This is a genomic window from Gammaproteobacteria bacterium, assembly GCA_029881255.1.
GTDB lineage: Bacteria > Pseudomonadota > Gammaproteobacteria > S012-40 > S012-40 > JAOUMY01.
On the sequence record JAOUMY010000002.1, the window covers coordinates 403,700 to 461,370 of the forward strand.

Annotated in this window: 48 protein-coding genes (1 of these 48 cut by a window edge); 22 read left to right on the plus strand and 26 right to left on the minus strand. The window is 47.3% G+C overall.

The genetic code is table 11. The features are described from left to right. Positions 1-121: 121 nt before the first annotated feature. On the plus strand, positions 122-955 hold the full coding sequence (locus OEZ43_06905; GenBank protein MDH5545304.1) for a class I SAM-dependent methyltransferase: 834 nt from the start codon (positions 122-124) through the stop codon (positions 953-955). Continuing rightward, positions 936-2,018: a glycosyltransferase family 4 protein gene (locus tag OEZ43_06910; protein MDH5545305.1), complete on the plus strand. Its 1,083-nt coding sequence runs from the start codon at positions 936-938 to the stop codon at positions 2,016-2,018. The genes OEZ43_06905 and OEZ43_06910 overlap by 20 nt, the downstream gene beginning before the upstream one ends. 431 nt (positions 2,019-2,449) lie before the next feature. Here the strand turns inward: OEZ43_06910 and OEZ43_06915 are convergent, their stop codons facing one another. From OEZ43_06915 to OEZ43_06935, 5 genes are all read right to left on the minus strand, one after another. Then, a complete protein-coding gene (locus tag OEZ43_06915; GenBank protein ID MDH5545306.1) occupies positions 2,450-3,124 on the minus strand; it encodes a class I SAM-dependent methyltransferase in 675 nt (224 codons plus the stop codon). Between the two features lie 343 nt (positions 3,125-3,467). After that, positions 3,468-5,516, minus strand: a complete 2,049-nt coding sequence (locus OEZ43_06920) for a methyl-accepting chemotaxis protein (protein MDH5545307.1) — start codon at positions 5,514-5,516, stop codon at positions 3,468-3,470. Between the two features lie 460 nt (positions 5,517-5,976). Next, a complete protein-coding gene (locus tag OEZ43_06925; GenBank protein MDH5545308.1) occupies positions 5,977-6,402 on the minus strand; it encodes a glutathione S-transferase N-terminal domain-containing protein in 426 nt (141 codons plus the stop codon). A 46-nt stretch (positions 6,403-6,448) separates the two neighbouring features. Beyond that, positions 6,449-7,321 carry a hypothetical protein gene (locus tag OEZ43_06930; protein MDH5545309.1) on the minus strand — a complete coding sequence of 291 codons (873 nt, stop codon included), beginning with the start codon at positions 7,319-7,321 and terminating at the stop codon, positions 6,449-6,451. An 81-nt stretch (positions 7,322-7,402) separates the two neighbouring features. Then, complete coding sequence (locus OEZ43_06935) at positions 7,403-7,705, minus strand: saccharopine dehydrogenase NADP-binding domain-containing protein (protein MDH5545310.1); 303 nt, start codon at positions 7,703-7,705, stop codon at positions 7,403-7,405. A 191-nt stretch (positions 7,706-7,896) separates the two neighbouring features. Between OEZ43_06935 and OEZ43_06940 the strand changes: the two genes are divergently transcribed. Further along, on the plus strand, positions 7,897-10,230 hold the full coding sequence (locus tag OEZ43_06940) for a PAS domain S-box protein (GenBank protein MDH5545311.1): 2,334 nt from the start codon (positions 7,897-7,899) through the stop codon (positions 10,228-10,230). A gap of 49 nt (positions 10,231-10,279) precedes the next feature. Here the strand turns inward: OEZ43_06940 and OEZ43_06945 are convergent, their stop codons facing one another. Both OEZ43_06945 and OEZ43_06950 read right to left on the minus strand, forming a co-directional pair. Next, positions 10,280-10,930, minus strand: coding sequence for a DUF1223 domain-containing protein (locus OEZ43_06945; GenBank protein ID MDH5545312.1), 651 nt, complete (start codon positions 10,928-10,930; stop codon positions 10,280-10,282). A gap of 94 nt (positions 10,931-11,024) precedes the next feature. Then, positions 11,025-11,234, minus strand: a complete 210-nt coding sequence (locus tag OEZ43_06950) for a hypothetical protein (GenBank protein MDH5545313.1) — start codon at positions 11,232-11,234, stop codon at positions 11,025-11,027. Between the two features lie 211 nt (positions 11,235-11,445). On the opposite strand from OEZ43_06950, the gene msrB reads away from it, so the two are divergent. After that, positions 11,446-11,922: a peptide-methionine (R)-S-oxide reductase MsrB gene (msrB, locus tag OEZ43_06955; protein MDH5545314.1), complete on the plus strand. Its 477-nt coding sequence runs from the start codon at positions 11,446-11,448 to the stop codon at positions 11,920-11,922. A 131-nt stretch (positions 11,923-12,053) separates the two neighbouring features. Here the strand turns inward: msrB and OEZ43_06960 are convergent, their stop codons facing one another. The 5 genes from OEZ43_06960 to OEZ43_06980 all read right to left on the minus strand — a co-directional run bounded on the left by OEZ43_06960 (position 12,054) and on the right by OEZ43_06980 (position 16,641). After that, positions 12,054-12,440 carry a hypothetical protein gene (locus OEZ43_06960; GenBank protein ID MDH5545315.1) on the minus strand — a complete coding sequence of 129 codons (387 nt, stop codon included), beginning with the start codon at positions 12,438-12,440 and terminating at the stop codon, positions 12,054-12,056. Between the two features lie 55 nt (positions 12,441-12,495). Beyond that, positions 12,496-13,134 carry a hypothetical protein gene (locus OEZ43_06965; GenBank protein ID MDH5545316.1) on the minus strand — a complete coding sequence of 213 codons (639 nt, stop codon included), beginning with the start codon at positions 13,132-13,134 and terminating at the stop codon, positions 12,496-12,498. A 329-nt stretch (positions 13,135-13,463) separates the two neighbouring features. Continuing rightward, entirely contained in the window at positions 13,464-14,984 is a 1,521-nt protein-coding gene (lysS, locus tag OEZ43_06970; GenBank protein MDH5545317.1) for a lysine--tRNA ligase, read from the minus strand. A 6-nt stretch (positions 14,985-14,990) separates the two neighbouring features. Next, positions 14,991-16,089 (minus strand): peptide chain release factor 2 gene (prfB, locus tag OEZ43_06975; protein MDH5545318.1). Its coding sequence is split into 2 segments (ribosomal slippage): positions 14,991-16,013 and positions 16,015-16,089, totalling 1,098 coding nucleotides; the frame shifts between segments, so codons are not numbered across the junction. A 78-nt stretch (positions 16,090-16,167) separates the two neighbouring features. Beyond that, a complete protein-coding gene (locus OEZ43_06980) occupies positions 16,168-16,641 on the minus strand; it encodes a low molecular weight phosphotyrosine protein phosphatase (GenBank protein ID MDH5545319.1) in 474 nt (157 codons plus the stop codon). A gap of 98 nt (positions 16,642-16,739) precedes the next feature. Between OEZ43_06980 and OEZ43_06985 the strand changes: the two genes are divergently transcribed. The 4 genes from OEZ43_06985 to OEZ43_07000 all read left to right on the plus strand — a co-directional run bounded on the left by OEZ43_06985 (position 16,740) and on the right by OEZ43_07000 (position 21,610). Further along, a complete protein-coding gene (locus OEZ43_06985; protein ID MDH5545320.1) occupies positions 16,740-17,009 on the plus strand; it encodes a hypothetical protein in 270 nt (89 codons plus the stop codon). A gap of 162 nt (positions 17,010-17,171) precedes the next feature. Beyond that, positions 17,172-17,459 (plus strand): hypothetical protein, encoded by a 288-nt coding sequence (locus tag OEZ43_06990; GenBank protein ID MDH5545321.1) that lies wholly within the window; start codon positions 17,172-17,174, stop codon positions 17,457-17,459. A gap of 31 nt (positions 17,460-17,490) precedes the next feature. Further along, positions 17,491-21,156: an Ig-like domain-containing protein gene (locus tag OEZ43_06995; GenBank protein MDH5545322.1), complete on the plus strand. Its 3,666-nt coding sequence runs from the start codon at positions 17,491-17,493 to the stop codon at positions 21,154-21,156. 112 nt (positions 21,157-21,268) lie between these two features. Then, complete coding sequence (locus tag OEZ43_07000) at positions 21,269-21,610, plus strand: TusE/DsrC/DsvC family sulfur relay protein (protein ID MDH5545323.1); 342 nt, start codon at positions 21,269-21,271, stop codon at positions 21,608-21,610. 41 nt (positions 21,611-21,651) lie between these two features. Here OEZ43_07000 and serS read toward each other — a convergent pair whose 3' ends face one another. The 3 genes from serS to OEZ43_07015 are packed head-to-tail and all read right to left on the minus strand — an operon-like array spanning position 21,652 to position 24,688. Beyond that, a complete protein-coding gene (gene serS, locus OEZ43_07005; protein MDH5545324.1) occupies positions 21,652-22,944 on the minus strand; it encodes a serine--tRNA ligase in 1,293 nt (430 codons plus the stop codon). 32 nt (positions 22,945-22,976) lie between these two features. Next, positions 22,977-23,351 (minus strand): fluoride efflux transporter CrcB, encoded by a 375-nt coding sequence (gene crcB / locus OEZ43_07010; protein MDH5545325.1) that lies wholly within the window; start codon positions 23,349-23,351, stop codon positions 22,977-22,979. A gap of 59 nt (positions 23,352-23,410) precedes the next feature. Beyond that, positions 23,411-24,688, minus strand: coding sequence for a replication-associated recombination protein A (locus OEZ43_07015; protein ID MDH5545326.1), 1,278 nt, complete (start codon positions 24,686-24,688; stop codon positions 23,411-23,413). A 374-nt stretch (positions 24,689-25,062) separates the two neighbouring features. Between OEZ43_07015 and OEZ43_07020 the strand changes: the two genes are divergently transcribed. The 9 genes from OEZ43_07020 to OEZ43_07060 are packed head-to-tail and all read left to right on the plus strand — an operon-like array spanning position 25,063 to position 34,687. Beyond that, a complete protein-coding gene (locus OEZ43_07020; protein MDH5545327.1) occupies positions 25,063-25,725 on the plus strand; it encodes a prepilin-type N-terminal cleavage/methylation domain-containing protein in 663 nt (220 codons plus the stop codon). Positions 25,726-25,779: 54 nt separating this feature from the next. After that, entirely contained in the window at positions 25,780-27,282 is a 1,503-nt protein-coding gene (locus OEZ43_07025; GenBank protein ID MDH5545328.1) for a hypothetical protein, read from the plus strand. Positions 27,283-27,293: 11 nt separating this feature from the next. Next, the gene (locus OEZ43_07030) at positions 27,294-28,964 is read left to right on the plus strand and encodes an ATPase, T2SS/T4P/T4SS family (protein MDH5545329.1); all 1,671 of its coding nucleotides are present in this window, start codon (positions 27,294-27,296) and stop codon (positions 28,962-28,964) included. Positions 28,965-28,967: 3 nt separating this feature from the next. Further along, entirely contained in the window at positions 28,968-30,176 is a 1,209-nt protein-coding gene (locus OEZ43_07035; GenBank protein MDH5545330.1) for a type II secretion system F family protein, read from the plus strand. A 1-nt stretch (position 30,177) separates the two neighbouring features. Continuing rightward, the gene (locus tag OEZ43_07040) at positions 30,178-30,621 is read left to right on the plus strand and encodes a hypothetical protein (protein ID MDH5545331.1); all 444 of its coding nucleotides are present in this window, start codon (positions 30,178-30,180) and stop codon (positions 30,619-30,621) included. Further along, a complete protein-coding gene (locus tag OEZ43_07045) occupies positions 30,621-31,085 on the plus strand; it encodes a hypothetical protein (GenBank protein ID MDH5545332.1) in 465 nt (154 codons plus the stop codon). The genes OEZ43_07040 and OEZ43_07045 overlap by 1 nt, the downstream gene beginning before the upstream one ends. Before the next feature lie 16 nt (positions 31,086-31,101). After that, a complete protein-coding gene (locus OEZ43_07050) occupies positions 31,102-32,592 on the plus strand; it encodes a secretin N-terminal domain-containing protein (GenBank protein MDH5545333.1) in 1,491 nt (496 codons plus the stop codon). A 4-nt stretch (positions 32,593-32,596) separates the two neighbouring features. Next, positions 32,597-33,427, plus strand: a complete 831-nt coding sequence (locus OEZ43_07055) for an AAA family ATPase (protein ID MDH5545334.1) — start codon at positions 32,597-32,599, stop codon at positions 33,425-33,427. 6 nt (positions 33,428-33,433) lie between these two features. After that, complete coding sequence (locus OEZ43_07060) at positions 33,434-34,687, plus strand: hypothetical protein (GenBank protein ID MDH5545335.1); 1,254 nt, start codon at positions 33,434-33,436, stop codon at positions 34,685-34,687. A gap of 20 nt (positions 34,688-34,707) precedes the next feature. Here OEZ43_07060 and OEZ43_07065 read toward each other — a convergent pair whose 3' ends face one another. The 5 genes from OEZ43_07065 to ald all read right to left on the minus strand — a co-directional run bounded on the left by OEZ43_07065 (position 34,708) and on the right by ald (position 40,569). Continuing rightward, positions 34,708-35,370: a type II secretion system GspH family protein gene (locus OEZ43_07065; protein MDH5545336.1), complete on the minus strand. Its 663-nt coding sequence runs from the start codon at positions 35,368-35,370 to the stop codon at positions 34,708-34,710. Then, the gene (locus tag OEZ43_07070; protein ID MDH5545337.1) at positions 35,357-36,328 is read right to left on the minus strand and encodes a type II secretion system GspH family protein; all 972 of its coding nucleotides are present in this window, start codon (positions 36,326-36,328) and stop codon (positions 35,357-35,359) included. Before OEZ43_07070 ends, OEZ43_07065 begins: the two co-directional genes overlap by 14 nt. 157 nt (positions 36,329-36,485) lie before the next feature. Beyond that, positions 36,486-37,109, minus strand: coding sequence for an outer membrane lipoprotein chaperone LolA (gene lolA, locus OEZ43_07075; GenBank protein ID MDH5545338.1), 624 nt, complete (start codon positions 37,107-37,109; stop codon positions 36,486-36,488). Between the two features lie 7 nt (positions 37,110-37,116). Further along, positions 37,117-39,450, minus strand: coding sequence for a DNA translocase FtsK 4TM domain-containing protein (locus OEZ43_07080; protein MDH5545339.1), 2,334 nt, complete (start codon positions 39,448-39,450; stop codon positions 37,117-37,119). A gap of 54 nt (positions 39,451-39,504) precedes the next feature. Beyond that, positions 39,505-40,569, minus strand: coding sequence for an alanine dehydrogenase (gene ald / locus OEZ43_07085; protein ID MDH5545340.1), 1,065 nt, complete (start codon positions 40,567-40,569; stop codon positions 39,505-39,507). Positions 40,570-40,687: 118 nt separating this feature from the next. Here ald and trxB point away from each other — a divergent pair, with 118 nt between their 5' ends. The 3 genes from trxB to OEZ43_07100 all read left to right on the plus strand — a co-directional run bounded on the left by trxB (position 40,688) and on the right by OEZ43_07100 (position 43,147). After that, positions 40,688-41,644, plus strand: coding sequence for a thioredoxin-disulfide reductase (trxB, locus tag OEZ43_07090; protein MDH5545341.1), 957 nt, complete (start codon positions 40,688-40,690; stop codon positions 41,642-41,644). Between the two features lie 81 nt (positions 41,645-41,725). Beyond that, positions 41,726-42,385, plus strand: coding sequence for a leucyl/phenylalanyl-tRNA--protein transferase (gene aat, locus OEZ43_07095; GenBank protein MDH5545342.1), 660 nt, complete (start codon positions 41,726-41,728; stop codon positions 42,383-42,385). Beyond that, entirely contained in the window at positions 42,386-43,147 is a 762-nt protein-coding gene (locus tag OEZ43_07100; protein MDH5545343.1) for an arginyltransferase, read from the plus strand. Between the two features lie 32 nt (positions 43,148-43,179). Here OEZ43_07100 and OEZ43_07105 read toward each other — a convergent pair whose 3' ends face one another. After that, complete coding sequence (locus tag OEZ43_07105; protein MDH5545344.1) at positions 43,180-45,339, minus strand: hypothetical protein; 2,160 nt, start codon at positions 45,337-45,339, stop codon at positions 43,180-43,182. Positions 45,340-45,575: 236 nt separating this feature from the next. Here OEZ43_07105 and OEZ43_07110 point away from each other — a divergent pair, with 236 nt between their 5' ends. Both OEZ43_07110 and OEZ43_07115 read left to right on the plus strand, forming a co-directional pair. After that, a complete protein-coding gene (locus tag OEZ43_07110) occupies positions 45,576-47,819 on the plus strand; it encodes an adenylate/guanylate cyclase domain-containing protein (protein ID MDH5545345.1) in 2,244 nt (747 codons plus the stop codon). A 442-nt stretch (positions 47,820-48,261) separates the two neighbouring features. After that, positions 48,262-50,205: an ATP-binding protein gene (locus OEZ43_07115; protein ID MDH5545346.1), complete on the plus strand. Its 1,944-nt coding sequence runs from the start codon at positions 48,262-48,264 to the stop codon at positions 50,203-50,205. Positions 50,206-50,209: 4 nt separating this feature from the next. Here the strand turns inward: OEZ43_07115 and OEZ43_07120 are convergent, their stop codons facing one another. The 5 genes from OEZ43_07120 to OEZ43_07140 form a co-directional block, all read right to left on the minus strand. Beyond that, positions 50,210-52,225, minus strand: coding sequence for an ABC transporter ATP-binding protein (locus OEZ43_07120; protein MDH5545347.1), 2,016 nt, complete (start codon positions 52,223-52,225; stop codon positions 50,210-50,212). Positions 52,226-52,230: 5 nt separating this feature from the next. Continuing rightward, entirely contained in the window at positions 52,231-53,670 is a 1,440-nt protein-coding gene (locus OEZ43_07125) for an ABC transporter permease (GenBank protein MDH5545348.1), read from the minus strand. 62 nt (positions 53,671-53,732) lie between these two features. After that, positions 53,733-54,710 (minus strand): ABC transporter permease, encoded by a 978-nt coding sequence (locus tag OEZ43_07130; protein MDH5545349.1) that lies wholly within the window; start codon positions 54,708-54,710, stop codon positions 53,733-53,735. Between the two features lie 16 nt (positions 54,711-54,726). After that, positions 54,727-56,907 carry an ABC transporter substrate-binding protein gene (locus OEZ43_07135; GenBank protein ID MDH5545350.1) on the minus strand — a complete coding sequence of 727 codons (2,181 nt, stop codon included), beginning with the start codon at positions 56,905-56,907 and terminating at the stop codon, positions 54,727-54,729. A 254-nt stretch (positions 56,908-57,161) separates the two neighbouring features. Next, positions 57,162-57,671, minus strand: the end of a protein-coding gene (locus OEZ43_07140; GenBank protein MDH5545351.1) for a dicarboxylate/amino acid:cation symporter. Its footprint extends 768 nt past the window's final position; 510 of the gene's 1,278 nt are visible here — the last part of the coding sequence; its start codon lies beyond the right edge, outside the window; the stop codon is at positions 57,162-57,164.

Here is a 57,671-nt window from a genome sequence, read left to right on the forward strand (position 1 = left end):
AAATACTGTCAAATCCCAATCAACGCATTGAATAACTCTATGACGCGTGACGCCAATACCGCGCTACAGTCACCCGAGCTAAAATCTTGACTACGTTCTATATCGGCGGGAGAAGGCCCAAATGAGTCGAAACCTGGATCAAAAAACGGTTGCTGGATTCGGAGATGAATGGTCTCACTTCAAGCAAGATGAACTGAGTCAGTCCGAGCATGAGCGGCTCTTCCAAAGATACTTTAGCAACTTTCCCTGGCATCTCATTGATGCACATACAACGGGGTTCGATCTTGGTTGCGGTAGTGGGCGCTGGGCAAAACTCGTCGCGCAGCGTGTCGGTAAACTGCACTGCATCGACGCTAGTGAAAAAGCCCTGGCTGTGGCCAAGAACAATTTGTCTCAGCTATCAAATTGCGAATTTCATCATTCCAGTGTAGACGCTATACCTCTCACAAATAACTCTATGGACTTTGGTTATTCGCTCGGTGTACTTCACCACGTACCTGATACTCAAGCCGGCATCCAAGCCTGCGTGGATAAACTCAAGCCTGGCGCGCCGTTCTTACTTTATCTCTATTATGCATTAGACAACAAACCCCTTTGGTTCAGATGGCTGTGGCGGGCAAGCAATCTCGCGAGAATACTCATTTCACGTTTTCCACACGGATTAAAGACGGCAACATGCAACCTGATAGCCCTCACAGTTTATTTACCGCTGGCCATTGTGGCACGCGTATTACAGACTATGAAAATACCGACCAGGCTCATCCCTCTCGCGTCTTATTCCGATACAAGTTTTTATACGATGAAAACCGACGCCTATGATAGATTCGGGACACGACTAGAACAGCGCTTCACGCAAGACGAAATGCGTAAAATGATGAAAAATTCCGGGTTGGAAAGAATACAATTCAACGAAAACATTCCTTATTGGTGTGCTGTTGGATACAAAAAATCATAAACCTCGCCTCCTGTTACTACCCAAATATGGAGAGGAAGCCGCCAGTGGTCGTCTACGATGTTACCAATATGTCCCTTATCTTAAGCAAGCAGGATTCGAGATAAAAATTCAGCCGTTGTTTGATCATACCTATTTGTCGCGTCTGTTTAGCGGCCAGCGGGTTGGATTTTTTTTGACGTTATCGCTGTATTTGAAACGAACTATTACGCTGCTAACGGTTAGTCGAAACACACGTGTCGTACTTCATTGTGATGACCTGCCGTTTATACCAGGCGTACTCATGCGCTACCTCAAAATGCGCGGCGTGGGTTACATTTACGATTACGACGATGCCATTTTTCACGGCTATGATATGCACCGTTTTTCGATCGTACGGCATTTTTACAAAAATAAAATTGCTAACATCATCAAAAACGCTGCCCATGTTTTTGCGGGAAGTCACTACTTGGCCGACTACGCTCAACGCTATAATCGCAGCGTCAGCATACTCCCAACCGTCATTGACATCGACCGATACCCTTGTAAAGAACATACCGAAAAACAAGAATTGGCGATTGCCTGGATTGGATCTCCAAGCACGAGCGTCTATCTCAAAGCGCTTATCCCTGTTTTTAAAACGCTAGCAGTGGATATTGCTATCAGAGTCATAGTAATCGGTGGAAGCATAGACGACATAAATGGCGTTGTGATAGAAAAACGCCCCTGGTCAGAAGAGACGGAAGTATCCGATCTCCTGGACTGCGATATAGGCATCATGCCGCTAATTGACGATCCCTGGTCGCGGGGAAAGTGCGCTTATAAACTTATCCAATACATGGCCTGTGCCTTGCCGGTTATTGCAAGCCCCGTCGGTGAAAACAAAGTCGTTGTTGAAGATGGCGTGAATGGGTATTTGGCACAGAACGACAATGCGTGGCGAGAAGCGATTTTAAAACTTGCCTCAAACGCAAACTTGCGCCGTGATATGGGAAAAAAAGGTCGCGAGTTGATAATTTCCCGCTACACAGTTCAGTCACGCTATCAGGATTTTGTCAGTTCGATTTCTACTGTTCCCGATAACTAGTTTTAAAACACCGATTGTCAAACGTTTACCTATATACTTATGACTAATATAAAGAACGATTCGAATACTTGAACTCACAATTTCTGGCACCATTGGCTTTAGTCCCTAGGTGTTCACATCTGATGCGTTTACTACATTTCAATACATCCAGCCACTATCTCTTCCACAGATCAATATAGTCATATCAGGCCTGATATTACTGACTAAGCGTTCATAAAAACTAGAAACATAAACGTGTAGTCTACCGTTGGACCATGATGTCTTTTTGCCCTATACAACTACACACTAGTCTTGCGGTTATCATATCTACTGATGTTTCCATCTGCGCCATAATCCTTATGACTAGAAGAGAGCTAGCCGATGTCAGGTAAGATAAGTGCTTTCCCTAGGGAGGGTAATCAGATCAGGAGAGTCAATCCTGCTATATAAAATTAGAACAGGCCCGCGGTGAATATAATCGACGCTGGGCGTCCTGTTTTTGGATGTACCGGCTCGAAAGTCTCAACCGACTTAAATCCACTTTCCGTAAATTGGCATTTCCAATCATCGACGGTGCGAAAATACCACGGCGGCGGGTCTCGAAATTCACTATTGAACCCGACCCATGTACCCTCCATCCAGCCTTCTTTAGACTTACCGCTCAAATTTACATGATTAGGGTGTAGTGTCTGAATAACAAATGAGCCGCCCTGATTCAACAATTGGCTGGCCGATTGAAATATGGATTTAACGGAGTCCTTGCCAAAAAGGGAAAAGTTACATATCAACACATCGATTTTTTCACCTATGTTTGTCGGAGTAATTTCGTCATAGGATAAAGTGCGAAACCGGCCGGCCCCCTCTTTTTCAGCCGCCTCAATTAAATCCGGTACAGCATCTATTCCGAGAGCATCAATCCCATGGCTTTGCAGCAGACGAACAAGCCAGCCTTCACCACAACCGATATCAAAAGCTGCTAATGGTTTCAGATTCAACACCGTGTCGACAATTGCTTTGTTGGTAACCAGCGTTCTGCTTTCAATTTCCTCGCCTCGAACCGCTTGTATCCAGGGCCTTACATTTTTTCGCCACGATTCGAGAATTATAGCTTCGGGATTCTTTTCCATGAATATACCTGACTTAACAATAGAGACTATTTTCTTGCAACACCCGTATTCCAGGCAGTACTACTCGGATTCAGGTCGATTCAGCCACTGCCTTCCAAAAAGCTCAATGTTATAGCATTATTCGTACAGGAAGAGGTACTAGTAAAAAAGAAACAACAATTTCAGGCTAGCCATTGATGGCAATGTTGAATTTGGATAGATAAATGGCATATAAAAGCCAAGCACTTCATCCAAAGAGGATTAGCGACTAATTAGTTTTTGCCTTTTTCTACATATGGGCGCAGTCCAGGCTTTGATGACCTTCAAGTATCCTGGCGAAACTAAATTAATTGAGTAGATATTTTTAGCGCGAGACTCTAAAGAATTTGACTAATTCATACATCTCATGAGAATCGGATTTCATGCTCTCGCTTGCCGCCGCCGCCTGTTCTACCAATGCAGCATTTCTCTGTGTCATATCATCCATCTGCATAATCGCCTTATTCACCTGATCAATACCGGAGGCCTGCTCCTGACCTGCTGCGGAAATCTCAGAGATAATATCGTTGACTCTTTTCACCGCGTTAACGATATCCTCCAGAGTGCTACCAGATTGATCAACAAGCTTCGCACCTTCCTGTACGCGTGTAACACTTTCACTAATGAGAGACTTTATTTCCTTAGCTGCACCGGCACTCCGTTGCGCCAGATTTCTAACTTCGCCGGCAACCACCGCAAATCCTCGCCCCTGGTCTCCCGCGCGAGCAGCCTCCACCGCCGCATTTAGAGCAAGCAAATTGGTCTGGAATGCAATCTCATCAATCACGCCAATGATGTCGGCAATTTTTTTGCTACTGTTGTTTATTTGATCCATCGCAATGACTACATTTGCCACAACCTGGCCACCCTTCTCGGCCTGCTGTCTTGCCTCACTCGCCAGTCGATTTGCCTCGTTGGAGTTTTCTGCATTTTGTCTGACTGTGCCTGTCATTTCTTCCATGCTGGAAGCCGTTTCTTCAATAGACGAAGCCTGAGTTTCCGTTCGCTGACTAAGGTCGGTATTACCGCTGGCAATCTCTTCTGCTGCTCGACTAATGGTATCAGACAAGACGACTATTTTTGTAACGATATCACTCAACCTACTGATAAAGTTATTCACCGAATCCGCAAGGACTTTAAATTCTCCTTCGAAATTATCTGGCATAGTCTTGCTCAAATCGCCCTCTGCTAGTGCTTTCATTACTTCACTGGTCTTTTCCAGGACGTTCGTGACAGTGATTTGAAGCATTTTCTGTTCTGTTATGTCAGACGCATATTTCACAACCTTATATGTCTTTCCATTGGGGTCAAAAATCGGGTTGTAAGACGCTTGAATCCATATTTCTTTATTGCCCTTTCCTAGTCGTTTGTATTCGCCACTGTCGAATTCGCCTCGATTTAGCTTTGCCCAGAAATCCTTATATTCGGGAGTATTCTTAATGCCTTGTTCGGCAAACATGCTGTGGTGCTTTCCCTTTATCTCCCCCAAACTGTAACCCATAACCCCAAGAAAGTTGTCATTTGCCCATATGATGGTACCATCCAGATTGAATTCAATTACCGCCTGCGATTTGCTTATTGCCTCGATTTGACCTTCATAGTCTGCAGTTTTGAGTTTCTGCTCGGTTATGTTTGTTGCATATTTAACCACTTTAAAAGGGTTGCCGTTCAAGTCCAAAATAGGATTGTATGAGGCCTGAATCCATACTTCTTTTCCCCCTTTTCCAAGTCGTTTATACTCTCCTGAGTCAAAATCTCCTCGATTGAGCTTGGCCCAAAATTCCTTGTATTCTCGACTTTCGGCATATTCAGGAGTCGCAAACACACTATGATGCTTGCCTTTGATTTCATCAAGCGTGTAACCAACGGTATTCAGAAAGTTATCATTAGCCGTAATTATCGTCCCATTCATATTGAACTCAATGACCGCCTGTGATTTGCTGATAGCTCCAATCTGGCCTGCATAATCAGCATTACGTATTTTCTGTTCAGTCACATCGGTGGCGAACTTGACAACTTTTATCGGTCTACCCTGGTGATCGAGTATCGGGTTATATGAAGCCTGAATCCATATTTCTTTTCCACCCTTACCAACACGCTTGTACTGTCCAGAGTCGAACTCTCCACGATTCAATTTTTTCCAAAACGCTCTGTATTCCGCGCTTTCAGCGACGCCAGGAGGGGCAAACATGCTGTGATGCTTGCCGCGGATCTCTTCTAATGAATACCCCATGGTATCAAGGAAATTCTTATTAGCATGCAGAATCGTTCCACTGAGATCAAACTCAATCACAGCTTGCACTCTGTTTATAGCATCAATAATTCCTTTGCTATGGTCATCCTGTGTACTGCTAACGGAAACTTGTTCGCTCATATTCTCATCACCGTAAAGTCAAAAGGTTATTGGTATCTTGCACTCATGCGAACCTATTCGACCCTCAGCGACTCTTACTTGATAGAAATAATAAGAATAATTTCCTTCATTCTTGTTTGTGTCACGATTTTTACAATTCAAATCGTAGTGACCGGATATTTGTCGAGATTCGTAGATATCCATACTCAGCAATCGAGATTATTTACCATTTTTCGTCGCAACTTACGCCTAACAAAACACAATATTGCTTTTTTGGTAACACAAGTCTCGTTTTTCGGTTAAGGGTTTAGCCGTATCCGATGTTTCAAGAATTGAGTCAAATGTACTAGCCCATCTATACAAGCACGGAAAATGTGCGATATCTATTTTGGCGAGATCCTATAAGGTCGCCATCCACGGATATATGATGGCATCAGCAATTGAATATTCGCCAGCAAGGAACTCATGGCGTGCCAGCCTTTCATCGAGTATAGAGCAATACTTTGCCATACGCTGTTGGTTGGTATCTTTCATGGACGGACGCAGGAAATTGACCAACATCATTCAACAAGTAGTAGTGCAACTCAGCCATGGTAGGGCATATATTCGCCGCGCCAAACATCAGCCACTTAATTACATCTGCTCGTGATTGCTCTTGGTGTGGTAGTAATTTTCCACTCTTTTCTGCCAGATAGAGTAGAATCGCCGCCGACTCAAACAAGGTCGCCCCTGTCTCGGTGTCGAAGATCGCTGGTGTAGTGCCATTAGGACTAATCTCCGCAAGCACCTGCTCATCCTCCTCGCTGTCAATAAGCTTCTCAACATAAGGAAGATTCATTTGTTTTAAGGCAATGGAGATCTTTCTGATGTTGGGGCTTTCGTTCGGTATTCTGTAGAGAATAATCATCGTTCACCTCCTTTGGTTAATATAAGCGCGAACAGCTATCGGATGCTCACAATACGGTAAATTTGATCCCCGCATTCTTTTCCAAACGTTCCGCTAAACCTTCACCCAAACAACTTGCCGGTGTCCAGAATCCACCGGGAACTTTTTCTACATCGTCGTCCACGGCCAAGCGCACGGCACATTCCGCAATCAAACGACATGTACTTCCATATCCAGGATCACGTTCACCGTCGTATTGCAGTTGGGTGATTACTGACGCGTTATCCGGGTGATGCGCAGAAAACAAAATTCTATACGAACCTTTGTCACGTTTTTGCTTAGACGGACCCTCACCAGGTTTTCGCATCATACGCCGCATAATTGCACGCGTTGGACGCAGCATCGCACCAATCACAAATATATTCATGGAAACAGTTGCCATAAATGCACGCAGCCATCCACGCGGACCAGTTCCAGTCGCCACCCCTTCACCATACTGAAAATCGCGACCGTAGGGAAACCCGGCGAGGGCATTGCTGCGTCGGACGATTTGAGAGTTATACGCAGCGAGTAGATAGGGAGCAGTCCATTTTCCAAGAGATCTATCCCAACGAGGTCCTTTCACGTTGCTAGCCGGTGTATTAACACCCTCTTCTGCAGGAACTAAGGCATTTGGATTCGTTACCATGGCAGGCTTGTCTTTGCTAGACGTGACAATTTCCATATTGTTAAACGCCGAAGCCAAAGTGCCACCGCTAAATTCACCATTGACCACACGTGTGACACGCATCGACACATTGCTGCTGTAAACCCCATGGCGTTCCTTCATCGCCTTTTGCACCATTAGATGACCGATGTCGGAAGGCAGCGCGTCGAAGCCACAGGAGTTTACAATACGAACCCAGCGCTCCTTTGCTGCGGTAGCATGGGCGGCAATCATATCCCGTACAAAGAATATCTCGCCAGTGAGATCGCAATAGTCGGTACCTTCTTCGACACAGGCAGCAACCAGTTCGCTACCTTAAAGTGCATACGGCCCGACAAGTGTGCAAACAACGCGGGTACGCCGCGCCATGTTTTTTAGGCTGGATTTGTCATGTGAATCGGCAATGATGATGGGAACCACATTAGCCTCAAGTCTAAATTGCCGGAGAACCGCCTCAAGCTTCTGTCGATTCCTTCCTGCAATCGCCCAACGCAAGTCTCTATTAACGCCGTAGGTTTCTGCGAGGTATTCAACCACTAATTGGCCGACAAATGCTGATGCCCCCCCCCCCCAGACGATTACGTCAAAATCTCTTGTACTCTTTCCTTGTGTCTTCAATGCAAATCATTCCCTGTTTTTTAAAATCCTACCACTGATACTCCCTGCGCTGGGACAGATTTCGCCCAAAAACCCCAAAATTTTTATATTTAGCTCGGCATTTAAATTGCGTATAATTTCCTGAGTACTATACTTGGTTTTTTCCGAGTCGTATTAACCGCGTTTCGCCATTGATAGAGAGATATGTAATTGTGGTAAGACAAATCAATGAAGATCAATTGATCAATCTTTTCTTTAAACACTCCCAAACATCCTTTGTCCTACTGGATAGGGACTATAACTTCATTAGAGTCAATGAGTCTTATGCCAAATCCTGCGGCAAAGACGTGGATTACTTTCCAGGGAAGAACCATTTCGAAATCTACCCCTCCAATGCCAAGGATATCTTTGACCTGGTAAAACAGACAAAAAAGCCTTTTGCCATCGATGCACGTCCGTTTGTATTCCCGGATGATGATGGACAGAAAATTACCTATTGGGACTGGAATCTGGAACCAGTGCTAGATTCAGCCGGCGAGGTCGATTTTTTTGTCTGGGCGATAAAAGATGTTACCGAGCGTGAACGCGCTCAAAACGACAATGATCGTTTCTTGAATCTTTCACTCAATATGGTTTGCAAAGCCACTTTCGATGGCTATTTTGTTGAGCTATCGCCAGCCTGGCAAAAGGTGCTGGGACACACGGAAGAAGTGCTGAAGTCGAAACCCTTCATAAACTTTGTACACCCCGATGATATAGAAAATACGCTAAAAGAAGCTAGTCGATTGGCTACCCATACAGGCGAAACTGTTAAATTCGAAAATCGCTACTTATGTGCTGACGGTTGCTATCGTTGGCTGTCGTGGAACTCCATAGGCGTTAAAGAGGAAGGTCTAATCTATGCTATCGCACACGACATCACCGACCTCAAGCATACCCAGGAGGCTCTCTATGAGCACCGTAGTAACCTGGAAAAACTTGTAATTGATCGCTCGCAAGATCTCGCCCGCAGCGAACAACGTCTCGCCTATCTGTTGTCTAACAGCCCTGCCGTAATTTATACCTGTGAAGCGAAAGGAAACTATCCAGCTACGTTCATTAGCGAAAATGTTCAGCAGATGTTTGGTTATGACCCGGAGCTATTTACTGAGAATGCAAACTTTTGGGCGGAACATATACACCCAGATGAGGTGCCGCGCGTGTTTAAGGATCTGCAAAACCTATTTACGAATAATCGCCATTCACACGAATATCGTTTCCAGGCCAAAAACGGAAAGTACTTTTGGGTACATGACGAGCTGCGACTGCAAAGAGACGAGAACGGCGAACCCAGAGAAATTATCGGTTATTGGGCCGACATCACTCAGCGCAAGGAAATCGAAACAGCTCTCGAAAACGCGCGACTAGAAGCCGAACAGGCAAATCGAAGCAAATCCGAATTTATTTCGAGTATGAGCCACGAATTGCGTACACCGTTAAATGCTATTATTGGATTTTCTGATCTTCTTTCACTCGAGGACCTGAACGAGGAGTTGCTTGCATGGGTCGATGACATTAAAAGTGGAGGCAAACACTTATTGTCTCTAATAAGCGATATTCTCGATCTATCCGCAATCGAGTCCGGCAATATATCTATTTCAATCGAATCTGTCGATACGCGGCAAATACTGGAAGAGTGTCTGGTTCTCGTATCGCCTAGTGCCGAAAAAAGCAATATATCAATCAAGTTGGCAAACCATTCCACTGTATTGCCCCAGGTGTTAGCCGACCAAACACGTTTTAAACAAATCATTCTCAACCTTCTGTCTAACGCGATCAAATACAATACCAACAATGGGGAGGTAATCATTGAAATATGCGAAGGGAGTAAACAAACCCACCAAATTCGCGTATCCAATACTGGACAGACGATAAAACCAGAACTTCAGGAAAAATTATTCAAGCCATTTGAGCGTCTGGGCGCAGAACTTTCTAATATAGAGGGTACAGGAATTGGCCTTGTGGTATGCAAGCGCCTGATGGAACTAATGAACGGAAAGATTGGATATGAAATAAACGACGATAATTACTCCACATTCTGGATAGAACTTCCAGCAGCGGATAGTAAAATGATATCCAATCATGATTCGGATTCGGATTCGGCTAAGGACTACTTCAAAACGATAAACACCGATGTCTCGAAGAGAATACTCTACATCGAGGACAACAGGTCTAATATCAAACTGGTAAATACCATTCTAAAAAAAGCCAACTTCGAAACACACATTGCGAATGACGGCAATCTTGGTCTTGAAATCGCAATGACTATTGACGGTTTGGATCTGATTCTACTTGATATCCATCTACCAGGATTATCTGGTTACGAAATCGTACAACGACTCAAAGCCAACGAAAAAACGGCTTCAATTCCTGTTATCGCGCTGACCGCCAACGCCACAAAAGATGATATTAGAAAAGGTGTAGACTATGGTTTTGATGGCTATCTCACAAAACCAATAGAGGTGAAGAAACTATTGAAAACAATCAAGGAACACTTGTTGCGCTAAGAACGCGACAAGCAATACCTGTATAAATTGTTTTTTATAGGGATATACACTAGCGAAGGAACCCGCCTATGCTCTGTATGGGCAAAGGACTGTCTGTTCGGCTTACCCAAGCGGCCAGTCCAAATTCGTTGGTCCCCCTGGATTCGAGACCAGGCAAAAATAGTTTCCATTTAAATTCGCCATCCATGTTCTGCGCCTGCGCAGTTTGCCACTCTAATACCGTAAAATCGTGTTTCAGCAGCTTGCCGTCATTCTCGACATTGTTCACGCGTGAATATAAATCGAATCCGAGTAACACAACATGTAACAACGCTTGTGTTTGGTCCTGCGTTTGATGAGGTACAAAATTACCGTGAATCTGAGAATCGGTGATTGATAGCAAAAGATTGCCAACATTCTCATTCACAATACCGGGTAACGAACGAGCGGAGAAGAAACCACGCCACTCTTTACCATTTACGACAAATCCTGGCGTGTACACACTACGTATGAGTCCAAAATGTTTATACTCTGCCTGTCGTTGGCTATAACGCGCCGATGCAAAACGATCACGCCAACCGATATAGTCCCAATAGTCCACATGAAAGGCGATTGGAATAATATCTTTCCAAAGTGTGTTTGACTGTTTTAGCTGGCTAATCCATTTGTCTGCCGGTGGGCAACTGCTACACCCTTCCGAGGTATAGAGTTCGACGAGCATATTTCTGGTTTCTCCGCTTTCCCAGTTTAGCTCACGCGCAAATAGTGAATTACTTGTAAAGAAAAATAAAAAAAAGAAAACTAATCGGCGTGTACTATGCATATGCATTGAACAGCGTCCCTTTCGATGGGTCGTCAGAGGTAAGGTCAAGTGTTCCCTCGCCAGTCTCGGAAAATACAATTTCTTGCGGGGAATTTAGCTGTTGTTTTTCTTCCAGTTGGCGCTGTTCCTGAACCTGTTCCAGGCCTTTATTGAACAGGACCTGAGATGGACTTTCCGAACAACTGGACGATATACCACTCATGAAAAACCTCCAGACACATAGACAGAGATCAATCATCATATCGTCCAAATCTCACGAAATTATCCAGAAATTTCAGGACTTTTTCTGGAAAAATAATCGCCTTGCAAGCACTGTAATATTTCGCTACATAGCTTGTCTAAATCGGGAAACATGGCAAACACGAATGACTTGCCGTAACTAACGCCAAGATTTATCTGTAGAGGTAGCAAATATGAAACGTCGAAATTTACTGCTAGGCGCACTTGCTTTAGGAACCGTGCCATTTATCTCCAGCCGCACCATGAGCAAGGAAATGACGCAGGGAATGTGGCAAAAAACAGAAGACGAATGGCGTCGCGTGTTGACCAGGGAACAATATTATATTTTGCGCGAAGAAGGGACCGAGCGCCCGTTCACCAGCCCTCTCAATGATGAGAAGCGCAAAGGCACTTTTGTATGCGCTGCTTGCGAGTTACCCTTATTCAGCTCAGATATGAAATACGATAGCGGCACCGGCTGGCCAAGCTTTTTCACCACCTTGCCAAATGCCATCGAAACAAAACTCGATTTCAAACTCTTATACCCGCGCACCGAATACCATTGCTCACGTTGTGGCGGTCATCAAGGACATGTATTCAAAGACGGTCCAGAGCCTACTGGTCAGCGTTGGTGTAACAATGGTGTGGCGTTGAAGTTTATACCGGTATAACACTTTAGAAATATTTGTAGTAACCATACAACATTGAGTCACTCACAACCATTCGAAGACACTTGACAATGCGGAGAGTATTTCCTGGTGGTTTGTGGTGACTCAATTACGGTACTTAATCTCCATCCCGATTAAATACGTACCAAAAAAACCTCTCCACTACTCACCAAACCAAACATCGCCACCACAAACAACACCATAAAGCCGACCATTAATACCGCCCCAGTCGGAAGCGCGTAACCAACACTGACTGGGTTACGTTTGAGCTCTTCCCAAGTTGGCACAAAAAAAGGGACGATGGAAAACCCGAGAAAGAAATCAACAATTGGTTTCAAACCAAAACGTAGTACAAAACCACCGATGGCCAATAGTTGCAATTCGAGCAGCATGATATAGATATCAAAGCCAACGGAATTAATGAACAAAGCTAATTCCAGAGTTTCTGGATTTGTAGCGAAAAAAGCTATCACGACGAAACCGAGGATTGAACCAAGCCAACTCTTTTTTCCTGTTCTCATAGCTTACCTATATTGCTCATTACCTATAGACCAAAATGAAGCACATCTAGTCCTATTACCGACAATTATCCAACATCAACATCCATGATCCCGTATCAACCTCATTGAGTGGATCACGTGGTCTATATTTAACACAGATAGGCTTTTTCAGAAAAAAGTAATTGAATTTAACGATGTGTTCGTCTGCCCGTCCGGTATCGAATACTTCTATTTCTCTAATAGATTCCTTTATCAGGCGCGGTGAGTTCAAAGAGTCTCGTTTTCCAGATTCCGCTGCTTGCCGCTGAACTAGATCTCTCGCCTTACTGTAGATTTCCGCAATACTAACTGCTCTACTGCCTTTATCATCACGCTCGGCCTTTGGCTCATTTTGCAGCTCTGAATCATCGACTGCTGGTAGTTCAGTAGCAGCGCGACTTAAGGGCATTTTCTCCTCAATCGGTTCAGCCGGTTCTTCTTTAGCTTTTACTTCTGGTGGGGGATCAGAAACTTCCGCTTCTAGATCAGGACTCGGCGGTGGATTGAGTAACGAAAACTCCAATATCAAACCTTCATCAGCAGAATTGGGGGCCGGTACATCAATATGCAATACCTTGGACACAAACCAAAAGACGGCTGTTTGAACGAGTACTGAGAGAACGAGAGCATACAGAAATTTATTCTGCATCTCTTGTCTGCCCAGCACTATGCCCATGTATGATTCCTTACTCTCCAAAACGATTGCGAAAAGCATGCAGACCAAGCTGTATAGGAAAAGGCTCAGTTACATCTAAACGATAGGACTCTGATCCAGCCAGTGTACACAGTCATTCTGACCACTAAACTTTATAATGATTTCGTCTTAGCTGAGTATTTTGAATAACATATTGATAAGTCACGGGGAGAAAAAACGCACACAAGACGACATTGTCCTTCAAACAAAATGACCTAGTTCCAAAGAGAGGTATTGATACAAGAATATAGAAATGTGAGGACGAAGGCATTTCGACCTTCGTCCTATAATTGATGCAATTCAGGCGAGAATCATGCCTTCGGCCGCATATGCGGGAATAACAACACATCACGTATCGACGGTGAATCAGTAAACAACATCACCAGACGATCGATACCGATACCCTCACCTGCGGTTGGTGGCATACCGTGTTCGAGCGCGGTGACATAGTCTTCATCGAAATGCATGGCTTCGTCATCACCTGCGTCTTTTTCCTCGACCTGTTTGCGGAAGCGTTCGGCCTGGTCTTCGTAGTCATTTAACTCGGAGAAACCATTGGCGATCTCACGGCCACCGACAAAGAATTCAAAGCGATCTGTTACGAATGGATCGCTATCACTACGGCGAGCCAGCGGTGAAACCTCCGCAGGATATGCCGTAATAAACGTCGGTTCCATCAAACGGTGTTCGACGGTCTTTTCAAAGATTTCGGTTAAGACCTTACCCAAACCATATGTCGGCTTCAGTTCAACACCGACACTTTTTGCGACCGCACAACATGTATCATAGTCTTCAAGCTGTTCGGCTTTCACATCCGGATTAAAGTGCAACACCGATTCCTTCATACTCATGCGTGTGAAGGGTTTGTCGAAGTGATAGGTGTCGCCTTGATAATTAATCGTGGTCGTACCCAAAACTGTTTGAGCACATCCGCGCAACATTTCTTCGGTGATATCCATCAAGTCGTGATAGTCGGCATAGGCTTCGTAGAATTCGAGCATGGTGAATTCTGGATTGTGACGCGTGGACAGACCTTCGTTTCGAAAGTTGCGATTGATCTCGAAGACTTTTTCAAAGCCCCCAACCACAAGACGCTTAAGATATAACTCCGGCGCGATACGTAGAAACAAATCCATATCTAACGCATTGTGAAATGTGGTAAACGGACGCGCAGTCGCGCCACCAGGAATCGCCTGCATCATCGGCGTTTCCACTTCGAGGAAACCCTTACCGATCAAAAACTGGCGTATGTAATTCACGATCTGCGAGCGCATCATGAAACGATCACGAGATTCCTGATTCATGATCAGATCGATATAACGCTGACGATACTTGGTTTCCTGGTCGGTGAGGCCGTGGAATTTTTCCGGCAAAGGGCGTATCGATTTGGTCAGCAAACGAATACTGTCGACCATGACCGACAACTCACCAACCTGGGTTTTAAACAGCGTGCCTTCGACTCCGATGATGTCTCCGATGTCCCACTTTTTAAATTTTTCGCCAAAGTCACCTTCGGGCAGGTTTTCGCGTTTGACATAGACCTGGATCTTGCCCGACATGTCCTGGATGTGAGCGAACGCTGCCTTACCCATTAAGCGACGTGTCATCATGCGACCGGCAAGCGCAACGCGGACCTTTTGTTCCGCCAGTGCATCTTTCTCCACCTCGCCGTATTCGGCGTGTAATTCCCCCGCAACCACATTGCGACGAAAATCATTGGGGAAGGCCACGCCTTCGTCGCGCAAGGCCTGCAATTTTCCGCGGCGTTGGGCAATGAGTTCGTGTTCTTCTTCGGCAGTGAGTTCGGTGTTGTCTTCTACTTGCTCGCTCATGATTGTCTATAGTCCACTCTTCAAACTTGCTTCAATAAACTGGTCCAGATCGCCGTCGAGTACGGCCTGGGTGTTACCGGTCTCGACACCGGTGCGTAAATCTTTTATGCGCGATTGATCCAATACATATGAACGGATCTGGCTACCCCAACCGATATCGGACTTGGAGTCTTCAAGATTCTGTTTTTCCGCGTTGCGCTTTTGCATCTCGAACTCGTACAACTTGGCCTTGAGCTGTTTCATGGCGTTGTCTTTGTTCTTGTGCTGAGAGCGATCGTTTTGGCACTGTACCACTATGCCCGTCGGCTCGTGGGTGATACGCACCGCCGAGTCGGTTCGATTAACGTGCTGACCACCCGCGCCGGACGCACGATAGGTATCGATACGCAAATCCGCCGGATTGATTTCTATCTCGATATCGTCATCGACTTCCGGCGAGACAAACACCGATGAAAACGAAGTATGACGGCGATTACCCGAATCAAACGGCGATTTACGCACTAAACGGTGTACACCGGTCTCGGTACGCAGCCAACCAAAGGCATATTCGCCTTCGAAGTAAATCGTCGCACTCTTGATGCCCGCGACTTCCCCCGCTGAACACTCGATCAGTTCGGTCTTGAATCCTTTGTCCTCACCCCAGCGCAGATACATGCGCAACAACATCTCGGCCCAATCCTGTGCCTCGGTACCACCGGAACCGGCCTGAATATCAAGAAAGGCGTTGTTCGGGTCCATCTCGCCAGAGAACATGCGGCGGAATTCTAATTGGGCGATGGCCTTTTCCTGATCGTCGAGGTCGGCGACGATGGAATTGATGGTGTCCTCATCATTCTCGGCAGCGGCCATCTCCACCAGTTCCGCAGCATCAGCTAGCTGCTCACCCATTTTGCGCAACACACCGACGATTTGTTCCAAAGTAGCGCGTTCCCGTCCCAGATTTTGGGCACGCTCGGGGTTATTCCACACATTGGGGTCTTCGAGTTCGCGCGTGACCTCTACCAGGCGCTCGGCCTTGGTTTCATAGTCAAAGATACCCCCTCAGGGACTCGGCACGGCCCTTGAGATCGTCAATTTGGTTGTAGATGGGATTGATTTCCTGCATACACGCTTCTATAGATTGAAAGGCGGCAAATGATACAACAAGTCGCGGTTTTTATGAATGTTAATCGCCAGATCGGCGCTAGAAGTGACGTTTTTTCAGGTGTTCTATGAAACCCTCGCTGGCCGCCTCGATCATATCCAACACCCGCTCAAAACCCTGGCCACCACCATAATAGGGGTCAGGCACTTCCACCTCGTTCAAATGCGGGGCAAATTCCAGAAATAATTGTACTTTTTGTAGATGCTGCGGCGGGCACATACGCTCCAGATTGCGGTAATTTTCGCGGTCCATGGCCAATACGTAGTCGAATTCTTCGAAATCATTTACCGACACCTTGCGTGCACGGATATAGCTCAAATCAAAACCCCGACGACTGGCCGTTTGGCTGGAGCGTGGATCGGGTTTTTCCCCAACATGATAGGCGTGGGTTCCCGCGGAATCGACGCTGATTCGTTTATCTAAACCCTCTTGCCTCACCACATGATCAAAAACCCCATGCGCGGTTGGCGAACGGCATATATTTCCCATGCAGACAAAAAGAACTTTCACCATAGTTGCGACTCCTGCAAAATGAATTCAACTTTAGGGTTTGTCTATATCTAATTTCGGTACATAATAACACAAGGCCTGTCAACGTCCGGTGCGCAACGATGAATCGTCTGCATATAACAACAGATCAGCTACGGAATATGATCGGCCTGCTTGTGCGGTATGAGGGGGTACATTGCAAAGTGGTGGAAGTCGTAGATGAGGGACCTGCTATTGTTCTTGAAGATCTGGAGTTTCACCTGAGCATCCAGGCGGATCAGCACGGTGAGGCCCACAGACGCGTACCCCAGACCTATACCATCGAGGTCTTTTCTCCCGACCAGCTCGAATTCTCCATGGGCTTTCTGAATATCGAACCCGTCGAACAGTAGGCAGCCAACGCCGTTTTCCCCTGAATTAATCCATGGTCTGTTAATTGCTTCGCAATCTCCCGCCTCAAGTGGACAAGCGATTCGCCGATATCAATAGGTGAACGCAAATCTGCGCGACCGGCGAAAAACAAAGCAACATAACGGGATTTCGGGAGTAGACTTTTGAGCACGCAGCATACACATAGCGCCACAGATCAAACACCTTCGCACATGCAAATCACCGATAACGGCAGCATTATTTTGGGATGGCTTGTTATCGTGGTAATGTTGGCCCTGGGTTTCCTAAATATAGTTTCTTATGAGGCTGACACCCGCACTGCTGCCAACACAGTAAGACCTTTGACCAATGAGGTCCAACAGACACAGCCAGTCAGTCAGCCCGTACAGGACAAATCCGATAGACATCTGAGTCCGAGTCCAAATTTAATGTCGACCAGACTTCAGATCTAGGAGCAATGTCTTAAAAACAGGAAAAATAAGAATGAATGTAAAGAATACCGGAATCCCCTATATGGGGATTCTTTTTTTGCTGCTGATTATATCCAGTTGTTCCAAAGCCCCACCAGTCGCGTCCAGCCTGAGTATTAGCGCGCCCAGCCAACAACTCGCTAAACAGTCTCGCCTGCAACTGAATTCAATCGCTGTATTTGTTGATGATGAAGTCAGAGATGTCACCGATCAGACCACTTGGACGGTGTCAGACCAGACTGTGGCCAAAATAGAAAACGGCACGGTTTCCGGCCTCACCGTAGGTCAGGTAAGTGTCACTGCTTCATATGGTGAGAGAACCACGACATATCCACTCACCGTGGTCGATACGACGTTGAGTATTGGTCGAGTCGAACCTGAGAATGTCAAACTGCCCCTTGGGTATACGCAACAGTTTCAAGCCATGGTGTTTTTCCAGGATAACAGTCGCCAGGACTATAGCCGCTTTGTGGAGTGGCAAACGTTAGACAGCAGCATTATTCAAATTGATCCAAACACGGGGCTGGTAAAAGCGTTATCGCCCGGCACAACCGCTGTTATCGCCACAAATGGCGCGGCAATTTTTTCCACTTTGATAGAAGTCACAGAAGCCAGTCTGGATAAATTGATCATTGAAAATGACGTCAGTGTCTTACCTAAGAATCTCACGGTGAAGGCCCGCACGACAGGTCTCTTTTCCGATGGCAGCAAACGCGATATCAGCGCAGACACTACCTGGTCAAGTAATAACAATGTTGTAGTCTTTATGGAAACAGACGGTACCGCCAAGACTGTTACGCCTGGCAAGGCTACAATTACCGCAAAAAGCGGTGCAGTCAGTACCTCTACCGAAATTCAGGTAACGGATGTAACTTTGCAAAGCCTGGAAATCGAGCCGGAGATTATCAATATCGCTGCGGGTTTCAGAAAAGATTTTAGCGTGTTTGGAATATTTAGCGATGCAAGCAGGCGAGATATTACCGACCAGATAATTTGGCAAACGGATAACGACAGCATTGCCAGAGTGGATGGACTTTACCGCAGAGGGGAATTGCTCGCACTGTCTACGGGGAGCGCGGAAATTACTGCGAGGTTCCGCAATAAAACGCAAAGCACCAACGTCATAGTCAATGACGCCACCTTGCTTGCGGTCCAGGTTACCCCGATGCATTTAAGGCAGATAGCCGCAGGTTCACGTATTCCGCTGCGCGCCACGGGTGTGTTTAGCGATGGTAGTCAACTGGACATTTCAAAGTCAGCTACCTGGATTTCTAAAAACGCTTATAGCGCGACAATAGAAAATGGCCCCAATAGCGGGCGTCTTTCGGCCGTGAGAAAAGGCCCCAACGAAGTTCTTGCCGCATTACAAAATAGGCTGGGGAAATCTACCTTTTTCGTCACTGATGCCGCCTTACTTTCTCTTTCGATTACGCCCAGCTCACTTACTCTGGCAAATGGTTCTCGACAACCGTTCCGGGCCACAGGCCGCTATACCGATGGCAGTTTGCTCGATTTGACGAATGAAGTCAGTTGGTCAAGTGATCACACCAACATTGCCACTGTTTCAAATAGCCTACGAGATAACGGCATGGTATCCGCGATTGCCACTGGCAACACATCTGTACGTGCCGAATTTGATGGTCTAAAGGCGAACGCCAGTATCGAGGTTACCGCAGCGACTATCGACTCTTTTTTTATTGAGCCGCAAAACGTCTTATTGTCTACCGGACAAATCGAACGACTGCGTCTCATTGCTCGATATAGCGACGGAACACAGTTAGATGTGACTCAAAACGCCACCTGGAAGAGTGATACATCAACTATTGCCAGCGTTAACGACCACGACAAGAATTTAAAAGGCCAGGTAGGCGCATATGCGGAAGGAAGCACCAATGTGTCGGCGACAATGGGCGAGCGTAGCGCAAGTACGGAAGTCACCGTCACAACTGCCGTGCTGGAACATATTGAAGTGAGCATGGAAACGACTCACCTAGAGGGAAATGTAATTACACCCGCGCAAGCAATTGGCATATTTGACAACGGAGAAAGTCGCGACATAAGTCGCAACGTGACCTGGTCATCCAGCGATCACGATGTGGTCGAAGTTTCAAACCAACCAGACCTCATCGGCCAAGTCATTAGCCGCAGTGTTGGCGCAGCAACAATCGTCGCCAGTAGCGGAGTCATATATGGTAGCCTGGATGTCCTTGTGCGCCCCTCATTGCTATTAGATATCACGATAGAAGTAGCGAGTCAGAACCTGGCGCAAGGATACTCTCAGCAATTGGCAGTTACAGCACACTACTTCGATGGAAAAACCCGCGATATTACCCATTTAGTCAATTGGTCCAGTTCTGATACCCGTGTCATTAGCTTGAACGACAGTATTAAAAAGCGAGGCCAGATTACGGCGCTTTCAGAGGGAACATCAACCATCTACGCGACCTACGCCGGCTATCGCGCCAGTACCGACATCACCGTAAGTAGCGCCGTATTGCAGTCTATTTCGCTTTCAACTGAATCGATTACCTTGCCCGGCGGTGCACAACAACAGCTACTGCTTACCGGCCATTTCAGTGACGCTTCAACACTGGACCTGACAACACAGGCCACCTGGGAAAGCAGTAGTGCCAACGTCGTCGTCAACAGACTTGCCAGGCCGGGCATGATCAAGGCGATACAAGCCGGAAACGCCAGTGTGAGCGCAACGCTAAAAGGTTTATCCGTTGCGGCAGATATCACCGTTAGCAACGCCACGCTCACCAGCATTGAACTAAGCGCTGGTACAGACACACTCAAGCATGGAACTGAGATGGCAATGGTTGCTACAGCGACCTATTCCGATGCCAGTACACGCAATGTCACTAAGGAAGTCACCTGGCAATCAGACAAACCTCGCCTTGCCCTGGTTAGTAATACCAACGCAAACAAAGGTCTTCTTCAGGCAATTGGGGATAGCAATGACAGTGTCACAGTAACAGCGTCGCTCTTGGGTAAGAGTGCAAGCCTGCCGATTACACTGGTATATGATCCAACACAAATTACTGCATTCAATCTGTTAATGGAACCGCGAGTCATGCTCGACAGCAGCGGAGAAACATCCAACATAGTCGTTCAATTGCTCAATTCTGATGGCTCCTCACTTGCTAACGCGGCCACGTCCCTCCAACTCGAAATGGACAGTGCTCCCTACCTTAGTTTCAGCGGTCCATCAAACTCGAATGGATTTGTCGTCTTTCCACCATACGTAAATTCAACCGCGGGTAGATATTTGTTTACCATCACAGAAACCAACACCAACCTCACAGCAAATGCCTCGCTAACTATTGTTTCCAGTTTCGCCGAGCTAATTGACATCGCGGGTCGAATGAAACTTGTCGGCGACAACCAGACAGCTCAAAGCGGTACGCGATTCGTATTGACTCTCAAGAATTATTCACAACGCGAATTCGGGTTGACCTCATTCGAACTACGCAATGGTGAAACACAAATCTGGTTTACCGAAGATGCGGAAACACTCAACAACAATATTCTGGGAGCGGAAGAAACACTAACGGTTACTTACGCATTGGATGCGCCGGTCGCCGGTCCTTTTGACTTCAACGTCGTATTTACTTTAAATACGACGGAGAGCGGCGAATTCACAATGAGTCGAGCGCTAACCATACCTACACCATAAATAAGGTTTATTTATCTATACACCACAAAAAAATTTTTATTTTGGTCACCTATATAACTGACTTATCATGTCAACATTAGTAATTAACTAAATACCAAAACAAGGGGGTACTATGGCAATCGAAGTCAATGGAAAAACCGTCGAAACCACCGATAGCGGCTTTCTGGTGAATCAGGAAGACTGGAACGAGGATGTCGCAACGGTCATTGCGGCTGAGGAAGAAATCACACTCACCGAAAAACATTGGGATCTGATGAATTATCTGCGCGAAGAATTCTTCGACAACAACGGTAATCAGCCCAATACCCGCAATATTTTGAAGGCGATGCAGAAGAAATGGGACGATAAGAACCTAGACTCTAAGTCGCTATATACCCTGTTTCCCGGCGACCCTTCCAAGCAGGCGGGCCGTATCGCCGGTTTGCCCGAGAGTCGACGCAAGGGCGGCTACTAATCCGAATCTCGAAAAAAAAGCGGACTTCGGTCCGCCTTTTTTTATGCCGCAGTTATCACCTTTTTCCCACCCATATACGGGTGTAATGCTTCAGGAATTTCGATACTACCGTCCGCCTGTTGATAGTTCTCCATAATCGCCACCAGCGTCCTGCCCACCGCCAGGCCAGAACCATTTAGTGTATGCACCAATTCCGGCTTGCCGGTTTCCGGATTGCGCCAACGCGCCAACATCCGTCGCGCCTGAAAGTCTTCAAAATTGCTACACGAGGAAATCTCACGATAGGTGTTTTGCGCGGGCAGCCAGACTTCCAGGTCATAGGTCTTGGCAGAAGCAAATCCCATATCGCCGGTGCACAAGGCCATGACCCGATAAGGCAGATTGAGTTTCTGTAATATGGTTTCAGCGTGACCGGTCAATGCTTCCAGCGCATCGTAGGAATCCTGCGGACGAACGATTTGCACCAGTTCAACTTTTTCGAATTGATGCTGGCGTATCATGCCGCGGGTATCACGCCCGTAGGAACCTGCCTCGCTACGAAAACACGGCGTATGGGCGACAAACTTCACCGGCATTTTGTCCGCTTCGACAATCTCACCGCGCACGATATTGGTCACAGGTACTTCTGCCGTAGGAATCAAATAAAACTGGTTCGACGCATCCTCCGGCATGCGAATCGCGAACAGGTCTTCTTCGAATTTGGGTAGCTGACCGGTGCCACGCAAGCTGTCCGCGTTCACCAGATAGGGTACATACGTTTCAGTGTAGCCATGTTGTTCGCTATGGGTGTCGAGCATGAATTGAATCAAGGCGCGATGCATCCGCGCCAGATCGCCACGCAGATTGGTAAAGCGCGCACCGCTGATTTTTACTGCGGTTTCGAAATCCATCTGACCAACCGCCTCGCCGAGGTCCACATGATCTTTGACTTCGAAGGCGTATTGCTTCGGCTCACCCCAACGACGGACCTCGACATTCTGTTTTTCATCTTTTCCAGCAGGCACCGAGCTATGCGGAATATTAGGCACGCCTGCAAGAATGTCTTCCAGCTGTTGCTGGATCTCGCTCAGGCGCTGTTCCGATTCTTTTAAACTGTCGCCGAGTCCCGCGACCTCATCCAGCAGCGGTTGTATATCTTCACCCGCTGCCTTGGCCTTGCCAATACTCTTGGACTTGGCGTTACGCTCGGCCTGTAATTCCTGGGTCTTTACCTGTACCGATTTGCGCTCGTTTTCCAGGGCCTCAATGGCGCCGGTGTCGAGGACAAATCCGCGACGCGCCAATTGCGCTGCGGTGTTTTCAAGATCATTGCGTATGCGATGAGGATCTAACATTCTTTATTTCCCGTTTACTACAGATGTTGTCATTAGAACTGACGTGCAAGCAGAATTCCTGCCCAGGTGGCGACTAAACACAAGGACACACTCAACACGACATTGAGCATGGCCTTGCCCGCCTCGCCTTGCGTCAACAGATTCATGGTCTCCAGCGAAAAACTGGAAAACGTGGTAAACGCGCCGAGAAAACCCACCACCAGAAAGGCGCGCCATTCCGGCGAGGCGTCGATACGTTCTACCAGAAAAACAAATAACACACCGATGAGCAAGGAGCCCAATACATTGGCCGTGAGCGTTCCGTAGGGAAAGCCCCGCCCCAACACGCTGTGCACACCCTGACTGACGCCATAACGTCCCATTGCTCCGAGCGCGCCGCCTGCGGCTATTGCCAGTAGATGATTCAAACCATCCGCCTTCGTCTTTCGTCCTGGTCGGGCATCATACTAAAGTTGTCGTCTGATCTCTATGCTCGGGACTTGGCGTCGAGCTCACGCAGCCACTGCAGACGCTGGCGTATCTTGCTCTCCAGGCCACGATCGACCGGGTCATAGTAATGACGATGAGGCATATCATCCGGGAAATAGTGTTCACCGGCGGCGTAGGCATCGGGCTCATCATGGGCGTAACGATAGGCCTTGCCGTAGCCGAGTTCCTTCATCAAGCGCGTCGGCGCATTACGTAGATGCACCGGCACTTCGTGAGAACCATGCGTTTTGATATCCGCCATAGCGGCATTGTATGCCTTATACACCGCGTTACTCTTGGGCACCGAGGCGAGGTATAACACCGCCTGGGCGAGGGCCAACTCCCCTTCCGGGCTGCCGAGACGCTCCATCGCATCCCAGGCATTCATCGCCACTTCCAGTCCGCGCGGGTCGGCATTGCCGATGTCCTCGCTGGCCATGCGCACTACGCGTCGCGCGATATAAAGTGGATCGACACCACCATCGATCATGCGACACATCCAGTACAATGCTGCATCCGGATCAGAACCACGCACCGATTTATGTAGTGCAGAGATCTGGTCGTAAAAGGCCTCACCACCTTTGTCGAAACGACGGACGCCGCCGGCAAGGACTTCCGATAACAAATCTGGCGTGACTTCCATGCTGCCTTGCTCATTGACCTCTGCGAGGTCCGAGAGTATTTCCAGGAAGTTGAGACAACGCCGCGCATCGCCGTCAACGGCTTGTGCGAGTTCGTTGCGTAGTGGTTCGGAAAAATCCAACATCATTCCCGCCAAACCTTTTTCACTATCGCTCAAAGCACGGTCGATAATCTCGCGCACCTCTTCGTGACCGAGCGATTTCAATACGTAAACGCGCGCTCGCGACAACAAGGCATTGTTGAGTTCGAAGGATGGATTCTCTGTGGTCGCACCGATAAAAACAATCGTGCCGTCTTCGACAAACGGCAGAAAGGCATCCTGCTGCGACTTGTTAAAACGATGCACCTCGTCGACGAACAAGACCGTGCCCTTACCGCTGGCCTTGTGGTAATCGTGTGCCTGGTCAATCGCGGCGCGGATATCTTTCACCCCGGACAACACGGCGGACAGGGTGAGAAACTGCGCGTCTGCTGCTTGCGCGATCATCCGCGCCAGGGTCGTCTTACCTGTGCCCGGTGGCCCCCACAACACCATCGAGTGGATATGTCCTGCCTCTACCGCACGACGTAAAGGCTTGCCCTCGGCAAGTATGTGTCTTTGCCCGTAAAAGGTATCCAAAGACGTCGGACGCATGCGGTCGGCAAGCGGACGATAACTGTCCTGGTGAGCGGTGAGAAGATCGGATTGTTTCACTATTCTGTTTTGATCACATTGTTTTCGCGTGGCGTATTATGCCATATGGGTGTCCACTTCGGTGCGGATACTCGCTTGTAGCGACATCCTCCGTTTCGAACATAGCCGTTGTTCAAAAGTAAAAGAAAGTAACAAAAAACCAAGTACCGCTACCTCGCTTCGTTTCGTAACGTAAACCAAGGTAAACAATCATACACGTTTTCGCCCTATCTCTATGTTTTGCCGTAGATAAAAGTTTTTCTACTGATTTCACCGCGTAAAACAATCCCGCCAAAAGACGACTACTCAGTTTGCAGATCACGAAAAAGAGGATTATGAGCATGCAACCCAACAGGCAATCCGGTTTCTCCTTGATAGAACTGGCTGTGGTACTCGTCATTATCGGTATCATTTTAGGCGCAATACTCAAGGGGCAGGATCTCATCAACAGTTCCAAGGTAAAAAAAGTACAAAGTGATATGAGCTCCATCGAGACCATGTTGTGGTCTTACTACGATAGAAAGGGACGCTGGCCAGGAGATTGCGATATCGACGGTCTGGTTGGATTCCAACCGGTTAATGCGGTATCGCCCGCAGCCGCGCTGGATAATTCCGCGACCGACCCGTCGACTATTTCCTGCGACGCGGCGACGCCCGCAGAAGACCAGAATACCGCTTTTGCCGACCTACGTGCCGCCAAGCTGGCACCGACAAGCACCGTCAACGCGCAACTCGCGTCGCATATGGCCAACGGCGTATTTAATATTGGTTATGCCGATGATACGACTAACGGCCTACAGGCCAACGTGATCGTTGCCTACGATGTCCCTGCCTGGATGGCCAAGATGATGGACGTTTCCACCGATGGCCAGGAAGACGGCGCAACCGGCAGGATCCGTCGCTGGGACTCTGGGGTCAACGGCGGCACTTGGCCAACAACGGCACTCGATGAATCGTCTGTTGCGGTCGCCTACTATTACGACAAAATCCTTCCATAGACGGGGGCGAGTCTCCGGGAACGTTTCCCGGAGACTCATCTAGGCTAGCAAAAAATGTTTGCGTCACTACACCTACGAACCCTGCTCCTGAGCCGACCTCATGACGAGGAATTTCAAGGCGAAGACACGCAATACCGCTACGCACTTTTCGCGGGGCGCCGTCTTGTGTCCAACGGAAAAGCGCCATTTAATGCCTTGAGGGACTTGAAATTCGATGAAATCCGTATCGCATTCGAGTCTCCTCAACAAAGCTATTTCGACGTGTTTAACACGCGAAAAGGAAATAAAAAATCCGAAAACGTTTTTGTACGGAAAGCGGTCGAACAAGAATCCGTCTTCGATGAAAAATTTGAGTTCAGGACCAAACTGATCTCCAGCAACAACTTAGAGAATACTGTCGCAGTCGTTGCATTTGACGTGCACGACATAGGCGCGCTATTGGAAAACACCTTATATGAGCAATATTCACACGGCTTGTTTGCACCTAGGGAATCCGCAATCGCCGCATTGGTTTCCCGTGGCACTGACGAACCCGTAATTGCGTGTTGGTCTGATGACACAACCGTAATAGGAATTGTCGTGCGTAACGGAAACATTTATTCACGAAAGATTCGAACTACTGGTAACGACGCATTCGATGCTGGATTCGACGGCATTGAAGACATCAACTCAATAAATGAGTTAATGCAGATGACTGAAAGCCTGCGCACGGACGGAAAGCGACTTTTCAACGACGACGATCTCCCGATAATCTGGCTAGGTAAAACTGTTGAAACATTGGCCAACGCTGTCAACCAGGATGAATCCGAAAACTACGCAGAGTATCTAAGCCGCGACGAAAGACTGAAAACAGACATCGTCCACAAACTAAACCTTGGCATTCACTCCAGCATCGAGGAAATATTCGTCTGGCCGGAACTATACGGCCTGATATTCTGCAAACCGCACCACGACTTCTCCCCAGTCGATTACAAACACGTCGCCATTGCCCATCGAATGGCGAGGCCGCTTTTCAATTCCAGTGTTGCGCTAGCCTCAGTTTTTGTTCTGTTTGGCAGTCTGATAAACCTCTATGCGAATAGCGTGACGTCCGACGTAGATGCTAAGACAGCAACTGTCGCTGCCAACTTAAAACAGGTGCAGCAAGCATGGCCGACGACTATCGCCGAAAATAACATCAAGACACGTCTCAAGGAAGAACGAGAACGGTTGGACGAGCTCAGACTTGATAACTTTGTCTCGTGGATTTCGTCGCAAACGCCGAACGGAATCGCGATTACCAAACTCAAGATATCACCCAAGCACAAATCCAAAACACGAAATACGAAGGCAAAAACGCCCAAAATACCGGGCCAGTATGTCGTCAATCTTGTTGCGGTTAGCGAGGGTGACTACGAGCGCGCACACAAAGCATTTGTCCGTTTTGTCAGCCAATTGAACAAGCGAACGAAACTCGAAAGTCCACTAATGTCATTCGAACCCATGGAAACCACCAGTGGCAAAGCCACATTTACGACCGACCTGGACGTGAATGCAAGAGAATTTATCGGCGGATGAGGTAATATCCTATGGCCAAGAAAATAGGCGACTTGTTAAAAGACGAAGGGATCATCGATGATGATATGGTCAATTATGCACTGCAGGTACAAAAGGCCACCAAGGAGAGACTCGGCGACACCCTGCTCAAATTGAATTTCGTCACCGACTCGGAGATAGCTGTCATCCTCGCCAAACAGGCAAATATGGCCTATGAACCGCTCGCGCGCGTGATACCTAACAAACTGGCGCTCAGCCAAATACCGTATAACTTTTCGCAAAAACACGAGATTCTTCCCGTCGCGATCAAAGAGAATCGCCTTCAGTTAGTCATTACGGATCCGTTTGATACCAAAGGACTGGACCAGATCTCCCGATTTACCAGTATGAAATACGATCTACATGTAGGGCCAAGAGGCAAAACCTTGCGTCAAATTGAACAGCTTTACTATTTGGCCGAGCATCCGCTGGACAAGGATATGGATGAAATCGTGAAAACCGTCCAGGCGGGAAAACCATTCAAGGCCGAGAAAGTCGTCGACATTATTATTCACACTGCGATCGAAGTCGGCGCATCCGACCTTCACGTAACGGCCACTGGTTTCGCCACACTCGTTTCCTACCGTATCGATGGCGTTTTGAAACTGGTCTATACACTTCCGCCGCAGATGCACGCACGTATTGTCTCGACGTTTAAGGTCGAATCACAAATGGATATTGCCGAACTCAATCGCCCACAGGACGGACGCATGAGCTTCGAGTTCTTGCAACAGTCCTACGATATGCGTGTGTCCTGTTTACCGACATCCAAAGGCGAAAATCTCGTACTGCGTATCCTCGCTGGCGGCCAGGATATACTCTCGCTTGACGATATAGGCTACCTACCTGAACAGCTTGAGGTCATTAGCCAGGCATTGAAGAACCCGTATGGCATGGTCCTGGCGACCGGCCCTACCGGTTCGGGCAAATCCACCAGCCTTTATGGTGCGCTACGACGCGTTAACGCCATGCAGAAAAACGTGATGACGGTCGAAGACCCGGTCGAGTTTCAAATGCCCTTGATAAGACAGGTAGCGGTCAACGTTAAGGCAGGGATCACGTTTTCGTCTGCCATACGCAGCTTCCTGCGCCAGGACCCGGACGTAGTCATGGTCGGCGAGATACGCGACGAAGAGACCGCAATTCTCGGTGTGCGTGCGGCGCAGACCGGTCACCTGGTCCTGTCGACACTACATACCAATGATGCTGTTGGTGCCATCGCGCGCCTGCGTGACTTGAGCGTCGGTAACTTTATGTTGGCATCAACGCTTAGCTGTGTTTTGGCACAACGACTGTTGCGCAAGCTGTGTGATCATTGCAAAGAGAGTACGCGCGTAGCCATCGGCGACAAAAATTATCCGGAACATATGCACGGTAAAACCGTGTATCAACACAAAGGCTGTGACCATTGCCACGGAACCGGATTCCTGGGCCGCACCGCTGTGTGCGAAGTATTGAGTATAGATGATCCGATAAAAGACATGATAGATCGCGATGCCTCCGCACTTGAGATCAAGGAACACGCCCTAAAAAACGGTATGATCTCACTGCGACAGGCAGCCTTTAAACTTGTGGAGCAAGGTATAACCGACTTGTTCGAAATCGACCGTGTAGTCAAGGATGAAAAACGGGGCACGGCAAGCAAACAACGTATAGCGGCCTAGTAAATGTCTTTTTTTGTCTACACTACTATAGATGATCAAGGCCACAACAATCGGAGTGGCGAATATTTCAGTAGCCACGACGAATTCTTTAGCGAAATAGAAAAACGAAACCTCGAAATTCTAAACTATTTTGAGGTTCCCTCTCCGCTGTTACCAATTGTTGACCTGGTGAATCCCAAGCTCAAGGCCCAGGAAGTTGTTGAGCTGTGCAACTATCTTTCCCTGTATGTGGGTAGCGGTCTTGAGATTCAAGCGGCGCTACAGGACATGGCAGACAATGCCAAACGCGCCGTTTTCCGCAATGTCATGATCAAGATAAAAAATTATCTTCTGAGCGGCTATTTGATTTCCGAGGCCATGCGTAAAACCGGTGTGATACCAGATATGGTCTGTTCCCTGGCAAAAATCGGCGAGGACAGCGGGAATCTGGAAAATACGCTCAAGGACGCGGCCAATTATATTGAGCGCACTGAAGCGATAAAGTCATCAACCAAGCGTGCCATGATTTATCCCGGCATTACCCTAGTGGCGATGATAGGCGGTTTTATTTTCTGGACCGCGTTTGTCGTGCCAAAAATTGTTGAATTGTTCTATACCATGAATGTGGAGTTGCCGACCGCTACAGTCATACTCATACATCTATCGGAGTTTATGGCCAGTAATTGGGCAATCGTCTTTGTAGCATTTCTTCTCTTACCTGTTGCGATTACGCTTGCGCGAAAAAACGACGAATTTCGATACTACACCGATGCGGGCATCTGGAAAATGCCTGTCTTTGGTGAATTGATTCGGGGTTCGCAATTGGCCTTCTACTTTCAATATCTAGCGCTTATGTATAGCACCGGCATTCCCATCACCAAGGCATTTGATACGGTAACCGACTCGCTAAACAACGCCTATTTTCAGCACGCCGTCAAGGATATTACCGAGAGCATAAAGTCGGGATCATCGTTGCTAAACAGCTTTATTGAGACCGGGGCTTTTGATCCGCTTGTAAACCGGATGATGGGAATAGGCGAACAGACGGGATCGCTGGACAAACAGCTGACAAAGATTTCCGATATATATTTTCAGCGGGTACAGGAGCTCGTAGACGGCATTAGCAAGCTGATTGAACCGGTGATCATGATCGTGGTAGCAACAGGTTTTGCCTTTTTTGCAATTGCATTACTGGGCCCGTTGTACGAACTAATGGCAACCATGGGGACCTAGAATGAAACTCCTGCGATACCCTTTTGAAAAACACACCTTCAGATATGGTGCCTATACAGCAGCTCTTCTTTTCATCAGCACCCTGTTTTTGCTTTCGTCCAATTATAGACTCGATTTGGCAACCGCCGGACTGCAGTCTGTCGAGGCCGATCTAAGTCTGCTATCGCGCATGAATCGAGACTTGAAAGAATACCAGGTGATTTCCGGAAAGTATCCGTACCCTTCCGATAGCCAAATTACGTTCAATCCTCTCGACTACAAGGCGCTACTGACAGGAAAGAAAGTCGTCGGCATGAACAGCTATCTCAGGAAACTCTATCGTGATACGGAATACTTTTACCTGCAGGATTTTCTGCTCGCGGAAGATTCAGGCGATAGTAAACAAAAAAGCGTCTACATCAGCATTTCGGGACACAAAAATGTCTTCGCGGAGGATAGAAAATAATGAATAACGTCAGGCCGTATATTCCGTTGATTACAATAATTTTTTCAATATATTTCGCTGTCACTGCAGCGCAATTGTACAGAGACTCTCTCGCCGATCATAAACCAATCCAAGCAGTCAGTCTCGACCTCCCCATAGTACCAGAAGTGAAAGCTCTCAGCGCTGCACGGTATGATGTGCGCATAAAGGCGTTTCTTCCGGATCATCGCGAAACTGAAAATACTTTTACCCAAAATGTAAAACAAGGTAACGAACTACCAAACTCTACCAAGCTTACTGATGCGGATTCCGATACATATCAGGTAAATGCAATTCTAATAGAACAAAGCGACAAAAAGGCGATGATAAACGGCAAGATCGTCTCGGTAGGCGACCGCGTAGGCGGATACCAAGTTAGACTGATCGAGAGCGACTATGTTTCCTTAGCTGGGCCTCGTGGAAGTCGAAAATTACGACTGGATTAGAACAGTGAGGATGAAAATGAAAAGTACGGTTTTACGGACAGTATGCCTGTTGGCCGTAGTCAGCTCATTCGGTTGCGCTGGCCTGTCTGGAGCTTCGAAACAGACGATGAAAGATATCGTCACCGTAAAACCTGAGCCCCTCGTTGAAAGCTTGTTCGATTCAAAAACCAAAGACGATAATTCGCAAACTAGTGGCATGGTCTATCAAAACCGCATGCCACTGGTGTCGATGCGCAACGAGCTACCACAGTCTGTTGCAGAGGGTCGATACTCGCTTAAGGTTAAAAATCTCTCCATACACGACACCCTTAACCTTTTCGCTACCACATACAATATAAACGTATACGCCGCGCCAGAGGTTACCGGTACGGTCAACGTTAGCTTCAAGGATTTGCCGCTCGACAGTGCCATGAACCTGATCCTCGGTTCACTTGGCTACTACTGGGAATGGTCGGACAATCTGGTTCATGTAAAGAAATACAAAACGATCACTGTCGAACTGGACTATCTACGACTTACTCGCGGAGGCACTGGTTCGAGCTCGAGTTCGATCTCGTCCTCCGGTGGAAACAGCGGTGGCGGCGGCACGACCTCGACGCAGCTTACGCAAAAGGATAGTGTTGCATTCTGGGACGAATTGGAAGTTCAACTTAAGGCCATGCTGGGCGCAAGTGGAACCTTAGCGATTAGCAAGGTTTCCGGCACGGTACAGATTACCGACGAGTTTAGCCGCGTAAAACAAATCGAGCAATTTTTAAAACACCTGAAAAACGGATTACACAAGCAGGTCGAAATCGAAGTCCGTATCGTAGAGGTCTCATTACGTGACGATATGTCGATGGGTATTAATTGGGAGAACATATCACTCAAAGGTGTAACCGGCGCGCTTTCTAACATCGTTACTCAAGCGAACGGTGGCTTGAACCTTCGCTCCTCTACAATTGATCTTCAATATGGTGCTTCGAACTTTACCGCGGTCATGTCGGCGCTCAGTGAGCAAGGAAAGATCAACGTAGTTTCACAGCCACGAATTCGTGCCATGAACAATCAAACAGCGCTTATTAAGGTGGGTACTGATCGTACTTTTTTCTCCCAGGAAGTCACAAGACAACAAGGCACAAACGGCGTGACCGACATCATAATCACTGAAATTCCAACCACGGTGACCGAAGGAGTGGTTTTATCTCTAACTCCACAAATTTCCAATGACCAGTGGGTATTAATGGACATCTCGCCGGTAATTACACGCGTGACCGACACCGTGGTTTCAACTCAAGGCAGTATCGCGCCGGTTTTGGATATCAAACAGACCTCCACTCTGGTCAGAGCAAGACATGGAGAGATGGTGATGCTGGGCGGCTTAATCCAGGATCAAAACGTCGAGACCTTGCGTGGAATACCGTTTCTAAACAAAGTGCCGCTTTTGGGTCGTCTATTCGGTGGTACGTATAAAACGAAAGTTAGAAAAGAGCTTGTTATTTTTTTAGTACCTAAAATCGTTGGTTGACATTATGCACGCGATCAACAACAAACCCTGGTATGACGAATTAGGTTTTTCGGAATCTCCGTTTAGCATCACCCCAGACACAAGCTTCTTCTTTGCAAACGATGGGCATGTAGAGGCACTTTCAACCATGTTTTTCGCAGCAACAGCGGGAGGCTTGTGTGTTATCAGCGGGGAAGTCGGCCTGGGTAAGACATTACTGTGTCGCAGCTTGCTCAACAAACTGGACTCTACCTTCAACGCTGCCTATATCTTTAATCCGATGCAGGACCCGCTGAGTTTACTTAAGACCATCTACTATGATTTTACGGGAAGTGGCGCCAAAGGCGAAAATATCAGTGAAGTCTACAATGAGTTGAATGAATATCTTCTAGATATAGCGCGCGCGGGGACACGGGCAGTACTCATTATCGACGAGGCGCAACTATTGTCCGAAGAGGCCTTGCAAACCGTTAGGCTAGTGACCAATCTGGAGACTGAGAAGAAAAAGTTACTTTCACTGATCTTGGTTGGACAACCTGAGCTATGCGAAATTCTGGCTAGCAAGGCTATGCGCCCGCTTCAGCAACGCGTTTCTTACCGCTACCAGCTTCGGCCACTCACCATGAGCCAAAGTTTTCGCTACATCGAACACCGCTTCGCCAAGGCTAGTGTTGAGAGCGGCCTATGGATGACGAACGCAGCAAAACTCGCGGCACACAAGTGTAGCGGTGGTGTTCCGCGCAGACTCAACCAGGTTTGTGAACGAGCGATACTGTCGGCCTACGTAGCTAAAAAGTCTTCGATTGATGTGTATGCTGTTTATCAATCGGCGCGCGAAATTCTGGCAAAGGGGTAGCCGACGATGAGTATAATTCACAATGCATTGAGAGAGCTGGAACAGGACGACAAAAGAAATACTGGTCCTAGCACCGTTGAAAAGAATGGAAAGCTGCCACCGAGAATTGTCTTCGTCAATGAAAGCATCGAACTCCAGAAAAAGCGCTCGATGAAACCGTTGTGGCTATTCGTAATCGGTGCAGTTCTCGCCGGGAATTATGCCTGGTATATCTATCAGAGCGAACCCGTACTTCCACCCCTATTAGCACAAAAACAGCCGACGGTAATTGACGAGAATGCATCTATGCCGGAACCAGCGTTGTCTAAAGAGGTCATCGCTACCGAAAGTGTCGAAGAAGAACAGCCTCTCTCACTGCTACCGATGGGAAAGTTAAACCGGGGAATGCAAACGTATAACAAGCAAGGGATAGAGGCCGCGCTGCCGGTTTGGATACAAGAATTTATAGCTCTACCCGACAATACGCCCGTCCTGGTTGTCATGGCCAGCACCTATCAATCGCATGCCTCCAGAACGGTAGACAAGCTTAAAAAAATCCACAACGACGTATATGTTGTGCCCGGAACCTTTCGTGGAAAATCGATCTACTACACAATAATAAACGCCCACCCCGAAACTACTCTAATCGACGACGTTCAATCGAAGATACCGTTAAACCCATATGCGGCGACTGTAGCGACGATTAAGGATAGACTAATCCAGTTTCGGAACGCAGTTAACACATCAAAACCTGTAACGGACAACATTAAGCCCAAAGACCTGAATTTGCCACCTGCGCAGCCTTCAAACCCTCGCTCACAGATGATGGCTATAAGGAAAGCCAGCGAGTATGTAAGCAAGGGACAATACGCTAAAGCAAGAAAGATCGTCGAGCCTCTATTATCACAGCAAACCGTGCAATGGGAGGCGTGGTTTTGGGCCGGCGCTGCCGATATTGGTTTGAAACAGTGGGAGTTGGCAACTCAGGAACTGGCACATGCTCAGAGATTCAAACCGGACTCAGCTATTATCAGAGTCCAACAGGCAATCGTCGCCCAAGAAACTTCCAATCATCAACAGGCAATCCATGTATTGCAGCAAGCACAGCAACTAGATGCGAGTATCCCGGAAATTTACGTCAATCTCGGACATTCTTTTGAGGCACTTTCTCGTCCGAACGATGCCAGGCTTGCATATCAACACTTTTTGTTTCTGGTCAAAGACAATACAGCTTATGCTCCACTCGTACGACAGATTGAATATCGCATGAGCATGCTGTAAGAAAAGAACTCACTTCCTGGCTATGACGTTGGTGCCTGACATTTAAAGCCTATCTCCATACACTGTCGACAAAACTGGCTCTGTGAGTAGCTAGCAACAATATCGTCATAGTCATTTTCTTTAGCTTTAGATGGATTTTCATAAATACGGTCCACGGGCGCAATAACATTATCATTCTCCCCATCCCGTTTGTGATTTTCTCCTGTAGAGTAAACAACAAATATCACCGGATTCGACAGTGTAGGATCGGTATAGCTACTACCATCCCAGGTTTTAGGAAATGCATTGACAAGACTTCCTGATACAGCCGCATTACAAAGCGTACTCAAATTACCAAGCGTATTCGCCGACGTAAAGGCGTCATTGACATCATAGTAGAGTGATTCACCTCTTACGCTTCTCGTCAGAAAATCAAATTCTCCTTTAGGCAGCTCTCCGTTAACTCCTGGAGCGGGAAATCCGCCGTTCTTGAAGGCGTAGTTGACTAATGCGATCTTGCTTTGGTTGACCAATAATACCTCGGCCGAGGAATAGCCGATGTCCAATAGATTTCTTGTCATTGGCATCATTAGAGCGATCAGCAATCCGATTACAACCAGTACCACCGCGAGCTCTATCAATGTAAACCCATGTTCGCGCGCAATACCAAATCGCACAAGCTTGCTGTCTTTAGTATAGTCCACAGGCATTTCTTTCAGTCGTATTACATTCCACCGATGCCATTAAGTCATCATCGTTACTGTCGATTTCCCTAAGTTTCTTAAATGTCACACTGTTACTCGAACTACATTTTAGATCAGTTCTCCCAGCATCCATGCTTGTCGATACGTAAAGCGTCATCTCCTTGTCCCAGATACCCAGGTATTCGTGTTGACCATTGGCGATAGCCCTACAAACGCCTTCTGTGCTATTCCAGTCTCTCGCAATTGCATAGTACAGCTCTTGTCCACTATTGTTAGTCAACTCCGCGCAACGAGCATCTCCAGAGGCTGCACATGCAGTTTGTTGCACGACAGGCGGTGCAACTTTTAAACAGTCACTACTCAACTGAACCAGCGAGTAACTGACCACAGCATCGTCATATTCTTCTTGCTCTGCCGTGGAGGGATTCTCGTAGTAGCGGTCGGCCAGGGTACCGTCGCCGAGGGGTGAATTTTCGCGATCGCTCCGGTAGTTTGCACCTTGAGAGACTACGACAAATGCAACAGGCGCACTATTAGCAGTATCACTAAAATCAGTCCCGTTCCAAATCAAAGGCGGATTAGCTGCTGTTTGTTCCGCCTCTATTGCGGCGCAAAATGTAGACATATCACCACCAGTGTTAGAAGCAAGAAATGTGGGGTTAACGTCGTAGAGAAATGGTTTAGCGTAGGGACCTATAGCCCGTATACCGAGCTTACCCGCTGGTACAATATCATTGGGAAGTGGATCAGGAAATCCGCCGTGGATAAACGCATAGCCGATCAAAGCGTTCTTGGTCTCCTCCAGATACGCGCGCTCTTTATTATATTTACTGGTTTTAACCATACCACGCACTACCGGAAGAGTCATCGACAATATAATTCCGACAACGACGAGTACAATCGACATTTCTATCAGGGAGAAACCGTGATTATTTTGTGAGTTTGTTCGTCCAGGCATTCTCTCGCTCTCCGCAATTCCTTATCGCCTCATCTATTTATTGCGTCTTAGCTAGAGGAGTTTTGTATGCAGAGAATGTAACGATTTGTGAAGTACGACAGACGGCATCACTATCCTCAGATCCCACTCGGATAGAAATATGGAATTGGCAGTATACTTACTGACTGGTATCAAACACATCCGCGCCTTTCGGCACCTGAAATTCAAACGTGGAGGCAGGAATTTGGGGATTGCGTTGAAAATGCGTAAAAACCACGCGGGTGACCTGATCCAAATTATCGACCAACATCATTTCTTTTAGATCTTTGCCGGAAAACCCCATCAGGATTTCGTTAAAGCCCGCATCAGTGTCTTTAGGTTTTAGTGAAGTCCAACGTATGCCATCGATAGTATTGCTCTCACCGACGGTAAAACTTTGTTCCAGCGCTTTTTCGCTGCTGAGTAATAGAGCAGGCGTATTTCCAATCGCCTTGTCCATCGGCTTGACAGTGACTTGCCCAAGATCAACGTCGTAAATCCAGACCTTTTTTCCATTGGATACGATTTGCTGTTCATAGGGTAAGGCGTAGTCCCAGCGAAATTTTCCTGGCTTTTGAATAAACAGCTTTCCACGCGAGGTTTCGCTAATCGCCAGCTGTGACTTTTCGATGGTCTGCTCAAACTCGGCACTAAACGAATTCAGGCTTTTGAAAAAAGTGAGGATTTCATTCTTATCCGCCGCCAGCGTCGGCAAGGCGAATACCAGCAACAAACTACCAAGTACTACACGCTTCAGTTTCATTGAATTCCTATTCCACAGGTTCAGGTAGTAATACTTCACGTTGGCCATTGGATTGGGGCGCGCTAACCAGACCGGCCTCTTCCATCGCTTCGACTAAACGTGCCGCGCGATTGTAACCTATCTTTAAACGCCGCTGCACGTTCGACACCGAGGCGCGACGGGTGCGCAACACCACATCAACGGCCTGATCATACAGTGGATCAGATTCGGCATTGCCATTTTCGCCATTATCCACACCACCGGGAATAAGCGCCGGGTCGACATTGGACACATCACCGGCGAGTATCTCCTCGTTGTAATCGGGCTCGCCACGGGATTTCAAATCATTGACCACATTGTGCACTTCGTGGTCATCGACAAAGGCGCCGTGTATGCGTATTGGCATGCCGGTTCCCGGTGGCAGATACAACATGTCACCATGACCGAGTAACTGTTCGGCGCCGCCTTGATCGATAATCGTGCGCGAATCTATCTTCGAAGACACCTGAAAAGCAATACGTGTGGGAATGTTCGCCTTGATCAAACCAGTCAATACATCAACCGAAGGACGTTGCGTGGCAAGAATTAAATGTATACCAGCGGCGCGTGCCTTCTGCGCCAGTCGTGCAATCAATTCTTCGACTTTCTTGCCCACCACCATCATCATATCGGCCAACTCGTCGACAATGACAACGATTAAAGGCAGCTCTTTGAGTGGCTCGGCCTCAGTAAAACTTTGCGGATCATGTAGCGGGTTCATGATCGGTTCTTTCTTTGCCTCGGCTTCGCGAACCTTGCGATTAAAACCAGCAATATTACGCACACCGACAGCAGACATTACTTTGTAACGTCGTTCCATCTCCGCCACACACCAACGCAAGGCATTGGCGGCTTCCTTCATGTCGGTTACGACCGGCGCCAGCAAATGGGGAATACCGTCGTACACGGATAACTCCAGCATTTTCGGATCGATCATAATCAGCCGAACCTGCTGCGGCGTGGCGCTATATAGCAGACTCAACACCATCGCATTAACCGCAACAGACTTACCCGAGCCAGTAGTCCCTGCGACCAACAAGTGAGGCATTTTCGCCAGATCCGCGACCATTGGATGACCGCCGATATCTTTACCTAAGCCTAGTGTTAGCGGCGAACTTGCATCATCGTATTCTCGCGTCTGCAATACTTCAATCAAGCGCACCATTTCCCGTTCTTCATTGGGAATCTCGAGACCGATAACCGGCTTGCCGGGAATGACTTCCACCACACGCACACTCACTACCGAAAGACTGCGCGCAAGGTCTTTTGCTAAATTGGAAATCTGACTACTTTTAACGCCGGGTGCAGGCTGAAGTTCGAAGCGTGTAATAACCGGACCTGGATAAACAGCAACGACTTCAACATCAATATTGAAATCCTTGAGCTTAAATTCCACCAGACGCGCAATCGCTTCCAGTGATTCCGGAGATGCCTTGCGTTTATTCTCACTCGGCAAATCAAGAAGCGAAAGCGCAGGCAATGAAACATTGGCCGGCTCGGCGAACAGCTTTAACTGTTTTTCCTTTTCTACCCGACTGCTCTCATTTTTCGCTGCCGGTTTTGACGCAACGGGCACTGCCGGAGGTAGTGTCCCTATTTTCGGTGGATCATGTAACTTTTTACGTTTCTGTTCACTGGCAATCGCTTCGACACGCTTTTTCTTTGCCTCTCTTGCGGCTTTGGCGTCATCCAGGCGCGTACGGATTTGCGTCATCGCGCGCATTACCCATTGCCCCAGCGTATCCATGAGCTTGATCCAAGACATACCGGTCGCAAGACTGATACCTGCCAATAACAAAGCGATGAGAAACAGTGTTGCGCCTACGGTGTTGAAAACACCAATCAGCAAACCGGAAAATTCACTACCTAATACACCGCCACTATTGGCTGGTAATAAAGAATCAGCTTGGAAAAAATAGACACTCGACAATGCAGTACCCGAACACAACACAAACACGGCACCGCTAAAACGAATCACCCCTTGTATCGCAGGCGGCTTTTGCGCGTCTTCCTGCTTGCGTAGGCGAAATAACAACCAGCCGGCACCAAACACCATCAGCGGAAACAAATACGCGAGATAACCAAACAAAAAGAAAAACACGTCGGCAAACATCGCACCCACTTTGCCACCGGCATTGCTTGCCGTTACTGACGTGGTGCTATGCGACCAGGCAGGATCGTCGGTGTTATAGGTTAATAGCGACACCAGAAAATAAAGCGCCAGCATACCGAACAGGATTAAAGCGCCCTCACGTATGCCGCGTTGGATATTGGAAGCTAAAGTTGTAGGGACAGATTGCTGTTTTGTTGAATTTCCAGCCAATGAATTTACCGCTTGATTCTAATAGTTAAACAAAATGTAGTGGATTCTACCCCATCAAGCCAGAATTTTCTGTAAAGCCGGGTGTACGAGCTTACCCTTTTCCACATTAACTCCCGCGACCAATCGTGGATCTTCACGCCAATTACCACTGGCCAATAGCACCGCGTACGGTGTAATGCTGGCAGACAAGGCCTGAGACGCAGAACGCGGCACACCACCAGGCATATTCGTCACCGCAAAATGGGTCACACCATGTTCAACATAGGTGGGATCTGCATACGTTGTTGGACGGGTGGTTTCGATACATCCACCCTGGTCGACAGAGACATCTACAATCACGCTGCCTGGCTGCATGGTTTTGACCATTGCTGTGGTTACCACGTGTGGCGCCTTCTCGCCGACGAGCAACACGCCACCGACAAGCAAATCCGCAGAGGCAACCGCCTCTTCTATCGATGCAGGATAGGGGTAAAGACCGGACACATTGGGCCCGATGTCGCGCACCGCTTCCAGGCGCAATCGATTTTTATCAAAGACAGTTACCCGCGCGCCCAATCCAGCCGCAACCCGCGCCGCATTAGTGCCAACCACGCCACCACCGACAATAACCACATGCCCGCGATCTGCCGCTGGCAAACCGCCGAGTAATAAGCCCTTACCACCTTGAGGGCGATGCAAGAGATGTGTACCGATCTGTACAGCAAGACGTCCGGCGATATCACTCATCGGCGCCAACAACGGTAACAAACCATTTTCTTCCACGGTTTCGAAGGCAACTGCGGTCAAACCGATTTCGAGCAGGCGCTTGGCCAGTGGGATTTCTGCGGCCAGATGCAAATAACTGAATAAGAGATGATGGGATTGCAATAGCTCGAGCTCTGGGCCAATAGGCTCTTTGACCTTGACGATCATCTCAGCGGTGCCATACAAGGAATCGGCATCGGGCAATAGCTTCGCGCCCACATCGGTATATTGTTGATCGGTATAGCCGCTCAAATCACCCGCGGTTTTCTGTACATAGACCTGGTGTCCGGCCTCGACCAGGGCCGCGCACGCCGCGGGCACCAATCCAACTCTCGCTTCCAGCGTTTTGATTTCCTTAGGTATCCCGATCTTCATGATTGTTCCTTTGGGCTATGGTTGAGTTTATGTACAATAGCAAAGCTGAGACTGAATCTTATCTTTCCATCTTTGCATTTTTTGCACCGAAACAACATCTTGGACGGAGTTACCCTGAATGAGTTCTAAACATTGTCGCCTTTTGATTCTCGGATCCGGACCTGCCGGATACACCGCCGCAGTATACGCCGCGCGCGCCAATTTGAATCCTGTACTGGTTACCGGGTTGGAACAGGGCGGACAGTTAATGACCACCACCGATGTGGATAATTGGCCGGGTGACAACGATGGCGTAATGGGGCCTGCGCTCATGGAGCGTATGCAAAAACATGCCGAGCGTTTCGATACCGAGATTATTTTCGACCACATCAACAAGGTGGATCTACAAAACCGCCCTTTCACCCTCACCGGTGACAGCGGCACCTATACCTGTGACGCGTTGATAATCGCCACTGGCGCCTCGGCCAAATATCTCGGTATTCCTTCGGAAGAGGCCTTTAAGGGCAAGGGTGTTTCCGCCTGTGCGACCTGTGACGGCTTCTTTTACCGCAATCAACATGTGGCGGTTATCGGCGGCGGTAATACCGCAGTCGAAGAGGCCTTGTATCTGGCCAATATCGCGCAAAAAGTGACCGTGGTGCATCGCCGCGATAAATTCCGTTCGGAAAAAATTCTCGCCGACAAACTGATGGAAAAGGCGAAAAACGGCAACGTCGCCATTGAATGGAATCACGAATTAGACGAAGTGTTGGGCGACAAGAGCGGCGTTACCGGGATTCGAATCAAAAACACCTCTGACGGTTCAACCAAAAACATCGATCTGATGGGTGTATTCATCGCCATCGGCCACTCGCCGAATACCGGTCTGTTCGAAGGGCAACTGGATCTCGAACACGGCTATATCAAGGTACAAGGTGGTTCGCAGGGCAATGCCACACTGACCAGTGTTGAAGGCGTATTTGCAGCCGGCGACTGTATGGACCATATTTATCGACAGGCGATTACGTCTGCCGGGACCGGATGCCAGGCAGCCCTGGATGCGGAGCGCTATCTTGATAATCAGGAATCCAAATAGTAATACTAGGCGTCGTCAGCCATGACGACGCCAAGCTTTTATCCGCGCGGGCCATATCTCATCGACAACACGCCGCCGGATATGCCCTTCCCCGAAGTCGAGTATGCCCTCGAAGAACCCAACGGCTTGCTCGCCATTGGCGGCGATCTCCACCCCCAACGTATACTCAATGCCTATCGTCAGGGCATCTTTCCCTGGTATAGCGCCCATCAACCGATATTGTGGTGGTCGCCTGATCCGCGCCTGGTGTTATTTCCCGAAGAGCTACATGTATCCCGCAGCATGCGTAAGTTTATGCGTCAGTCTCAGTGGAATTTGACGATGGACACAGCCTTTGAACAGGTCACCCATGCCTGCTCCTTACCCCGTCCTGGTCAACCGGAAACCTGGCTAAGCCCTGAAATGCAGGACGCCTATCTAGAATTACATCGTTTAGGCTACGCCCATTCAGTCGAGGTTTGGGATGAAAATGAAAAACTTATCGGTGGACTATATGGCATCGCGATTGGCAGCGTGTTTTTCGGTGAGTCTATGTTCTCTTTTACCACCAATGCGTCTAAATTTGCGTTCATAAGCTTTGTGGAACAAATCTCAGGCTGGGGTTTCAAATTAATAGACTGCCAAGTGGAAACAACGCATCTGAATAGCCTCGGCGCCGCGAATATTCCACGAGAAAAATTCATCACTTTTTTGGACCAATGGTGTAGTGAACCTGTCCCGAATAAATGGAACACAAAATAAATGACAACAAGTGAACACGGCAATCGACGAGACCTGAAGTTTTTTATCAGCACACCCTCTCCTTGTGGATACCTCAAGGACAGGGATTCTATTTCTTTGTTTGCCGATCCCAAATTTCCCTTCACTCCCGCAGTATACGATTTGTTAATAGATCACGGTTTTCGTCGTAGCGCGGATTACGTCTATCGGCCACATTGCCCAAGTTGTCATTTGTGTGTTCCCGTGCGCGTACCTGTCGAGGAATTCAAGCCCAGTCGCAGCCAAAAACGCGTGTGGAAACGCAACCAGGATTTGCGCGTCACCACGCACAAGCTTGGACTCAAACAAGAACATTTTGATCTCTACAAAAAATATCAGCAAAGCCGTCACAGCGAAGGCGAAATGGCCCGCCATGATATCAATCGCTATTTTGAGTTTCTCGACAGCGAATGGAGTGAAACTCTTTTGATGGAAATACGGGATGGAAACCGTTTAATCGGCGTCGCGATTACCGATGTCGTTCGCCGAGGGCTGTCAGCCTTTTATACCTTCTTCGACCCCGAGGAAGAACAACGCAGTTTGGGTACTTTCGCGATTCTGTGGCAAATAAAGTTTGCCAAACGCCTGCAACTACCGTGGCTATATCTAGGTTATTGGATTAGCGAGACGCGTAAGATGAATTACAAAACGCGTTTTCTGCCGCTTGAACTGCGTATTGACGATGGATGGCAACGAATTACTCGTGATGAATTAATCGCTATGCAAACAAAAACGGGAGCCTAGGCTCCCGTTTTTGATGTTGCGTTATTGCTTTTTTATGCAACTGTGCGGCGGCGACGCATCCAGCCTACCAGCACCATGGCTGCCAGGATTCCGAATGGGTGTACCGCGCTACGCTTAGGAGGCACTGGAATATTGATAAAACTGACTCGCAAAGTTCCAGTGTTCGCACCGCCACGACCATCACTCATACTAATTGTAATTTGCTCGTTTGTAGTTTGCTTGATTGCGCCCTTGTTAGTTGGTGTGTACGTCCAGGTATAGCCGCTAGCACTTGAACCTGTGAGGCTAAAGCTGCCGTAAAGACCATTACCTTGTAAGGTCGCAGTTACCGGGTCTCCGTCTGGATCACTAAACGACAATGTGCCGGTATTAATTTGTCTGCTCAAATCAACCTGAATTGTCTGAGTGCCCAATATCGGTGAACGGTTACCTACTGGATTGGTGATGATACCACCAGTACCAATTGTGACACCAAGATTCTGCAATTGTGGGTTACCAACACTGCTGTTGTTCTGAGTATTGAGGTCCCCCTGCGCTGTCACGGTGGCGTCTACCTTGGCAATACCACTGGTTAATTGCGAAGCTGTTAGTGACAACTGAAACGGCTGTTGCTGCCCCGCAGTCATGGTGTTTATTGAACAGCTCAAAGCCGTTGTGCCTTGCGCCTGACATCCCAGTGGTGGCTGCACGCCAAACCCCAATGTCGCATTTGTCAGATTTAAGGTTACAGTCGCAGGCGTTACCATCTGTTGGGTACCATTATTGCGAACGGTTACCGTTGCACTGAATGTTCCACCTGGCTGAACTTGTTGCGGCGTATATTGGATACTGGAGATAGCCAAATCCAGGCCTTGAGTCTGTTGCCCAGGGTTTGGATTAAAGCCACCACCTGCACACTGAACAGTAGTCAGCGGTGGAGTTACAGTTGCATAGTATAAGCCGCTATTGCCAGTTCTGACGTAGACCGTATTACCACTCACAACCGAATTTTGTACGAACCCACCCTGTGGCGGCGTAACTTCAGTAGTAGGTAACCATGACTGACCACAGTTAGTGGAGTATTCAAGTGCACCTATCTGACTGGTTGCAAAGTTGTATTGAAAACCGTAGAGAATGCCGGAGGAATTACTTGCTAAGCCCAAATAAGGCATCTGGCCCATACGTGAACATTGCAGACCGGTGCTAGCCTGACAACTGTAGAGACCTGCACGGGTGTCGACCGCAGAATTACCAATTACAGAGAAAAAGTAATAAGGAGTTGCCGTTCCCTGAGTCGCGGCAGGAGAAATCAGCATACCATCAGTTTGTGAAGTGATTGTAGGCATACCCGTCGCAGGCTGGAAGGTCAGATTGCTACCAACGCCGCCGAATTGCTGAGCGTCTGTGGCGTAGTAGACGCCTGGCGCTTGAACAAAGAAACCGCCAGTGGAATTTCCAGAGTTCATTCCGACAATCATTGAACCCTGTGTATTGAATGAAGACTCAACAACATGTAGTGAACTTAACGTTGTGGTTCCAACAGGTGTCCAGTTGGCTTGCGAGCCAAACTGTGTCTGTAGTGACTGCGCCTGAATACGCATAACCTGATTTCCAAGAGTGGCCATATAAATATTGCCATTCTTGCCAGCTGCTAGCGCGCTAACTTGATCGGTTGTCGCACGGTTAATCATGACCGCAGTACCACTGGCAAATCCACCTGTAGCCGCGCTTAGGGTAACACCATACTCGACGTTATCCTGATACGACTGGCCACCATATTGTTGACTTCTGGTTCCAAAACCTGAGATGACCAATGTTGTCTGGCCGCCAAATGTTGTCGAGGGAACCACTGCGATATGGTCAATTCGAGACATCGTCATGCCGGTAACATTGACCTGGCTCCACTGTGTTGTCCCGCCTGTAGTGCCAAAACCACCAGCACTTGAAGTACCAATGTACAGATAAGACTGCTGCAATCCGCCAAATGCGGAGGCAGAACCTGCGGCATAGATAACATTTGTATTCATTGGATCTGCGGCAATCGCGGTTACCTGAGTAACGTTTGGTATTGCAGCCTGCTGCCAAAAGGCTTGTGCCTGCGCTGTAAACAGCGAGGCGGCGAGAACGATACAGCCCGATATCATACGGCCCAATCCCGTATTCACGCGCTCACGCTTTTGCGCCCATTGCTGTGCGCCAGTCTTACTAGTCATGGAATTGTCCCCCACATTTACGGACACACTTCGTCCGTATTATTTTGATTTCACGCACCGATCCTAGTCTTATTTCCTTAACCAAAAATTAATCGCTTACGACGCATTTCGTTAACTTTTGTTCATGTTTGGAAAACGGAAAAAAACCAGTTTTTCTGACATATCTATGTGATAACTCAAGTTTTTTCGCATTGTGCCAATACAAGCTTGTAAGATCGTTAAATGTGTGAATGAGAATGGCAAAAATTGAATGGCGCAGTGGCCTGAGATACGGCATTTCCACGATGCTAATGTTGTTCTTTTTGCTGCACGCGACCGGACTTTTCCCGATACCATTTCTCGCGACTCTTGAAAACCAGGCCTATGACCTAAGGCTCAAGCTCACAGCTCCACACACCACTGACCCACGCGTGGTCATACTCGATATCGACGAAAACAGTCTCAAAAAGGTAGGCCGTTGGCCGTGGGACCGGGACATAATTGCCGCCTTGATGAATGACTTGTTCGACTTCTACGGTATACAAGTGTTGGGCTTCGACGTTTTGTTCGCCGAAGAGGACCGTGACGCTGGCCTAGACATCATGGATCAACTTGCCGATGGTCCGCTGAAAGATGACGCCGCATTTAGACAAACTCTCGAACAGATACGCCCCCAGCTTGAACGCGATCGCATTTTGGCCGAGAGCTTTCAAAACCGCCCGGTTGTGTTGGGCTATTACTTTAAAAACAGGAGATCTCATGGGGATGTTGATCTCCAGTCAGGTAATTTGCCCACGCCCGCCCTGTCTAAAGAAATGATGCAGCACCAGGGGATTCCATTTCTGGACGCGACTGGTTATGGTGCAAATTTACCCATATTGCAGCAAGCAGCGATGAGCGGTGGTTTCATTGATATGCCTTTCATCGATGACGACGGCATTATCCGCAGATTACCGTTGGTGCAGGAATATGACGGCGAACTATATGGCACCCTCTCCCTGAGCATTGTGCGCGCTCTGCTCGGAAATCCGCCCTTACAACTCACGGTGGCACCGGGTCTAAACGACAAGGGTACCAATCTTGGCCTGGAGTGGATCGAAGTCGGTGGTTTCCGTATTCCCGTTGATGAATACGGGGCGGCAATGATTAACTATCTAGGCCCTTTTCCCAGTTTTCCTTATGTATCGGCGATTGATGTCCTCACTCACAAAGCGCCGAAGGAAGTACTTGAAGGAACCATCGTGTTGGTCGGCACGACGGCAGCGGGCTTGCTTGATATGCGATCCACACCTATGCAGGCGGTTTATCCCGGGGTGGAAGTCCATGCGAATATGGTTCTGAACATACTCGACGAAAGCTTCAAGGAGCGTCCTGTCTATGTGCGCGGGATAGATTCAGTATTGCTTTTGGGTCTGAGTACGCTACTAATCCTTCTGCTACCGCGATTGTCTTTAACAATGTCATTTCTTGTGGCGATATCTACGCTTGCCGCAGTCGCCTGGATCAACATATATAGCTGGACGCAATTGAATCTCATTGTCCCGATTGTTTCCCAAGCCCTGTCGGTGTCCTCTATCTTCATCGTCCACATTTTTATGCAGGTGTTTGTTGAGAATCGTTCCAAGAAACAACTCGCGCGGGTCTTCGGCCAGTATGTCCCGCCCGAACTGGTAGACGAAATGAGCCGTCACCAGGAAGGCTACGGTATGGAAGGGGAGACCAGAGAGATGACGGTCTTGTTTTCAGATATCCGCGGATTTACCAATATGTCTGAGAATATGGAACCTAAGCAGCTCACGCTATTGATGAATGAATATCTGACCGAGATGACTTCCTGTGTACACCACCACCGCGGCACAATCGACAAATATATTGGCGATGCACTAATGGCATTCTGGGGAGCACCCTTGTCTGATCCACAACATGCACGCAACGCCTTGCTCAGCAGCATGGAAATGATCGAACGACTACCTGAGGTAAATGCTCGTTTCGAGGAAAAGGGTTGGAAACCTATCAATATCGGTATCGGTTTGAACACTGGCAAAATGAATGTAGGAAACATGGGTTCGCGTTTCCGTATGTCATACACTGTGCTTGGCGATGCGGTAAATCTTGGTTCACGTCTCGAATCGCTAACGAAGCGCTACGGTGTTTCTATCATCGTTAGTGAATCAGTTGCTGCTCAGGTTCCCGAATTGCACTATCGCGAATTGGATCTTGTTCGCGTTGTTGGAAAGAAACAACCTATCACCATTTACGAACCTCTCGCCAGCGACTTGCATCAGCAGGCAAAAGTACAGGAAGAGCTAGGACTATATGAAACGGCTCTCAGCCTCTATCGTCAACAGCGGTGGCTTGACGCACGAACAATTTTTACCGACTTGATTATGCACCATCGTGGACGATTGCTTTACCAGATGTATATTGGCCGATGCGTACACTTTCTCAAAGAGCCACCGCCGGAGGACTGGGACGGCGTCTACAACATTTCCAGCAAATAATTTTTTGGTTAAAGCCCGAATTCTTTACCAAATCTAGTGCACACCATACATAGTCCCGTTATTTGCTTTCCTCTCATAATTTCTGCAATCGATACACCATTTAAACATTTACTCTACAGACGCATTTGTACTATATTCGAAAAGTTATCTTACAAGACATGAGACAAGGAATTCCTGTGCTGCTTTCTCGTTTTACCTCTTTTTTTTCATGCTATATAAAATGTGTTACGACACGCTCACGGCGATTTTCTAAATCAGACCTCGGCAATCTAGGTATTGGCTTTCCTGAACCCCCAAAAGCACAACCGTATTACTCATTGAATGGACAGTCTAATTGTCCGGTAGTTTCACTCTGTTTTTTTCGCATTCTTTCAAAAATATTGCTTTTTGGCTTTTCTTCCTTATACATACAACTATCGGCACTAGAAATACGGATAATGTGATGATAAAAGCGATGCCCGATACAATTAACTCAATCAACAATGAAAAAAACAAACATGCGCTTTGGTCAGTACCCTTGCTTTTATCGCTATTCCTAATAATGTCTAGCTTTTACAGCTTTCTACTCTTCCATACTTTGGCCGAATATTTTGCGATAACAATAGGCATACTCATGTGTGTCGTCGCGTGGCAGACCTATCCATTTACCCGTAATAATTTTTTAATGTATCTAGGATGTGGATATTTCTGGATTGCGATACTCGACATGATGCATACACTAACCTACAAAGATATGAATATTTTTGCTAATAGTGGTGCCAATACAGCCGTACAACTTTGGATAGGAACCCGATACCTCGAAGCCTTGCTATTATTGAGCGCACCCATCTTTCTATCCACCAATCTGAACCGTCTAGGCGCTTTCATCACCTTTGGAATCGCTGCCTCAGTAATTTTCTTATCGGTGATGACAGGTAATTTTCCTCAGGGATTTATTGAAGGCAAGGGACTCACACAATTTAAAGTCCTAAGTGAATATGTCATTATTCTACTGCTCTGCGGCGCAGGATACTATTTATACAGACAGCGAAAACTACTAGACCAGAAAATCCTAAATTTGGTCTACATTTCAGTTGGATTCACTATATGTGCGGAGCTCGCCTTTACGTTCTATATCGATGTTTTCAGCCTGTCTAACCTACTGGGGCATATATTCAAGTTTTTCTCGTTCTGGCTGATATTTGTATCAATCGTACGCACAACGTTGCGGGAACCTTTTACCGTAATGGCGAGAAACGCATCAAATTTTAATGCTATACCGCTAGCGACGATAGTCGTTGACGATAAAAACATCGTACGCCAGGCTAATCGTAGCGCTGCCATGCTCATAGGTCGGGACCATTCGACGATCGTTGGCTCCAATGCTCATTATTTTTTTCACCCTCAGCGTTACTCTGAGCATCAATGCGAAATTTGCCGCAGCACAAAAGAAGGTTTCGTCATGAACTGGCGTGAGTTTGAGTTAGACGATGACGACACTTGGTGGGCATATTCTCTCTCTCCCGTATCGAGTCAAACCAATACACTCGGAATGATTCAAGTCATACGTGACATCACCGATCGTAAACACGCAGAAAAAGAGTTGATTGACTATAGAATCAATTTGGAAGAACTGGTCGAGGCCCGTACTCGAGAACTGGAAATTGCCCGTGACCAGGCACTAAGCGCTACAAAAACAAAATCGGCATTTCTTGCGAATATGAGTCACGAGCTAAGAACGCCACTCAATTCGATTATAGGTTTTACTGGCATAATTAAGGGAGGCATGGCAGGCCCTGTAAACGAAGTCCAAACCAAGCAACTGGAGATGGTTTATAGCAGCGCCAACCATCTTTTGAGAATAATTAATGACATACTCGATCTCTCAAAGGTTGAGGCAGGAAAAATGGAAGTCGAAAAAGAATTTTTTCTTGCCTCTGATCTTGTTGAGGAATTAAGAAACCAAAATGCAGTGCTTTTTGAGAAAAAATCTATTGATTTCCACGTAAAAGGAACGCCCCCTTCGGTGGAGATATATAGCGATCGCAGTAAGCTTTATCAAATTTTGTTAAATTTGATCAGCAATGCCCTTAAGTTCACCAAAAAAGGAAGCGTTACCCTTTCTTATAGTGTAAAGCATGATGACTTAGAAATATCGGTTGAAGATACGGGCATCGGTATTCCTGTTGATGAACAGCTTCGAATCTTTGACACATTCCACCAGACTCGTGAAGATAAAATCGCGGGTGGAACGGGGCTGGGACTCGCAATATCGAAGAAATTTTGTGAAATGCTGGGAGGCAATATCAAACTTCGCAGTGAACCAGGCAAAGGTAGCATATTTACTATTACCCTTTACAACTGCATCAATCGCGAATATCAATACGAAAAGGAAGTGGACAATTAGTGATTCACTTCGCGTACAAATGACAGCAGACGATATGAGTCTTACCTACAGATGACGTTTCTGGATATTCCAAGCGGCAAATATCCTTAGCTTCTTTACACCTTGGTGAAAAATGGCATCCTGCGGGTGGGTTGATTGGCGATGGCGGATCTCCCTCCAAACGTATTATTTCCCGTTTTGATTCTTTATCAACCGCTGGAACCGCTGATAGCAATGCTTTCGTATAAGGATGCAGGGGATTCTCTAATACTTCGTCAACCTTACCTTGTTCCACAATTCGCCCCAAATACATAACGGCCACCTCGTCCGCAAGATAGGCGACAACGGATATATTATGCGTTATAAACAAATAGGAGATATTGTGTTTATTCTGTAGTTCTTTCAGCAAATTCAATATTTGTGCTTGAACCGAAACGTCGAGTGCACTAGTAGGCTCATCACACACAATGAGTTTAGGATTAACTGCCAGCGCACGCGCAATGCAAATGCGTTGTCGTTGGCCGCCCGAAAATTCGTGAGGATAGCGCTGGCGATGTTCAGGCGACAACCCTACCTGAGTGAGTAATTCATCGACTCGCTGCTGACGTTCCGACGAAGCATTTCCAATGCTTTGCGCAATCATACCCTCTTCAATGATATCGCCTACCATCATCCGTGGATTCATTGATGAAAATGGATCTTGAAATATGATCTGAAACTCAGATCTACGACGCCTTAGCTGTGATCCACTTAAGCGTGTCAAATCGGCGTTTTCAAATAAGACTTTACCTGCGGTTGGACGTATCAATTGCAGGATTGCTTTGCCAACCGTGGTTTTCCCACATCCTGATTCTCCTACCAAGGCTACTGTACGCCCCTTGGGCAGACTTAGCGAAACACCATCTACGGCGTAGACATAACCCGCAACGCGCTTGAGTACGCCTTTCAATATTGGGAAATGTACTTTTACGTTGCTTACATCCAATAATGCTTGCCCAGCGTCGACGTTTGAACGCTGAACTTCGTCAAAACTTTCAAACTGTGTACTGCTCTGCTGTTGTTTCCCTTCTTTCGAGGAGTAAAGATGACACCGCACTCCGCGTATGGGTGTGTGCGCCATCCATAGCGGTATCTGAGTTTTACATAAGTTCCAAGAGCGATTACATCTAGGCTCAAAACGGCAACTATTGAACTCCTGATTCAAGGATGGAACACTGCCTGGAATCACGGCTAGACTTTGGTCACGCTTAGCCATGTCTGGCAACGCATCAAATAGTTTTTGGCTATAGGGATGCTCCGGATGTTTGAAAAAACTCTTGCTCGGCGCCTGTTCTACGATTTGTCCAGCGTACATAACAGCGACTTCGTCGGCCATCTTTGCGACGACACCCAGATCGTGGGTAATCATCATCACCGCCATATCATTCTTCTTTTGCAGATCTTTGATTAGATCCAGTACCTGTGCCTGTATCGTCACATCCAAAGCTGTGGTCGGTTCATCAGCAATAAGCAAATCCGGCTCCCCGGCAAGCGCGATCGCAATCATCACTCGTTGTTTCATTCCACCAGAAAGCTGGTGCGGATACTCGTCAATGCGTTGAATCGGCTCTGGAATTCCTACTGACTCTAGTAGCTCGATTATGCGTTGACGAGCGCGGATACCGGTGAGTTTTTTATGACGCTTCAACACTTCGCCGATTTGCGTTCCAACACGGAGCACCGGGTTTAACGAAGACATTGGTTCTTGGAATATCATGGCTACACGATTGCCACGTATAGCGCGCATTTCGATTTCCGACATGCTGAGAAGATTGCGGCCGTGCAATACAATTTCGCCGCGTATATTGCGTGACGCCTGTGAGGGGAGTAATTGCATTATGGAAAGCGCCGTCATGGATTTTCCACACCCTGACTCACCCAATAGGCAGAAGGTTTGACCTTTGCGTATGGAAAAACTGAGATCGTCAACGACGCGAACTTTGCCCTCTCTGGTATCAAACCAGGTTTGCAGATTCTTCACTTCCAGCAACATATCGGACATAGGAGTTAACGCTTCCGTATTCTCGGATCAAACGCGTCTCTAACAGCATCTGAGAACACATTCGCCGCCAGAACCAGGATAAACATAAACACAAAGGCGGCAAGAAGAGACCACCACACGATAGGCTCGCGAGCCATTTCCAAACGGGCGCTATTGATCATATTGCCCCAGCTATGCATGGTGGGATCAACACCTATGCCTAGATAAGACAACACTGCCTCAGCCAACACCAATCCGCTAAAGTCAAGTACAACGGCGATAAGAACGATGTGCATGATGTTTGGTTGTATATGTCGTATTAACACTTTCCACGCCGGTACGCCAAATGCGAGAGCTGACTGCACATAATCCACTTCTCTAAGCTTCAATGTCTCGCCACGCAACATGCGACACAAGCCTGTCCAACTGGTAATACCAAGAATGACACATAAGAAAAAAAGCTTTACATCTGTACGTTGCAATTCTGTTTCGAACATATCCGGATGATTGGCTATGTAGACCTGCATCATAAGCACCGCTGCAGCAATAAGAAGAATTCCCGGAATTGAATTCAGCGTCGTATAGAGATACTGTACAAGATCATCTATCCATCCCTTGAAATAACCAGCCGTAATTCCCAGCAGTATAGCAAACGGCAACATTATTAGAGTCGTGAGCGTGCCGATTACCAATCCGGTGCGTATACTTTTAATACTTTGATAAAGCACATCCTGACCTACCTTATCGGTACCAAGAATATGATATTTGTCACCTAAAGCTGCAATAAGTCCAACGAGTACGCAAAACAAGCCTACTGTCGCCCACACGCTGCGCCACGGTAGTTCAGAACGCCCCTTAATCAGATTCGAGAACACGGCGCCATAGGGTTGGTTTCTTGAACGGGTAAGCACGAGACAAAACATGGCTAACAACAATAGCCAGAAAATAATACCAATAAAAATTCCTTTAACTACTCTTGTAAAAATATCATTGAATCTATCCTGCTCCGGGTTGACGAGATGGGCGCCTCCATAGACTAGTCTGGGATAAAGCCGCTGTTTAGTTCCGTCATCACGCTCGACAGTTTCTTTACTATACAAGTGCGTGGCAAAAGGCGACGAATAGGTTTTCTCCTGCTGCGTTCGAAGCGAGAACATCACGATGTCCATCAAACTCAATACTTCAGCAGAATAGTTCACCTGTCCACTATCGTTAACATCAGCCAGTTTGCTGCGAAAGTGTATTGAATCCAATAAACCAATAACAACGTAGAGCAACAGAACGACCAGAGCGACCATTCCCATACGACTGCGTGCCACTTGTCGCCATGGATCACGCAAATGCGCCTTTTGGCTGGCCACGCCTGCGAACACACTAATTCCGATGACCAATAGTAGTATTAATGCATCCGTCCACAACACAACTGGTGCAGCCTGCTTCCAAATCACGCTAAACACCGACAGCATGACTAGCGTTATTGCCGGCAGCAAAAAGACAAGCATTCTATTTTGAAATAGTACGTTCATGATTAGGCCAGGCGTATCCTCGGGTCAACCAACGTATAACAGATATCCGTTAACAATAAACCAATGATGTAAAGAACTGATCCCAGAAACACCATGGATCGAACTATTGCAAAGTCCTGACTGTTTATTGCATCGATAGTGTAACTTCCCAAGCCGGGAATTCCGAAAAAGGATTCGGTGATCAAACTACCCATAAACAATAGCGGAAGAACGGCGACTACTCCGGTTAATATCGGTATCATCGCATTTTTTAATACATGTACGAACAAAACAGTAGCTTCGGCCATACCCTTAGCACGTGCGGTTCTGACATAGTCTTTCTCTATCTCTTCCAAAAAGATTGTACGATACCAGCGCGTACCTGACCCTATGCCCGAGATCACGCCTATTATGACGGGTAATATGATGAATTTGATCGAGTCAAAGCCGGTGTCATATCCAGATATTGGAACCAGATGCAAAAGCTTGCCTACAACAAATTGCCCACCGATGATATAAAACATTCCAGAGACTGACATCAGCACCACACACAGAAATACTCCCCAGTAATCGATATAGCTTGCACGAAAAAAGGCCACAATCAGGGCAAAGGTAATATTCGCCAATATAGCAATGACAAAAGTGGGCGCAGCTATCGCAAGACTTGGCCCCATACGCTGCGTAATATCATATGAAATGTCGCGACCTTCGTCTGACCGTCCAAAGTCAAATACGAACAAACGTACCGAATTTTCAAAAAAGATCGTGTCCGTAAAACGTGCGCTTCCATCTTCCTCACTATTCCAAACAACAGGTTTATCGTATCCGCGCTCTGCTTTCCACCGTTCGACTGCTTCAGGTGTTACACGTTTCGCGCCTAATTGCATTCGCGCCATATCGTCTGGTGTGTTTACAACAAAAAACAAGGTAAAAGTAATCAGATTTACACCGATTAAAATAGGAATGGCGTAAATAGCACGTCTAATTATATATGCGAGCATATTCCGCTTCTCCTCACTACGACGGCTTCACAGCTGGTTTGTGCAAGCGATGGCGATAAACCAGGAAAGCCGGTACTGCGCTGATGAAAAATAAGGTCAGGAGTATGTAGATTGGCAACGTCACAGGCTTGTTCCACTGTTCCCGCTTTTCATCTCGCAATCGCGTATCGATACGTTTATATTGCAGTGTATTGTGCGACATAAGATTGGGTTTCGCATTCTTAAACCACTCATGATAGAGACCGAACTGTTTAGGATTCATCCCCCAAATCCACGGCGCATCCTCTTGAACAATGCTTACCATTTTATCGATAATTTCCATCCGTTTTGGACTATTGGGCATGTTCTTCATCTGCTCAAACAGTTTATCAAAGTGACTATTGCTGTAGTTAGCTGCGTTCTCACCATTTTTATTGACCTTCGCATTAGGACCATACAAAAGAAACAGGAAATTCTCCGGGTCAGGATAATCCGCATTCCAGCCCCATACAAAAATCTGCGCGGTCCCCTTCAGCATTTTCTCCTGAAAGCGGTTATACATGGTATTGCGTATATTCAGCTGAATATCAATCTTCTTGAGCTGTTTCACATACCAGTTCAACCTTGCCTTATCATCTGGTCCACTGGCCGTAATATCCAGATTCAAAATTAGCGGTGTATTCGTTTTTTGATCGATACCATTTGTGAAACCCGCTTCGGCCAAAAGCTTTTTTGCGTAGTCAATAGATTTTCGTTTTGGCTTTCCATCGACCCAGTCATAAACGAATGGATTAATGCCATTCTTTCCATCTCGATAGCCATATATCCCTGGGGGAATCGGCCCCTGCGCCGGAATTCCTCTTCCATTTGCAAAGATGGAAATAAATTCTTCATAATCGATGGCAATAGAGATTGCCTGACGTAATTTTTGATTAGCCTTAGATAGACCACCCACAACAGGGTCTTGCATATTAAAGCCCATATAATAAACAGACGAAGCAACAACAGTTGATAGGCGGATATTTTTCTCGGTCATGCTTTCACTCAAACCGACATCCCCTTGCGCAGAAAACTGTATCGCCTGATCGAAACTCTCCGAACTGATGCCGGAAGTGTCGTAATAACCCTGGAGGAATTTATTCCAATAAGGGATGGTTTCTTTTTCCGGCAAGTAAATCGCTTTATCAATAAAAGGCATTCTATTGCCCGCGTCTTCCAGCAGACCAGCTTCGCGATCGCCAGGCTCTCCGCGAGTCGGATAGGTATCACCTCGATAGTTAGGATTGCGTTCCAATAACATTTTTCGATTGGGATTGTTTACGGTAAGCATAAATGCCCCCGTTCCGACCGGGTACCAATCTAAGGTAATATTTTTTTCCGCCATTCCGTTTTGTGCGTAAAAGCGATCAACTTCCGGCGCCATTGGCGCAAAGAAAGGCATAGCCAACCAATACAACAGTTGAGGGTATTTTCCTTTTACTCGAATACGATAACTATACCTGTCAACGACCTCGACGCCTTTAATCTGATACGAAGTCAGATCGAGAAAAGTTTTCCCTTGTTTCTTTAGCTCTGCATAATCGTTCTTTAATTGTTCGCCAAATTCACTCAGACCGACTATATATTCGCTCATTGTGCCAAATATTGGTGAATGTATGGCAGGATGTGCCAGACGCTTTATTTGGTATACATAGTCACCCGCTTCAAGATTACGCGTCCCGTTAGCTTCAAAATCTGCCAGTTCATATTTGTCGTCAATATCCTCTGCCTTCAGTTCGTGATAAAGAAAATTGCCCTCGCCATCTTTCGCAAAAGCAGGATGTGGTTGATAAAGTATCCCCGGTTTGATGCGCACCAGGTATTCGCTCTCCGCAACTTTGTCTGTTGGCGCATTTTCACTTAGTTGTCCACCGTCCTTGTCGTAATACGTTACCAGTGGCATGCGATAAGCCGTCAATTCGGTCAATTCGTAGGGACGTTTCAGGTAGTGATATTGCAAAGGTGGTTCATAGATTTGACCAATGAATGCGTATTCGTTGGAACTGTACGATCGTGCCGGATCAAGGTGTTTGGGGCGTTCACTAAAAGAGGAATAGAGAATATTTTCACCGCGTTCAAGACTGGAATATGGATTGTTCCAAGCGCCATCGCCACAGGCTGTCGCCAAAACCCATACAAGTCCCGTAGTGAATACTTTCGTCAGCCCTGTTTTTCGCATGAATTTCAATTGATTGCCTAGTCAGTGCTAAATAATGCCAGTTTCTTTTTTATGATGCCAATCAGGATTGGGGTACGCCGCGTTCTAATCGCATACAAAACCTGGAGTTTTAGACAAGCAAGAAAATCGCCAGAGAATTAAAAGAACGAAGAAACTTTGCGCAACATTGCTACTCAACACTAGCAACGAATAGAACGAAAACAGTTAGATTTGATTATTGTTTGAGATCAAGACTAGCCATCTACCGGCGACGTTTAGACGACTTTTTCCAGCACGCCTTTCTCTCCTTGTATGCGAGCAAGTACTACCGCCCCGCACGCGTCGCTAAAAACATTAACACTGGTGCGGCACATGTCGAGTACACGATCTACAGCCAAGATCAAGCCTATGCCCTCTGCCGGAAGACCTATCGCCCCAAGGATAATTGAAATCGCCACCAGGCTGGCAGATGGAATGCCTGCTACACCGATTGAGGTTAAAAGCGCGGTCATTACGATGGTAAACTGAATGCTGAAACTAAGCTCCAGGCCATAGGCCTGGGCAATAAAGATCGCGGCAACACATTCATAGAGCGCTGTCCCATCCATGTTCACTGTTGCGCCCAGCGGCAACACAAAACTGCTGGTACGGTTTGAAACACCAGCATTCTTTTCTACACAATCCAGAGTCAGTGGTAATGTCGCAGAAGAAGAACTTGTAGAGAACGCGGTCAATAGTGCCGGCGCCATGGCTTTGTACATCAGAAATGGATTTTTGACGCCGCC

Coding starts and splice junctions, on each gene's coding strand:
- OEZ43_06905 (MDH5545304.1), top strand. CDS start 122: ATGAGTCGAAACCTGGATCAAAAAACGGTTGCTGGATTCGGAGATGAA.
- OEZ43_06915 (MDH5545306.1), bottom strand. CDS start 3,124: ATGGAAAAGAATCCCGAAGCTATAATTCTCGAATCGTGGCGAAAAAAT.
- OEZ43_06920 (MDH5545307.1), bottom strand. CDS start 5,516: ATGAGCGAACAAGTTTCCGTTAGCAGTACACAGGATGACCATAGCAAA.
- OEZ43_06925 (MDH5545308.1), bottom strand. CDS start 6,402: ATGATTATTCTCTACAGAATACCGAACGAAAGCCCCAACATCAGAAAG.
- OEZ43_06930 (MDH5545309.1), bottom strand. CDS start 7,321: ATGATTGCCGCCCATGCTACCGCAGCAAAGGAGCGCTGGGTTCGTATT.
- OEZ43_06945 (MDH5545312.1), bottom strand. CDS start 10,930: ATGCTCGTCGAACTCTATACCTCGGAAGGGTGTAGCAGTTGCCCACCG.
- OEZ43_06950 (MDH5545313.1), bottom strand. CDS start 11,234: ATGAGTGGTATATCGTCCAGTTGTTCGGAAAGTCCATCTCAGGTCCTG.
- msrB (MDH5545314.1), top strand. CDS start 11,446: ATGAAACGTCGAAATTTACTGCTAGGCGCACTTGCTTTAGGAACCGTG.
- OEZ43_06960 (MDH5545315.1), bottom strand. CDS start 12,440: ATGAGAACAGGAAAAAAGAGTTGGCTTGGTTCAATCCTCGGTTTCGTC.
- OEZ43_06965 (MDH5545316.1), bottom strand. CDS start 13,134: ATGGGCATAGTGCTGGGCAGACAAGAGATGCAGAATAAATTTCTGTAT.
- lysS (MDH5545317.1), bottom strand. CDS start 14,984: ATGAGCGAGCAAGTAGAAGACAACACCGAACTCACTGCCGAAGAAGAA.
- OEZ43_06980 (MDH5545319.1), bottom strand. CDS start 16,641: ATGGTGAAAGTTCTTTTTGTCTGCATGGGAAATATATGCCGTTCGCCA.
- OEZ43_06985 (MDH5545320.1), top strand. CDS start 16,740: ATGAATCGTCTGCATATAACAACAGATCAGCTACGGAATATGATCGGC.
- OEZ43_06995 (MDH5545322.1), top strand. CDS start 17,491: ATGAATGTAAAGAATACCGGAATCCCCTATATGGGGATTCTTTTTTTG.
- OEZ43_07000 (MDH5545323.1), top strand. CDS start 21,269: ATGGCAATCGAAGTCAATGGAAAAACCGTCGAAACCACCGATAGCGGC.
- serS (MDH5545324.1), bottom strand. CDS start 22,944: ATGTTAGATCCTCATCGCATACGCAATGATCTTGAAAACACCGCAGCG.
- OEZ43_07015 (MDH5545326.1), bottom strand. CDS start 24,688: ATGCGTCCGACGTCTTTGGATACCTTTTACGGGCAAAGACACATACTT.
- OEZ43_07020 (MDH5545327.1), top strand. CDS start 25,063: ATGAGCATGCAACCCAACAGGCAATCCGGTTTCTCCTTGATAGAACTG.
- OEZ43_07025 (MDH5545328.1), top strand. CDS start 25,780: ATGTTTGCGTCACTACACCTACGAACCCTGCTCCTGAGCCGACCTCAT.
- OEZ43_07030 (MDH5545329.1), top strand. CDS start 27,294: ATGGCCAAGAAAATAGGCGACTTGTTAAAAGACGAAGGGATCATCGAT.
- OEZ43_07035 (MDH5545330.1), top strand. CDS start 28,968: ATGTCTTTTTTTGTCTACACTACTATAGATGATCAAGGCCACAACAAT.
- OEZ43_07040 (MDH5545331.1), top strand. CDS start 30,178: ATGAAACTCCTGCGATACCCTTTTGAAAAACACACCTTCAGATATGGT.
- OEZ43_07045 (MDH5545332.1), top strand. CDS start 30,621: ATGAATAACGTCAGGCCGTATATTCCGTTGATTACAATAATTTTTTCA.
- OEZ43_07050 (MDH5545333.1), top strand. CDS start 31,102: ATGAAAAGTACGGTTTTACGGACAGTATGCCTGTTGGCCGTAGTCAGC.
- OEZ43_07055 (MDH5545334.1), top strand. CDS start 32,597: ATGCACGCGATCAACAACAAACCCTGGTATGACGAATTAGGTTTTTCG.
- OEZ43_07060 (MDH5545335.1), top strand. CDS start 33,434: ATGAGTATAATTCACAATGCATTGAGAGAGCTGGAACAGGACGACAAA.
- OEZ43_07070 (MDH5545337.1), bottom strand. CDS start 36,328: ATGCCTGGACGAACAAACTCACAAAATAATCACGGTTTCTCCCTGATA.
- lolA (MDH5545338.1), bottom strand. CDS start 37,109: ATGAAACTGAAGCGTGTAGTACTTGGTAGTTTGTTGCTGGTATTCGCC.
- ald (MDH5545340.1), bottom strand. CDS start 40,569: ATGAAGATCGGGATACCTAAGGAAATCAAAACGCTGGAAGCGAGAGTT.
- trxB (MDH5545341.1), top strand. CDS start 40,688: ATGAGTTCTAAACATTGTCGCCTTTTGATTCTCGGATCCGGACCTGCC.
- aat (MDH5545342.1), top strand. CDS start 41,726: ATGCCCTTCCCCGAAGTCGAGTATGCCCTCGAAGAACCCAACGGCTTG.
- OEZ43_07100 (MDH5545343.1), top strand. CDS start 42,386: ATGACAACAAGTGAACACGGCAATCGACGAGACCTGAAGTTTTTTATC.
- OEZ43_07105 (MDH5545344.1), bottom strand. CDS start 45,339: ATGACTAGTAAGACTGGCGCACAGCAATGGGCGCAAAAGCGTGAGCGC.
- OEZ43_07110 (MDH5545345.1), top strand. CDS start 45,576: ATGGCAAAAATTGAATGGCGCAGTGGCCTGAGATACGGCATTTCCACG.
- OEZ43_07115 (MDH5545346.1), top strand. CDS start 48,262: ATGATAAAAGCGATGCCCGATACAATTAACTCAATCAACAATGAAAAA.
- OEZ43_07120 (MDH5545347.1), bottom strand. CDS start 52,225: ATGTCCGATATGTTGCTGGAAGTGAAGAATCTGCAAACCTGGTTTGAT.
- OEZ43_07125 (MDH5545348.1), bottom strand. CDS start 53,670: ATGCTGTCGGTGTTTAGCGTGATTTGGAAGCAGGCTGCACCAGTTGTG.
- OEZ43_07130 (MDH5545349.1), bottom strand. CDS start 54,710: ATGCTCGCATATATAATTAGACGTGCTATTTACGCCATTCCTATTTTA.
- OEZ43_07135 (MDH5545350.1), bottom strand. CDS start 56,907: ATGCGAAAAACAGGGCTGACGAAAGTATTCACTACGGGACTTGTATGG.